This window comes from Cupriavidus sp. R6-3, assembly GCF_059772245.1.
Map to the genome: position 1 here is coordinate 57,672 of NZ_JCBAJO010000004.1, position 42,088 is coordinate 99,759.

34 protein-coding genes (1 of these 34 running past the window's edge) are annotated in these 42,088 nt (G+C 67.6%); 16 read left to right on the forward strand and 18 right to left on the reverse strand.

The genetic code is table 11. The annotated features are described in order from the left end of the window. Positions 1-413: the final stretch of a TauD/TfdA family dioxygenase gene (locus tag AC6EI8_RS01860; RefSeq protein WP_498381126.1), read on the forward strand. The gene continues 580 nt to the left of window position 1, outside the view; 413 of the gene's 993 nt are visible here — the last part of the coding sequence; the start codon falls outside the window, past its left edge; it ends in the stop codon at positions 411-413. 150 nt (positions 414-563) lie between these two features. On the opposite strand, the gene AC6EI8_RS01865 is transcribed toward AC6EI8_RS01860, so the two are convergent. The 5 genes from AC6EI8_RS01865 to AC6EI8_RS01885 all read right to left on the reverse strand — a co-directional run bounded on the left by AC6EI8_RS01865 (position 564) and on the right by AC6EI8_RS01885 (position 7,650). After that, on the reverse strand, positions 564-2,645 hold the full coding sequence (locus tag AC6EI8_RS01865) for a 3-hydroxyacyl-CoA dehydrogenase NAD-binding domain-containing protein (protein WP_498381127.1): 2,082 nt from the start codon (positions 2,643-2,645) through the stop codon (positions 564-566). A 123-nt stretch (positions 2,646-2,768) separates the two neighbouring features. Beyond that, positions 2,769-4,526, reverse strand: a complete 1,758-nt coding sequence (locus AC6EI8_RS01870) for a long-chain-fatty-acid--CoA ligase (RefSeq protein WP_265634679.1) — start codon at positions 4,524-4,526, stop codon at positions 2,769-2,771. 129 nt (positions 4,527-4,655) lie between these two features. Beyond that, a complete protein-coding gene (locus AC6EI8_RS01875) occupies positions 4,656-5,990 on the reverse strand; it encodes an MFS transporter (protein ID WP_265634682.1) in 1,335 nt (444 codons plus the stop codon). After that, complete coding sequence (locus AC6EI8_RS01880) at positions 5,987-6,712, reverse strand: alpha/beta fold hydrolase (protein ID WP_498381128.1); 726 nt, start codon at positions 6,710-6,712, stop codon at positions 5,987-5,989. Before AC6EI8_RS01880 ends, AC6EI8_RS01875 begins: the two co-directional genes overlap by 4 nt. A gap of 2 nt (positions 6,713-6,714) precedes the next feature. Next, positions 6,715-7,650 (reverse strand): alpha/beta fold hydrolase, encoded by a 936-nt coding sequence (locus AC6EI8_RS01885; RefSeq protein ID WP_149319589.1) that lies wholly within the window; start codon positions 7,648-7,650, stop codon positions 6,715-6,717. A 322-nt stretch (positions 7,651-7,972) separates the two neighbouring features. Between AC6EI8_RS01885 and AC6EI8_RS01890 the strand changes: the two genes are divergently transcribed. The 7 genes from AC6EI8_RS01890 (at position 7,973) to AC6EI8_RS01920 (ending at position 16,712) form a co-directional block, all read left to right on the forward strand. Then, positions 7,973-9,157, forward strand: a complete 1,185-nt coding sequence (locus AC6EI8_RS01890) for an acyl-CoA dehydrogenase family protein (RefSeq protein ID WP_498381130.1) — start codon at positions 7,973-7,975, stop codon at positions 9,155-9,157. A 79-nt stretch (positions 9,158-9,236) separates the two neighbouring features. Beyond that, positions 9,237-10,454 carry an acyl-CoA dehydrogenase family protein gene (locus AC6EI8_RS01895; protein ID WP_498381131.1) on the forward strand — a complete coding sequence of 406 codons (1,218 nt, stop codon included), beginning with the start codon at positions 9,237-9,239 and terminating at the stop codon, positions 10,452-10,454. Between the two features lie 311 nt (positions 10,455-10,765). Beyond that, positions 10,766-11,722, forward strand: coding sequence for an ABC transporter permease (locus AC6EI8_RS01900; RefSeq protein WP_149319586.1), 957 nt, complete (start codon positions 10,766-10,768; stop codon positions 11,720-11,722). Positions 11,723-11,874: 152 nt separating this feature from the next. Next, a complete protein-coding gene (locus AC6EI8_RS01905) occupies positions 11,875-12,708 on the forward strand; it encodes an ABC transporter permease (RefSeq protein ID WP_187829282.1) in 834 nt (277 codons plus the stop codon). 122 nt (positions 12,709-12,830) lie between these two features. After that, positions 12,831-14,558, forward strand: coding sequence for an ABC transporter substrate-binding protein (locus AC6EI8_RS01910; protein ID WP_498381132.1), 1,728 nt, complete (start codon positions 12,831-12,833; stop codon positions 14,556-14,558). Between the two features lie 82 nt (positions 14,559-14,640). Continuing rightward, the gene (locus AC6EI8_RS01915; protein ID WP_498381133.1) at positions 14,641-15,630 is read left to right on the forward strand and encodes an ABC transporter ATP-binding protein; all 990 of its coding nucleotides are present in this window, start codon (positions 14,641-14,643) and stop codon (positions 15,628-15,630) included. After that, a complete protein-coding gene (locus AC6EI8_RS01920; protein ID WP_498381134.1) occupies positions 15,627-16,712 on the forward strand; it encodes an ABC transporter ATP-binding protein in 1,086 nt (361 codons plus the stop codon). The genes AC6EI8_RS01915 and AC6EI8_RS01920 overlap by 4 nt, the downstream gene beginning before the upstream one ends. Before the next feature lie 100 nt (positions 16,713-16,812). On the opposite strand, the gene AC6EI8_RS01925 is transcribed toward AC6EI8_RS01920, so the two are convergent. From AC6EI8_RS01925 to cyoA, 10 genes are all read right to left on the reverse strand, one after another. After that, entirely contained in the window at positions 16,813-18,051 is a 1,239-nt protein-coding gene (locus tag AC6EI8_RS01925) for a TetR/AcrR family transcriptional regulator (RefSeq protein ID WP_150082255.1), read from the reverse strand. A 68-nt stretch (positions 18,052-18,119) separates the two neighbouring features. Further along, positions 18,120-19,682, reverse strand: a complete 1,563-nt coding sequence (locus tag AC6EI8_RS01930; RefSeq protein WP_498381135.1) for a class I adenylate-forming enzyme family protein — start codon at positions 19,680-19,682, stop codon at positions 18,120-18,122. 256 nt (positions 19,683-19,938) lie between these two features. Next, the gene (locus AC6EI8_RS01935) at positions 19,939-20,445 is read right to left on the reverse strand and encodes a VOC family protein (protein WP_498381136.1); all 507 of its coding nucleotides are present in this window, start codon (positions 20,443-20,445) and stop codon (positions 19,939-19,941) included. A gap of 254 nt (positions 20,446-20,699) precedes the next feature. Then, positions 20,700-21,215 carry a response regulator transcription factor gene (locus AC6EI8_RS01940; protein WP_043440636.1) on the reverse strand — a complete coding sequence of 172 codons (516 nt, stop codon included), beginning with the start codon at positions 21,213-21,215 and terminating at the stop codon, positions 20,700-20,702. Positions 21,216-21,291: 76 nt separating this feature from the next. Then, a complete protein-coding gene (locus AC6EI8_RS01945) occupies positions 21,292-22,668 on the reverse strand; it encodes an ATP-binding protein (protein WP_226109254.1) in 1,377 nt (458 codons plus the stop codon). A 161-nt stretch (positions 22,669-22,829) separates the two neighbouring features. Then, positions 22,830-23,627, reverse strand: a complete 798-nt coding sequence (locus tag AC6EI8_RS01950; protein WP_498381137.1) for an SURF1 family protein — start codon at positions 23,625-23,627, stop codon at positions 22,830-22,832. Beyond that, positions 23,624-24,064 (reverse strand): cytochrome o ubiquinol oxidase subunit IV, encoded by a 441-nt coding sequence (cyoD, locus tag AC6EI8_RS01955; protein WP_149319580.1) that lies wholly within the window; start codon positions 24,062-24,064, stop codon positions 23,624-23,626. Before cyoD ends, AC6EI8_RS01950 begins: the two co-directional genes overlap by 4 nt. Next, positions 24,061-24,717, reverse strand: coding sequence for a cytochrome o ubiquinol oxidase subunit III (gene cyoC / locus AC6EI8_RS01960; protein WP_006577860.1), 657 nt, complete (start codon positions 24,715-24,717; stop codon positions 24,061-24,063). The genes cyoD and cyoC overlap by 4 nt, the downstream gene beginning before the upstream one ends. Beyond that, a complete protein-coding gene (cyoB, locus tag AC6EI8_RS01965; protein ID WP_265634704.1) occupies positions 24,710-26,713 on the reverse strand; it encodes a cytochrome o ubiquinol oxidase subunit I in 2,004 nt (667 codons plus the stop codon). Before cyoB ends, cyoC begins: the two co-directional genes overlap by 8 nt. Next, positions 26,706-27,863: a ubiquinol oxidase subunit II gene (cyoA, locus tag AC6EI8_RS01970; RefSeq protein WP_226109256.1), complete on the reverse strand. Its 1,158-nt coding sequence runs from the start codon at positions 27,861-27,863 to the stop codon at positions 26,706-26,708. The genes cyoB and cyoA overlap by 8 nt, the downstream gene beginning before the upstream one ends. Before the next feature lie 201 nt (positions 27,864-28,064). On the opposite strand from cyoA, the gene AC6EI8_RS01975 reads away from it, so the two are divergent. Further along, positions 28,065-29,390, forward strand: coding sequence for an MFS transporter (locus AC6EI8_RS01975; protein ID WP_149319578.1), 1,326 nt, complete (start codon positions 28,065-28,067; stop codon positions 29,388-29,390). 310 nt (positions 29,391-29,700) lie between these two features. Further along, a complete protein-coding gene (locus AC6EI8_RS01980; RefSeq protein ID WP_498381138.1) occupies positions 29,701-32,262 on the forward strand; it encodes a hybrid sensor histidine kinase/response regulator in 2,562 nt (853 codons plus the stop codon). A gap of 32 nt (positions 32,263-32,294) precedes the next feature. Here the strand turns inward: AC6EI8_RS01980 and AC6EI8_RS01985 are convergent, their stop codons facing one another. After that, a complete protein-coding gene (locus tag AC6EI8_RS01985) occupies positions 32,295-32,543 on the reverse strand; it encodes a hypothetical protein (RefSeq protein WP_149319576.1) in 249 nt (82 codons plus the stop codon). Positions 32,544-32,965: 422 nt separating this feature from the next. Between AC6EI8_RS01985 and AC6EI8_RS01990 the strand changes: the two genes are divergently transcribed. Both AC6EI8_RS01990 and aqpZ read left to right on the forward strand, forming a co-directional pair. After that, positions 32,966-33,664 (forward strand): hypothetical protein, encoded by a 699-nt coding sequence (locus AC6EI8_RS01990; RefSeq protein ID WP_149319575.1) that lies wholly within the window; start codon positions 32,966-32,968, stop codon positions 33,662-33,664. A gap of 260 nt (positions 33,665-33,924) precedes the next feature. Continuing rightward, positions 33,925-34,623: an aquaporin Z gene (aqpZ, locus tag AC6EI8_RS01995; RefSeq protein ID WP_053823523.1), complete on the forward strand. Its 699-nt coding sequence runs from the start codon at positions 33,925-33,927 to the stop codon at positions 34,621-34,623. A gap of 217 nt (positions 34,624-34,840) precedes the next feature. Here the strand turns inward: aqpZ and AC6EI8_RS02000 are convergent, their stop codons facing one another. Then, complete coding sequence (locus AC6EI8_RS02000; protein ID WP_265634713.1) at positions 34,841-35,566, reverse strand: glutathione S-transferase family protein; 726 nt, start codon at positions 35,564-35,566, stop codon at positions 34,841-34,843. Positions 35,567-35,702: 136 nt separating this feature from the next. Between AC6EI8_RS02000 and AC6EI8_RS02005 the strand changes: the two genes are divergently transcribed. Continuing rightward, a complete protein-coding gene (locus tag AC6EI8_RS02005; RefSeq protein WP_498381139.1) occupies positions 35,703-36,590 on the forward strand; it encodes a LysR substrate-binding domain-containing protein in 888 nt (295 codons plus the stop codon). 47 nt (positions 36,591-36,637) lie between these two features. Here the strand turns inward: AC6EI8_RS02005 and AC6EI8_RS02010 are convergent, their stop codons facing one another. Further along, a complete protein-coding gene (locus AC6EI8_RS02010; protein WP_265634716.1) occupies positions 36,638-37,588 on the reverse strand; it encodes a LysR family transcriptional regulator in 951 nt (316 codons plus the stop codon). Between the two features lie 121 nt (positions 37,589-37,709). Here AC6EI8_RS02010 and AC6EI8_RS02015 point away from each other — a divergent pair, with 121 nt between their 5' ends. The 3 genes from AC6EI8_RS02015 (at position 37,710) to AC6EI8_RS02025 (ending at position 41,722) form a co-directional block, all read left to right on the forward strand. Then, a complete protein-coding gene (locus tag AC6EI8_RS02015; protein ID WP_265634718.1) occupies positions 37,710-38,834 on the forward strand; it encodes a muconate/chloromuconate family cycloisomerase in 1,125 nt (374 codons plus the stop codon). 153 nt (positions 38,835-38,987) lie between these two features. Then, positions 38,988-39,959 carry a tripartite tricarboxylate transporter substrate binding protein gene (locus tag AC6EI8_RS02020; RefSeq protein WP_226109269.1) on the forward strand — a complete coding sequence of 324 codons (972 nt, stop codon included), beginning with the start codon at positions 38,988-38,990 and terminating at the stop codon, positions 39,957-39,959. Positions 39,960-40,162: 203 nt separating this feature from the next. Next, positions 40,163-41,722: a methyl-accepting chemotaxis protein gene (locus AC6EI8_RS02025; RefSeq protein ID WP_149319562.1), complete on the forward strand. Its 1,560-nt coding sequence runs from the start codon at positions 40,163-40,165 to the stop codon at positions 41,720-41,722. Positions 41,723-42,088 lie beyond the last annotated feature (366 nt).

Sequence of the window (42,088 nt, forward strand, 5' to 3'; positions counted from 1 at the left end):
ACTGCGCGCGGCATGGCATCGTCTGCGAATGGAAGGACGACGGCGAACTGCGCACGCGCCAGCGGGTGCAGGGCATCGCCCATCATCCGCATACCGGCGATCCGGTGTGGTTCAACCAGGCGCACCTGTTCCATCTGTCGGCGCTGGCGCCCGAGATGCGCGAGGTGCTGCTCGATACGGTCGGCGAAGAGGACCTGCCGCGCAATGTCTATTACGGCGACGGCGCGCCGATTCCGGACGCCGAACTGGACGCCGTCCGCGCGGTGCTCGACGCGCACAAGATCGTGTTCCCGTGGCGTCAGGGCGATGTGCTGATGCTGGACAATATGCTGACCGCGCATGCGCGCGAGCCGTTCAGCGGACCGCGCAAGGTCGTGGTGGCGATGGCCGAGCCGCACGGCGCGCCGGCCTAGGCCGACCGAGATCGCACGGCGGATTTGGTCCTTCCGCCGATGCGAAATGCAGGGTCATACGGGCCGCCGCTTCCCCGTTTCGCGGGGACGACGGCATTGCGGCCCCGTATGGCGGCCCCGTATGGCGGCCACAATGCCCAACTGGTGGGCCTACTTCAGGTCGCCAAACTTGCGACCCTGCGCCACCAGGTCTTCGAGCAGCCTGGCCGGCTTGAAGTCGGCACCGAAGCTTTCCTCGTAGCGCCGCAGCGTCTCCAGCACCTTGTCGAGCCCGATGGTGTCCGCATAGAACATCGGGCCGCCGCGGTAGACCGGCCAGCCATAGCCGTTGACCCAGATCACATCGATATCCGACGCGCGGATCGCCTTGCCTTCCTCCAGGATCTTGGCGCCCTCGTTGATCATCGGATAGATGCAGCGCTCCAGGATCTCCTGCTCGGAGACGACGCGGCTGGTGCGGCCCTGCTTCGCCGCGAAATCGCGGATCACCTGCTCGACCACCGGCGACGGCCTGGCGTTGCGCTTCTCGTCGTAGTCGTAGTACCCCGCTCCGGTCTTCTGGCCGCGCCGGTCCATTTCGCAGAGGATTTCGCGCAGCGTCGAGCTGCTCGACTTCTCCCGGACCCAGCCGAGGTCGAGGCCGGCGAGGTCGCTCATCGCGAACGGTCCCATCGGGAAGCCGAAGTCGTACAGCACGCGGTCGACATCCCATGGCAGCGCGCCTTCCAGCACCAGCTTCTGTGCCTCGCGCTGGCGCTGCGCCAGCATCCGGTTGCCGACGAAGCCCGGGCAGACGCCCACCAGCGCGGCGATCTTGCCGATCTTGCGGGCCAGTTCCATGGACGTGCGGATCACCGGCTTGGCGGTCTTCGCGCCGCGCACGACCTCCAGCAGCTTCATCACATTGGCCGGCGAGAAGAAATGCAGGCCGATCACCGCCTCAGGCCGCGACGTGGCGGCGGCGATCTCGTCGACGTCCAGCGCCGAAGTATTGGTCGCCAGGATCGCGCCCGGCTTGGCGATGCGGTCAAGCCGGCCGAACACGTCCTTCTTGACGTCCATGTTCTCGAACACGGCCTCGATCACCAGATCGGCGTCGGCCAGCCGCTCCATCTGCAGCGTCGGCGTCAGCAGCGCCATGCGGCGCTCGATGTCGGCGGCCGTGATGCGGCCCTTCTTCGCCGTGTTCTCGTAGTTGGCGCGGATGGTCCGCACCCCACGGTCCAGCGCCTGCTGCGAGGTCTCGACGATGGTGACCGGATAGCCGGCATTGAGAAAGTTCATCGCAATGCCGCCGCCCATGGTGCCGGCCCCGATGATGCCGACCTGCTTGACCGGCAGCAGCGGCGTATCGGCGCCGATATCGGGCAACTGCCAGACCTGACGCGAGGCGAAGAAGTAGTAGCGCTGCGCCGCCGACTGGTTGCCGTTCAGCAGCTCGACGAACATCGCACGCTCGCGCTTGAGCCCTTCGTCGAACGGCAGTTCGACCGCCGCCTCGATGCAGCGGATGTTGTATTCCGGCGCATCGAAGCCGCGAAAGCGCCGGGCGTTGGCCCGGCGGAACTCGGCGAAGATCTCCGGCTTCCCGCGCGCGGCGGCGATCTTGTCGTCGAGATCGCGGACCTTGCGCAGCGGCCGCGCCTCGGCCACGACCCGGCGGGCGAAGGCGATGGCATCGGCGCGCAGGCTGGCGTCGTCGGTCAGCAGATCGACCAGACCCATCTCGGCCGCGGCCGGCGCCGGCACGTGGGTGCCCGAGGTGACCATTTCCAGCGCCTTCTCGACGCCGACGATGCGCGACAGCCGCTGGGTGCCCCCCGCGCCGGGCAGCAGGCCCAGATTGACCTCGGGCAGGCCGCACTTGGCGGAACGCGCCGCCACGCGATAGTGGCAGACCAGCGCGACTTCGAGTCCGCCGCCGAGTGCGGTGCCGTGGATGGCGGCAATTACCGGCTTGGGCGCGTCCTCGATGGCGGCCTGCACCTCGGGCAACGACGGGCCGGTCGGGGGCTTGCCGAACTCGGTGATATCGGCGCCCGCGATAAAGGTCTTGCCGGCGCAGATCAGCACGATGGCCTTGACCGCGTCGTCGGCGACGGCTTGCCGGACGCCCGCCAGGATGCCCGCGCGAACATTGGCCGACAGCGCGTTGACCGGCGGCGAGTCGATCGTCAGCACGGCGACGCCGGCGTCCATGGTGAGGTCGGTGACCGGGTTGATGGTCGTCATCGAGATGTCTCCATTGGAATTGGGAATTGAAATCAGAACTGGATCCGCACTCAGGATCGGGCTCGGGGTCCGAATCGGGATCGGGATCGGGCAAGGATCAACACCACGCAGCCCGCTCCCACCTCAGCTCGCACGATCGCTGACATCCCGCGCGATCGCCAGAAAGCGATCCAGCTCGTCGCGGATGCGCTTCTTGTTGTACTTGCCGACGCTGGTCTTCGGGATGTCGCGCGTGATCGCCACCAGCTTGGGCAGCATCCATTTGGTGATGCGGCCGGTGTCGACGCCATGGGTCTTCAGGAAATCGATGACCGCGTATTCATCGGCCTCGAAGCCGGTGCGCACGCTGACCAGCGCCATCGGCCGTTCGCCCCAGACCGGATCGGGCACGCCGACCACGGTCGCCTCCTGCACGAAGTCGGCCATCGCGATCAGGTTTTCCAGCAGCACGGTCGGCACCATCTCGGCGCCGCTGCGGATCACGTCCTTGATGCGGTCCGCGATCGTGATGTAGCCGTGCGCATCGACCTTGGCAAGGTCGCCGGTATGCAGCCAGCCGCCGCGCCACAGCTCGGCGCTCTTCTCGGGATCGCGGAAATAGCGTTCGGTGGTCCACGGCGCGCGCACGACGATCTCGCCGACCGTCTGGTCGTCCTTCGGCACCGGCTTGCCGTCATCGTCCACCACCTCGACGTCGACGCCGAGGATCGGCAGGCCCGCCTTGACCAGCAGCGCATCGGTCTGCTCGCGGTCCAGGTCGACCAGGTCCTTCTTGATGAAGGAGGTGACGATGGTCGGGGCGGTCTCCGTCATGCCGTACCCGGAGCTCATCCGGAACGACGGAATCAGCGCTTCGAGCTTCTTCTTCAGGCCCAGCGGCAGCGCACCGCCGCCGACGTTGACGCGCACCAGGCTGCTCAGGTCGTATTTGTGCAGATCCGGGTATTCGAGCAGCATCGCCGCGATGGTGGCGACGATGCCGACCGAGGTCACCTTCTCGCGCTCGACCAGCTCGCAGAACCCCTGCACGGTGAAGGTGCCGTGCAGCACGATCTTCTGCGCGCTGTAGACCGCGATGAAGGGCGCGCCCCAGGCGTGGATATGGAACATCGGCGTGTTCAGCAGCGGCACCGCCGATTCGCCGAGCCGCACGCCAAGGCCGTCCTCGATGTCGATCGACGGCGTGTTGGCGATCGCCATCTGCGCCATCACGTGCACCGTCATCAGATACAGCTGGCGATGCGTGAAGGTCGCGCCCTTGGGCTGTCCGGTGGTGCCGGTGGTGTAGCACAGCGTCGCGTTGACGTCCTCGTGCAGGGCCGGCCAGTCGAACTGCTCTGGCTGCCGCGCCAGCAGATCCTCGTAGTGGATCAGGTTGGCGATGCGCGTCTCCGGCAGCCCGGGCTTGTCCGACAGATAGACGAAGCGCTGCACCACATCCTTGATATGGTCGTAGATGCCCTCGACCAGCGGCAGCAGCGCGTCGTCGAAGAACAGCACGCGGTCCTGCGCATGGCGGATGGTGTAGACGATGTGCTCGGGGGACAGCCGGACGTTGACCGGATGCAGCGTCGCGCCGACGCCGGGCACGCCGAAGTACAGTTCCAGGTGGCGGTGCGTGTTCAGCGCCATGGTGGCGATGCGGTCGCCCGGTTCGCGCGGAGTACCCGCCACGACGTCGAGTTCGGACGACAGCGCGTTGGCCAGTTGGCAGACGCGCCGATACCACTGGTCCCAGGTAAAGCGGAAGTACTCGCCGCTGAGGTGATTGCGGTAGACGACGCCGATCTGATCGGGATACATCCGCACCGGCCGCCGCATGATGGTGGTCAGCAGCAGCGGATAGTGGGTGCTGAACTCGGGATAGGTTCTGGCTTCCATCTCGTCTCCTGGTGTTTGTCTTTTGCCCTCTGCCCCGGCCCTTTCCCGCAGGCGGGAGAAGGAAGCAGACCGTGGGCAAAGCGTCGTCGTCGGGGCATCGGCGTACCCAAGCGTCAGAGCGTCAGCACGTCACGACGTCATGGGATCGCCCTGGTTCGGCGGCAACGGGCCGGGCCGTCGTCGCGGGTCCTTCATCGCCAGCGCCATCGCGAACGCCAGGCACTTGACCGCGATGGCCAGCGCGAACACCAGCCAGAAGCGCACGCCCTGCGCCAGCATGCCGCCCAGCACCGGGCCGATCGCCATCATCGCGTAGGTGCCGGTGCCCGCGACGGCCAGCAGCATCGGCCGGTCCTTGCGTGCGCCGAATTCCATCACCAGGTTGTCGGCCGAGATGAAGAACCCGCCGAAGCCCGCGCCCAGCCCACAGAAGGCGAGCACGAACCAGCCCAGCGAGCCGCAGCACAGCAGCAGCGCGGTGGCGGCGATCCATAGCGCGATACTGGCGAGAAATACCAGACGATAGCCGCAGCGGTCGGCCAGCCGGCCCCACAGCAGATTGCTCGCGGTCTGCGCCAGCAGATAGGCCAGGCTCAGATAGCCCAGCGTGGCGCCGGACAGGTCGATATGCTGGCCGGCATAGATCGCATAGAACGGCATCGCCATCATGCCCAGCGCCACCAGCGCACGGGCGACGAAGAAGCGCACGAAGTCGGGCTGCGCCCGCAGCAAGGCCGGCACCTCGCGGATGCGGCGCCGAAAGCCGACCGGCAGGCGCACGTCCTGCAAGGCGGGCTCGCGCATGCCGGCCAGGGCGGAGATGCCGAGGCTGGTCAGCACGAAGGCGGCCAGGAAGGTCGCCGCATAGCCGTTGCCGAGCACGTCGTTGCCGACCAGATAGCGCCCGCCGAGCCAGGCCACCGCCGCCGCGGTCAGGCCGCCGAAGAAGTTGCGCAGCGCGCTGAGTCCGCCACGGCGATGCAGCGGAATGATCTTCGAGGTCAGGTATTGGAAGGCGACGTTCTGCACGCCGTTCAGCAGCCCGAACAGCAGCAGGAAGACGGCCGCCGCCGTCAGCGCCGCCGCACCAGACAGCCACAGCGCCGACAGCGCCAGCCCCAGCACCTGCAGCCGTACCAGCCAGCCGACGCGGTACAGCATCGGCATCACCTGTTGCCGATGCTCGATCAGCGTCGCGCCCCACAGCGACGACGCGGCCATGCCGGCGTACTGCGCCGACAGCACCAGGCCGACGGTCAGCTTCGAGCCGGACAGCAGGTAGAGATAGGCCGGCACGAAGGTCGGCGCGGTGACCAGCCGGAAGCCGGTCATGCCCAGCATGCCGTGCGCCAGGAAGGCCAGCGCATTGCGGCGGAAATGCCGCGACACATGGTCCAGATAGCCGCGCTCGGCATCGTCGTCCGCGTCGGCGGACTCGCGCGCGGACGACAGGGCCGGGCTCATGCCGACTCCCGCTCCGGGCGGATGCCGGCGCCCGCAGCGGCCGCGTATTGCTGCAACGCCTGGTCCAGCGCGACCGGCTCCAGCGACAGCAGCTCCATCACCGCGGCGAGCCACGGCGGGCGCTCGCAGCAGCAGACGGAGATGGGCGTATCGAGGTCGGAATGCTGCGAGGCCAGCATCGCGAAGCTCGACGCATAGCTGGGCGGGCGGACGTCATTGGCCAGCTCCGCAATCGCAAACGGATCGGGCGGCGCCAACTGGTTCAGATCCGGCACCGGAATATAGGGGCTGCGCGCCGCGCCGCCGCCGCCGGACAGCCCGGGTCCGTCGCGCACGATGGCGCCGCGCACCTCGCCCGGACGCGCCCCGGCCAGCAGCAGCGCGACATAGCCGCCGATGCCGCGTCCGGCGACCGTGCAGGGGCCCAGATGCGCCAGCGCGATGTCGGCATCGGCCATCAGGAATTCACAGCTGTAGCCGCCGCCGCGCGGCAGGTCCGATTCACCATGGCCGGTGAAGTCGAGCGCATGGATCGGACCGGGCCAGCTCGCGTATTCGGCCGGCAGGGTAGTCGGCGAACGTTCGCCCAGCCCATGCAGCAACAGCAGCGGATGACCGCCGCCATCCTTGAGCCGATGCAGCGCGAGCCGCAGACGATGGTGGCGCAGGTAGTGGGGCGGGGACTGGCGCAGGGACTGGCGCAGGGACGGAATCGAGGACATGGTCATGCGCCGAAGAACTGAAGGATGCGGCGCGCCGTCTCCTGCGGCCGTTCGATATGGATGAAATGGCCGACGTCCTGCATGCGATGGACCTCGGTGGTGGCCGGGAAGAACGGCATCAGGTCGTCCGCGGTCGCGTCCCAGCCCATCGGTTCCTTCTCGGAGCCGAAGATGGCCAGCATCGGGATCGGAAAACCCGGCAGCCTGTCGGTCATCCAGCGCACCCGCATCGGTCCGAAGCCGCCCACGCCGATCGCGGGGTCCAGCTTCCAGCGCCAGCCCTGCTCGTCGCGGCGCGCGCCGTGCGAGGCGATGTAGCAAAGCCATTCATGGCTCAGGCGCGGGTTCATCCGGGCGCGGCGCTGTGCCAGTTCCTCCAGCGTGCCGGGCCGGCGCTCGAGCTCGCCGCTGCGGCGGCGCGCATCGAGCCAGCGGGCGATGACGGGCCCGGTCAGCGAGGACTTGCGTTCCCGTACGGCGCTGTCGGCATGCGGGCTGCGGAACGGCAGGCCGTCGATCGAAGCAAAACGGATGAACCGGTGCGGCAGCGCCTGGATCGCCTGCACCAGCAGCGAGCCGCCCTTGCTGTGGCCGACCGCCAGGCACGGCTCACGCGTGATCGAATCCGCCACCGCCAGCATGTCGCGCACATCGGCGACCCAGTTGTAGAGATCGGCGTGATCGGAATCGCCGTGGCCGCGATGGTCGTACGAGACCACGCGGTAGCCCGCATCGGCCAGCAGCGGCGCGAAGCCATCGAAGGTGCGGGCGAAATCGAGCGCGCCATGGACGAGCAGCAGCGGCGTGGCATCCGGCTCGCCCCATTCGTAGACGGCCAGCCGCAGGCCGCTGGCGTCGACCCAGCGGCGGCGGTCGGGCGCGCGCGCGCCGGGGAAGGTCCACACCGCTTCGTCGATCGAAGCCTCGCTGGTCTCCATGTCTCCACCTCGGCCGCTCCGGCGCATCGCGCCGTCGACCTGTTTCGTAACTCTGGTATGTTTCCGGCGATGCTAACACAGCGCTCGCGCTCCGCCATGTTGCCTTTCAAACTGCACCGCATGGGGCATATTCGATATGCGCGCTCTGCATGGCCGATACCGTTTTCGTAAATAGCGTATTGACGGTGGCGAGCGCCCGCTTGTATAACGGCCCTGCGGCCCCGGATCGGCGCAGTCCGTATTCGGCGGCGCACGGTTCGAGCAAGGGGTTCAAGCAACGACCACGGCCCGCAGAGGCCGGCCACCGCGACAGGAGACCACCGTGGAAGACCTGGAGACGTTCCGGCAGCAGACACACGCCTGGCTGCAGGACAATTGCCCGCCCGAGATGCGGCAGCCGGTGCAGGACGACGAGGACATCTGCTGGGGCGGACGCAAGTTCCGCTTCCGCTCCGAGGCCCAGCGCCAATGGCTCGAACGGATGGCCGAGCGCGGCTGGACCGTGCCCGAATGGCCGCGCGAATACGGTGGCGGCGGCCTGAGCCGCGAACAGGCCAAGATCCTGCGCGAGGAAATGCAGCGGCTGGGCTGCCGGGTGCCGCTGCAGAGCTTCGGCATCTCGATGCTCGGGCCGGCGCTGCTCAAGTACGGCAGCGAGGCGCAGAAGCGCGAGCACCTGCCGAAGATCGCGCGCGGCGAGATCCGCTGGTGCCAGGGCTATTCCGAGCCGAACGCCGGCTCCGACCTGGCGGCGCTGCAGACCCGCGCCGAGGACCGTGGCGACCACTTCGTCGTCAACGGCCAGAAGATCTGGACCTCGTATGCCGACAGGGCCGACTGGATCTTCTGCCTGGTGCGCACCGATTTCTCCGCGCAGAAGCACACCGGCATCAGCTTCCTGCTGTTCGACATGGAGACGCCGGGCGTGACGACCCGCCCGATCGTGCTGATCTCCGGCAAGTCGCCGTTCTGCGAGACCTTCTTCGACGACGTCGTGGTGCCGCGCGACCAGCTGGTCGGCGAACTCAACGGCGGCTGGGAGATCGCCAAGTATCTGCTGACCCATGAGCGCGACATGATCAGCGCGATCGGCAGCCGGGGCTTCCGGCAGCCGCTGGGGCGCCACGCCACCAAGGCGATCGGCACCGATGCGGCCGGCCGGCTCGACGAGCCGATGCTGCGCGCGCAACTGGCCCGCTTCGAGATCGACGAGGCCGCGTTCGGTTTCGCCGGCGAACGGGTGCGCGACCTGGCGAAGCAAGGTGAAGGCATCGCGGCCTTCTCGTCGGTGCTCAAGTACTACGGCGCCGAGCTGAACAAGCGACGCTACGAGCTCTTGATGTCGATCGGCGGCAGCGATGCGCTCGAATGGGAAAGCGAGCGCAGCCATCAGGGCGCCACCGCGCGCGCCTGGCTGCGCACCAAGGCCAATTCGATCGAGGGCGGCACCAGCGAGGTCCAGCTGAACATCGTCGCCAAGCGCATCCTGGGCCTGCCCGGCGCCTGACGCCACTGCCCCTTCCTTCCCTTCACCGGGCCGGGGCCGCGCGATCGCACGGCGCCCGGCACCCTTCGCGGACATCGACATGGCCATCGTACTGAACGACACCCAGGACATGCTGCGCGACAGCGCGCTGACCTTCCTGCGCGAGAACGCACCGATCTCCGCGCTGCGCGCGATGCGCGACAGCGGCGATCCGACCGGCTTCTCGCGCGAGCTGTGGCAACGCTTTGCCGACCTCGGCCTGGCCGGCGTGCTGGTGCCCGAGGCCTACGGCGGCAGCGGGCTCGGCGTGGTGGAAGCCGGCGTCATCATGGAGGCAATCGGCCGCACGCTGGCGCCCTCGCCCTTCCTCTCCACCGCGGTAATCGGCGCCTCCCTGCTGACGCACTACGGCAGCGATGCACAACGCGACGGGCTGCTGCCCGCCATCGCATCCGGCCGGCACCTGACCGCGCTGGCGCTCGACGAAGCCGGCAAGCATCGCCCGTTCCGCCTGGCCACGCGTGCGACGCCGCATGCCGGCGGCTATCGCATCGACGGCACCAAGCAGCTGGTCGTCGACGGCCACGTCGCGGATACGCTGATCGTCGCGGCGCGCACCGGCGATGCCCGGGCGGGACAAGCCACCAATGCCACCAATGCCACCAATGCCACCAATGCCGCCAACGCCGTCAATGCCGCCGGAGCCGACGACACGCAAGGCATCACGCTGCTGCTGGTGCCCCGCGCCACCCCGGGCGTGCGGATCGAACGCGCGGTATTGGCCGACGCCACGCAGGCCGCGCGCATCGTCTTCGAAGGCGTGCAGGTGCCCGCGGACGCCGTACTCGGCGAAGTCGACGGCGGCGGCGCCCTGCTCGAGCGCGCGCTCGACATCGGCCGCGCGGTGCTGTCCTCCGAGCTGCTCGGCATCGCGGACGAGGCCTTCGCCCGCACGCTGGCGTATCTGAAGGAGCGCCGCCAATTCGGCAAGATCATCGGCGAATTCCAGGCGCTGCAGCACCGCGCCGCGCATCTGTTCACCGAACTGGAACTCACTCGCGCGATCGTGCTGCGCTGCCAGCAACGGCTCGACGAATCGGCGCCGGACGGCCCCGAGCCACTGGTGTCGGCCGCCAAGGCCCGCGCCGGCGAGACCGCGACGCTCGCGGTGCAGGAAGGCGTGCAGATGCACGGCGGCATCGGCATGACCGACGAGTTCGAGATCGGCTTCTTCATGAAGCGCGCACGCACCGCGCAGGAGTGGCTGGGCGACGCGAACTTCCACGCCGATCGCTGGGCCCGGCTGCGCGGCTACTAGCCGCCGCGGCGACAAAGCAGAGGCCGCGCCGCCGCCCGCCCCCGGGAAATTCACTAGAGCGCCGGGGGCGCTTCCGGGTTGTCATCGCTTCGAACGATGAGTATGCTGGGATCGCGATTGGCGCAAAGCCGGTCGCTGTATCGTCCCGCACAAAAACTGCATTCCGCGTGCCGAAATACCGCCACAGGCAATGACCTGTGGACGGAAACAGGAGACAGCATGGCCGGAGCATCAGCAGAAATCGTGTTGCCGGTATCCCCGCCGGCATCGGCGCGCGCGGCCCGCCGCGCCCCTCGTCACGCGAGGCGTCCATGAGCGCCTACCTGATGCGCCGGCTGCTGGCGCTGCTGCCCACGCTGCTGTTCGCCAGCATCATCGTGTTCTCGATCGTGCGGCTGGTGCCGGGCGACGTGGTCGACCTGATGCTGAGCCAGAACGACATCAGCGCCGATGTGCGCAGCCGCGAGGAACTGATGCAGCTGCTCGGCCTCGACCGGCCGATGTGGGAGCAATACCTGCACTGGATCGGCAATATCGTGCTGCACGGCGATCTCGGCGTGTCGCTGTGGCAGGGCGAGCCGGTGCTGAAGATGGTGATGGCGCGCATTCCGGTGACGCTGTCGCTTGGCGCCATCGCGCTGGTGGTCGCGTTGTCGGTGGCGCTGCCGATCGGCGTGCTGTCGGCGATCCGGCAGGACAGCGCGGCCGACTACGTGGCGCGCTCGTTCTCGATCCTGATGCTGGCGGTGCCGAGCTTCTGGCTGGGCACGATGGTGATGGTGTTTCCGTCGGTCTGGTGGGGCTGGTCGCCCGAGGTTCGCTACGTGCCGTTCCGCGAAAACCCGCTGCAGCACATCGAGCAGATGCTGGTGCCGGCGATCGTGCTGGGCATGGCGCTGTCGGCGATCACGATGCGGATGACGCGCACGATGATGCTGGAGGTGCTGCGCCAGGACTATATCCGCACCGCCTGGGCCAAGGGGCTGAACGAACGGATGGTGATCCTGCGGCATGCGCTGCGCAACGCGCTGATTCCCGTGGTGACGCTGGTAGGCCTGCAGGCGCCGCTGCTGATCGGCGGCGCCGTCATCATCGAGCAGATCTTCGCGCTGCCCGGCATGGGCCTGCTGCTGCTCGATGCGGTGCATCAACGCGACTATCCGGTGATCACCGGCGTTTTCCTGGTGGTCGGCGTGGCGGTGATGCTGATCAATCTGCTGGTCGACCTCAGCTACGGCTTGTTCGATCCGAAAGTGAGGCATCGCTGATGGCACGTTCCGCGACTCCCCTGACTCCTGTCGCGCCGGCGGCGGCCGACGCCGCCGCGGCGACCGTGGCGGCTTCCGGAGCAACGGCGACAGCAACCGCAGCAACGGCAATATCGGCGTCCGCCACGGCCCGCCACTGGCCCGGCTTCGGCCTGTTGCGCCGCCTGTTCCGCGACAAGCCGCTCGGCGCGGCAGGCGCGGTGATCTGCGCGATCTTCCTGTTCTGCGGTGTCTTCGCCGATGTGCTGGCGCCCTACGGCGTCAACGAGATCAACATGCTGCATCGCCTGCAGGCGCCGTCGTGGGCCCATCCCTTCGGCACCGACAACCTCGGCCGCGACATGCTGTCGCGCTGCCTGTACGGCGCGCAGCTGTCGGTGGTGATCGGCCTGTCGGCCGCGACGCTGGCCACCGCGGTATCGGTACTGCTCGGCATCCTTACCGGCTATCTCGGCGGCAAGTTCGACCTGGTGGCGCAGCGCTTCGTCGATGCGTGGATGAGCTTTCCGGACCTGGTGATCCTGATCGTGGTGGTGTCGGTGCTTGGCCCGGGCAGCTGGCAGATCGTGGTGACGCTGGGCCTGCTGCTCGGCATCGGCGGCTCGCGCATCGTGCGCAGCGCGGTCGTCTCGGTGCGCGAGAACATGTATGTGCACGCCGCGCAGTCGATGGGCGCGTCGACGCCGCGCATCCTGTGGCGCCACATCCTCCCCAACGTGCTGCCGCCGGTGATCGTGCTGTTCACCACCCGCGTCGGTACCGCGATCCTCGCCGAGTCGGGACTGTCCTTCCTCGGCCTGGGCGTGCCGCCGCCGGCGCCGACCTGGGGCGGCATGCTGTCGGGCGACGGCCGCACCTTCATGTTCCAGGGCCCGTGGCTGGCGCTGGCGCCCGGCGCCTGCCTGACCGTGGTCGTCTACGCGATCAACGTCTACGGCGACGCGCTGCGCGACCTGCTCGATCCGCGCATGCGGGGCACGCGATAGCGACGGTGCCCGGCAACGCGGCAACCGGTACTACAGCACCCGGTGCCACGGCAGCCGTGAACACGGCGCCCGGCAGCACGGCACGGACTCACCCCCTACAAGAACAGAGACAGGAGACAGCGATGATCGACAACGACAAGGCGGTCCACCGCACGGCGAAACGGGCAGCGGCCATCGCCGCGGCTGTCGCGCTGGCCGGGATGGCCGTGACCGCGGGCAGCGCCATCGCGCAGGCCGAGGCGCCGAAATACGGCGGCACCGTGGAGATCGGCTCGGTCTACCCAACCATCTCCGCCCTGTCGTGGGATCTCGCCGACTGGAACTGGAAGCAGAACTACGACACCGGCCAGGTCTACGAGCATCTGTTCGCCGCCGACCTGAGCAAGGCCAAGCGCAACGGCGGCAAGTACGCCTTCCAGGCCGATGCCTGGCTGCCGGAGGACGCGATCCGCGGCGAGCTGGCCGAATCGTGGAAATGGACCGATCCGCTGACGCTCGAGGTGAAGCTGCGCAAGGGCGTCAAGTTCCCCGCCAAGCCCGGCGTGATGGAAGAGCGCGAACTGGTCGCCGAGGATGTGGTGTTCAGCTACAGCCGGCAGGAGGCCAGCGCGAAGAAGATCCCGACGTACTTCGATCACCTGAGCAAGGTCGAGGCGCGCGACAAGCACACGGTGGTGTTCCGCTTCAAGGAATTCAACGCCGAATGGGACTACCGCTTCGGCTGGGGCTACTACTCCGGGATCATGCCCAAGGAGGTGGCCACGGCCGGCGCCGCCAACTGGAAGAACGTCAACGGCACGGGCCCGTTCACGCTGACGCAGTTCGTGCAGGGCAACGCCAGCACCTACACGAAGAATCCGCAGTACTGGGACAGCGAGCGCATCGGCAACAAGGACTACAAGCTGCCCTTCGTCGACAAGGTGGTGCTGCGCACGATCAAGGACGAGGCCACGCGCAACACCATGCTGCGCACCGGCAAGCTCGACATCATGGAGGGCCTGCGCTGGACCGCGGTGGACGAACTCAAGCGCAGCGCGCCGCAGCTGCAGTGGTCGCGCTGGCTGTCGTACACGGGCCAGTATCTGGCGCTGCGGGTCGACACCAAGCCGTTCAACGATATCCGCGTTCGGCGGGCGCTGAACATGGCGATCAACAAGCAGGAGATCGTCAAGCAGTACTACGGCGGCAACGCCGAGCTGTTCGCCTATCCGCAGCATCCGGACTATGTCGGTTACTACGAGCCGCTCAGCGCGATGCCGGACAACGTCAAGGAGCTGTTCACCTACAACTCGGACAAGGCACGCAAGCTGCTGGCCGAGGCCGGCTATCCGAAGGGCTTCACCTTCAAGGTGCAGGTGTGCGCCTGCAGCCCGGACCATATGGAGCTGCTGCCGCTGATCGCCGCCTACCTCGAACAGGTGGGCGTGCGCATCCAGATCCAGCCGATGGAGTACGGCGCCTTCCTGTCGGCGATGACGACCAAGACCAACGCGCCCGGCTACATGATGAACAACGGCCACACCAATCCGACCACGACGATCCGCAAGAGCTTCGTCAGCGGCCAGGTGTGGAACGCCTCGCAGTGGAACGATCCGAAGTTCGACAAGCGCGTCGAGGAAGCCTTCGAGCTGCGCGACGTCGGCAAGCGGCAGGAGGCGCTGCGCGCGCTGACGCGCGAGATCGTCGCGCAGGCGCCGTATATCTGGCTGCCGACGCAGTACGTCTATACGGCCTGGTGGCCGTGGGTCAAGAACTACGGCGGCGAACTGCGTGCCGGCGCGGTGCGGCCCGGACCGATCTACGCGCGGCTGTGGATCGATCAGGAGATGAAGAAGAAGATGGGCTTCTGAGCCCAAACCCGCCCAAGCCCGCACACGCCGCCGGCAGCTTTGCCCGATGCCGGCGCCAACCTCGCACCACCAGGAGCAAGCGATGACGCAGCCGATCCTGCAGGTCCGCGACCTGACCACGCGCTTTCGCACCGATCGCGGCGTGGTCACCGCGGTCGATCAGGTCTCCTTCGACGTGGCGCCCGGAGAGACGCTCGCCATCGTCGGCGAATCGGGCTCCGGCAAGAGCGTGACGGCGCTGTCGATCCTGGGCCTGATCCCGCGTCCGCCCGGCTCGATCGACGCCGGCGAGATCCTGTTCGACGGGCAGGACCTGCTCAAGCTCGACGCCGACGCGATGCGCGCGATCCGCGGCAATCGCATCGCGATGATCTTCCAGGAGCCGATGTCGTCGATGAATCCGGCGCTGACGATCGGCAAGCAGATCGCCGAGCCGATCCAGCTGCATCAGAAGCTGCCGTGGAAGACCGCGCTCGGCATGGCCGCCGAGCTGCTCGGCCAGGTGCAGATCCCCGAGCCGGCCAGCCGCCTCAATGCCTATCCGCACCAGTTCTCCGGCGGCATGCGGCAGCGCGCGATGATCGCGATGGCGCTGGCCTGCAAGCCGCAGCTGATCATCGCCGACGAGCCGACCACCGCGCTCGACGTCACGGTGCAGGCGCAGATCCTCGATCTGCTGAAGGACCTGGCGCAGCGGCTCGGCACCGCGCTGATCCTGATCACGCACGACCTCGGCGTGGTGGCGCGCTACGCCGATCGCGTCGCGGTGATGTACGGCGGTCGCCTGGTCGAGATGGCTTCGGCCGACGACCTGTACCGCGAGCCGCGCCATCCGTACACGCGCGGGCTGATGGCCTGCGTGCCGCGGCTCGATGGCGATACCAGCCAGGCGCTGGTGCCGATCGAGGGCCAGCCGCCCGACCTGACCGCGCTCGGTCCCGGCTGCGCGTTCCAGCCGCGCTGCGCGCTGGCCCAGGCGCAATGCCGCGTCACGCGCCCGATGCTGCGGACCACCGGTGGCCGCGGCCTGTCCGTTCACCTGAATGCGTGCCACCTGCAGGAGACGCCATGACCGCCACCGCCGCGCTCGACACGCCCGCCATGAAGGACGCCGCCTTGAACGCCGGCGGCATGCCGCTCGCCGCCCCGGCTCCGGCGCCCCGCCCGCGCACCATCGGCCGCGAGATCCTGCGCGTGCAGGACTTGAAGGTGCATTTCCCGGTCACGCGCGGCGTGGTGTTCAAGCGCCAGGTCGGCTCGGTCAAGGCCGTCGACGGTGTCTCGTTCACGCTGCGCCAGGGCGAAACGCTGGGCCTGGTCGGCGAGAGCGGCTGCGGCAAGTCGACCACCGGCCTGGCGATCCTGAAGATGCTGGCCGCCAGCGGCGGGCACATCGACTACGACGGCACCGATCTGGCCCGGATGACGCGCGCGCAGGAGAAGCATTTCCGCCGCAGCGTGCAGATGGTCTACCAGGACCCGTTCGGCTCGCTGAACCCGCGCATGAAGGTGCGCGACATCGTGGCCGAGCCGCTCGAGATCCATGGCATGGCCGGCGATCGCGCGGCCGTGCGGGCGCGCGTCGGCGAGCTGCTGGAGATGGTCGGGCTGCTACCGTATATGGCGGACCGCTATCCGCACGAGTTCTCCGGCGGGCAACGCCAGCGCATCGGCATCGCCCGTGCGCTGGCGCTCAAGCCCGGCGTGATCGTCTGCGACGAGCCGGTGTCGGCGCTGGACGTCTCGATCCAGGCGCAGGTGGTCAATGTCTTCATGGACCTGCAGCGGCGGCTCGGGCTGTCGTACCTGTTCATTGCGCACGACCTGGCGGTGGTGCGCCATATCAGCGACCGCATCGCGGTGATGTACCTGGGCCGCATCGTCGAGATCGCCGATCGCGACGCGCTCTATGCGCAGCCGCGCCACCCCTACACGCAGGCGCTGCTGTCGGCGGTGCCGGTGGCCAATGTCCAGGCGGAACGGCAACGCAAACGCATCGTACTGCGTGGCGAGGTGCCCAGCCCGATGCATCCGCCGTCGGGCTGCCGCTTTCATACGCGTTGCCCGGTGGCGATGGAGCGCTGCAAATCGCAGGAACCGGCGCTGCGCGACAGCGGCGACGGGCAGATGGTGGCGTGCCATCTGTATGACTGATCTTGACGGCTGATCTTTACGGCTCGTCTTGACGGCTGGTCGGCTCGGTCGACCGAGCCGGCGGCGCCGATCTCCGCAGCACCGCCACGCCGCTACGCCGCTACGCCGGCGACAGGATCCCCATCAGCAGCGGCCGCACGAACAGGTCGGCCGCGTTGTCGGCCGAGGCATCGCGCACCCAGCGGCGCAGCTCGACCGCGGCGTTGATCATGCCGTTGATCTGCAGGGCGGCGATCGACTGGTCCAGCGGCCGGATCGAACCATCCTGCATGCCCTGCACCAGGAATCGCACGAAGCGTGCCGACAGCCGGTTCATCGTCAGCATCTTCTCCTTGCGCATTTCCTCGGGCAAGGCGCCATAGATCGTCAGCCGCAGCAGCGGCCCCTGGCTGGAGAACTGGTAGTGGACCAGCGCGCGCGTGACCGCGCACAGCTTGTCCCAGCCGGTGCCCGACCCGTTCTCGACCAGCGTCTGCGTGCTGCGTATCACGTCGAACATCCGATCGAAGCAGGCGCCGATCAGGTCATCCTTGTTCTCGTTGTGGTGGTAGAACGACCCCTTGGTCAGATTGAGCCGCGCCGAAATGCGGTCAGCCGACGCGCCCCGATAGCCCTGCTCGTTCAGCAGTTCGGTGGCGGCGCGCAGGAAGGCCTGCTGCGTGGTTTCCGGCTGGTCCAGGCAAGGCAGCAGCGCGGCGGTATCGAGCGTCGGCTGCCAGCGCGCCGCGCGCGAGCCGATGCCGTGCAGCAGCAGATCGATCACCGACTCGGCGACCTTCGGATAGTCCTCGGGCTCGTATCGCTCGATCCAGACCATCGCGCCCGTCGCCAGCGACAGCAGCAGGTGGGCGCGCGCGCTGAGCACGCTGCGCTCGGCCGCGTCCACCGGCGTGCGCTCGCGCAGCAGTTGGCGGATGCGGCGGAACATGTCGTTGTACGCGCTGAACGCGACCTCCGCATGGCTGTCCGGCAGCGTGCGGATCTCGCGGAAGCTCATCAGCTCCGGACGTTCTCCGGTGGCCGTCAACGCGAGCCGCGCGAAGAACAAGCGGATGAAGCCCGCCACCCGCTCGCCCGGCGTGGGCAGCTCGCTCGCCTGCGCCGCGATGCCGACCATCTCGTCGATGGTCCGCAACAGGCAGGCGACCACCAGATCTTCCTTCTTGCGGTAGTAGTAGGTGATGCTGTTCGTGCTCAGGCCCACGTCCTGCGCGACATCCGACAGCGTGGTGCCGCGCACGCCCTTGCGATTGAAGCGCATCGCGGCCGCATCGAGAATGGTCTCGCGCTTCTCGACATAGCGGCGCGTCGGGCGGGCTTCGACAGGGTCCTTGAGCATGGAGGGGAGCGTTGGGCGGTCGATCGGTCGGCGGATTATAGCGGGCGGGTGGCGGCCACCCTGACGCCTCATGCCATCGCCTTGCCCCCACGAAACCCATCCCGCAGTTCGCGCTTGAGCACCTTGCCGATCGCGCTGCGCGGCAGCTGCGCGCACAGCTCCAGCGCGGCGAGCCGCTGGGTCTTGCCGACCTGCGCATTGACCCATTCGCGAAGCGCCTCGGCATCGACTGCCGCGCCCTCGCGCAACACCACGAAGGCCACCAGCGTCTCGCCCCAGCTTTGCGAAGGCACGCCGACCACCGCGCATTCGACCACGTCCGCATGCTGCTGCAGCACCGCTTCGAGGTCGCTCGGATAGATGTTGAAGCCGCCGCTGATGATCATGTCCTTCTTGCGGTCCATCAGCGTCAGGAAGCCGTCCTCGTCGAAGCGGCCGACGTCGCCCGTGCGGATGAAGCGCTTGCCGGTGGCGTCATACCACTCCGCGGCGGCGGTCTTGTCGGGCTGCTTGTGATAGCCCGCCATGATGGTGTTCGAATGCCCCACCACCTCGCCGATCTGGCCGACCGGCACCTCGTTGCCGTCGTCGTCGATCAGCCGGATGTCGTGCCCTTCCATCGGCTTGCCGACGGTATGGAGCTTGTCCGGAAACTCGTGGGCGGCCAGCACGCAGCTGCCGCCGCCTTCGGTCATGCCGTAGTACTCGACCAGTCCACCCGGCCAGCGGCGCAGAATGTCGGCCTTCAGCGCCGCGCCGAGCGGGGCGCTGGTCGAGAACTTCATCCGGAACGACGACAGGTCGTAGCGATCGAAATCCTCCCTGGCCAGCAGCCGCTGGTATTGCACCGGGACCAGCATCGCGTGCGTGACGCGGTGCCGCTCGGCCAGTTCGAGATAGCGTTGCGCATCGAACTTCGGCATCAGCACCACGGTGCCGCCGAGCGCCAGCGTCGGAATGAAGCTGACCAGCGTGGTGTTCGAATACAGCGGCGTGGCGATCAGCGTCACCGCGTCGGGCCCGTAGCCGCCGCTCTCGTGCGTGCGGCGGATCTGATTCCAGCGCAGCGCGTGGTCGTGCACGATGCCCTTGGGCGCGCCCGTGGTGCCGGACGAATAGATGATGTTGAAGACCTGCCCCTCGCGCAGCGGCGTCTCGCGCGGCCGGCTGCCGGCCGGCGCCAGCCAGTCGGCGAAGGCCTTGCCGGTCTGCGCGCCGCCCAGTCCGATGCGCGGCACCGTGGCTTCGATGCCGGCGCCCTGCAGGGCGTCGAGCACCGGCGCGTCGACGAACAGCAGCCTCGCATCCGAATCGGCGATCATGCCGGCCAGTGCCTGCGGGGTCGACGACGGTGCCAGCGGTGCGATCGCCACGCCGGCGCGCAGCCCGCCCAGGAACACCGCCGCGTACTCGATCGACGCGGCGGCGCAGATCGCCAGCGCATCGCCCGGCTGCAGGCCATCGCGCTGCAGGGCCGCCGCGACGCGGTCGACCAGTTCGTCGAACTCGCGATACGACAGGCTGGCGCGATCGTCGATGACGGCGGGATGCGCGGGACGGGCGTTGGCGTGGGCACGGACGCAGTCGGCGAGATTGCCGAGCGGCTGGTCCAGCAGGGACGCGATCTGCATGGCGGGAAGTCTCCGTGATGGGGCCGGCCCGATGCATGCGCCATGGCGAGGCGCATCCACGCAAGGCACGCGAATCTGGCCGACCTCTTTTTCTAATTCGGTCAGCGCTCATTGTAAGCGCTACATCTATCCCGTGCAGTTATCGGTTCCACGAGTATGCGCGCCCATACCGTAAGAACGAATTGGCGTATGAAGAGCCGATCGGCGTGGTCAGCTCCATCAGCTCGGTCAGCTCCGTCAGCTCGGTCAGGCTCGGTCAGGTTGCCTGGTTCGACGATGCCGACTCGCCCCGCCGTGCCGCCTCGATCGTGGCGATGTCGATCTTCTTCATCGTCATCATCGCGTCGAAGGCGCGCTTGGCCGCCGCGCGATCGGAACTCGTCACCGCATCGAGCAGCGCCCGCGGGGTGATCTGCCATGACAGGCCCCACCGGTCCTTGCACCAGCCGCATTCGCTTTCCTGGCCGCCATTGGAGACGATCGCGTTCCACAGGCGGTCGGTCTCGGCCTGGTCCTCGGTCCTGACCAGGAAGGAGAAGGATTCGTTGTGCTTGAAATGCGGGCCGCCGTTCAGCCCGAGGCAAGGGATGCCGATCACGGTGAACTCGACCATCAGGGGATCGCCCTCCTTGCCGTCGGGATAGTCGCCGGGCGCTCGGTGGACGGCGCCGACGGCGCTGTCGGGAAAGGTCTGGGCATAGAAGTTGGCGGCGTCGAGCGCGTCGCCGTCGTACCACAGACAGATGGTGTTCTTGCTGGTCATTTCGCGTCTCCTGGAGAAATGGGCGCCGGCATCGGGCCCGACATCGGCACGAATTAGCCTATACCCATTTCCGCCGATCGGAGACGCCGGACGGAAGATGTCCGCGCGGAGGTGTCCGCCCGGAGGTGTCCGCCCGGAGGTATCCACCCGGAGATGTTCGCCCGGAGATGTCCGCCGGGAGACGTCCGCCGGGAGACGTCCGCCGGGAGGCGTACGGCGGCAGACGTACGGCGGGGGATGCCCGCCGCCCGGCGCTACTTGATCCGCTGCTTCTCCAGCTTGCGCGCCAGCGTGCGGCGGTGCATGCCGAGCCGGCGCGCCGCCTCGGAGATATTGAAGCCGGTGGCGGCCAGCGTCTCGTGGATGTGCTCCCACTCGAGCGTCTTGATCGAGGTGGGACGGCCGGTGACCTCGACGTCCACATCGCCGGTGGCGCGCTCGAAGGCGGCCTCGATGTCGTCGGTGGTCGACGGCTTGGCCAGATAGTGGCAGGCGCCGAGCTTGACCGCCTCGACCGCGGTGGCAATGCTGGCGTAGCCGGTCAGCACCACGATCAGCATGTCCGCATCGTGCGCATGCAGCGCCTGCACGCAGGCCAGGCCCGAGGCCTCGCCCTTGAGCTTCAGGTCCACCACCGCATAGCCCGGCGAATGCTCCTTCAGCAGTTCGTTCATCCCTTCGAGGCTGGTCGCATGCAGGACCTGATAGCCGCGCCGCTCGAACGAGCGGCGCAACGTGCGGGCGAAGGCCGCATCGTCCTCGACGATCATCAGCACGCGACCGGCCTCGGCCTGCGGCTGGGTGGTCTGGGTCGATTGATCGGCCGCAGCAGTGCCGCGCTCGGGATCATTGGGCTGCATCTTCGGCCTCCTCTTCCAGCGTGATTGCCGCCAGCGGCAGCTTCATCGTCACCATCGCGCCGCCTTGCGGACGGTTGTGCGCGGCCACGCTGCCGCCGAGCGTGCGGGCGACATTGACGACCAGGAACAGCCCCAGTCCGCCGCCCGGCCGGCCCTTGCTCGACTGATAGGGCTTGCCCAGCCGCTCGAGCATCTGCGGCGCGAAACCGGGGCCTTCGTCGAGCACCGACAGCACCAGCGTATCATCCTCGCGCCGCACGTCGAGGCCGACCCAGCGCGGCGAGGCCTCCAGCGCGTTGTCGAGCACGTTGCAGACCATCTGCTTGATGGCCGAGTCCGACAGGATCGGCAGGTCCTGGCCAAAGCGGTATTCGTAGGAGAACTCGCCGACCGGCCGCGTCGCGCGCCATTCGGCGACCAGATCGTCGACGAAGCGGCGCACCGTGGTTTCGGTCAGTGCCTCGCCGCGCGCCTCGCCCGCCGACAACAGGATGCCGCTGACGATGGACTTGCAGCGCTGCACCTGGGTCTGCATCTCGCCGAGTTCCTGCAGCAGTTCCGGGTCCTTCGAGAACGGTTCCATGCGGCGCCAGTCGGACAGGATCACCGCCAGCGTGGCCAGCGGCGTGCCCAGTTCATGCGCGGCGCCGGAGGCCAGCAGGCCCATGCGGACGATATGTTCTTCCTCGGCGGCGCGCTGGCGCAGGTCGGCCAGATGCTCGTCGCGGGCGCGCAGATTGCGCATGATCCGCGTGATGAAGACCACCAGCAGGGCCGCGTTCAGCACGAAGCAGATCAGCATGCCCTGGATATAGAGGCTGGCGAGCCCCTGCTCGTGGTCCGGCGGCAGCGCCAGCGGCTTGCCGACCAGCGCCAGGCCCGCGAAGCACGAGGCGGTGACCACCACGATCACCCAGATCGACCACGCCTGCAGCAGCACCGCGCCGAGGATCACCTGCAGCAGGTAGAGGAAGACGAAGGGATTGGACGCGCCGCCGCTCAGGTACAGCAGCGCGGTCAGCATGCCGATATCGACCAGCAGCGAGACGAACAGCTGCGTCTGCGAGACCTCGGCGACGAAGCGCAGCCGCAGCAGGCTCAGCGCGTTGAAGGCGATCAGGCCGAGCAGCACCGCCAGCATCTGGTTGACCGGCAGCGGCACGTCGAGGCCGAAATGCACCACGCTGATGGTGGCGACCTGGCCGAGCACCGCGATCCAGCGCAGCTCGATCAGCTGCTCCATGTTCTTGCGGGCGGTCGCGTCGAGCGCGCGCTCGCCCCGCCGCTCGGGGGCCGGGGCGCCCTTGGCGGCGGACAGCGCGGCGCTCGCGGGCTTCGGAGGGGAATCGGTGGAAAGAGGCATCAATCAGGGTCGAAGCAGGATGGCGCCGGAGCTTGAAGCGAGCCGCCGCGGCGCGGGCCGTGGCACGCCGTACATGCCAGACATGCCAGACATGCCAGACATGCCAGACATGCCGGACGTGCGGGGCAAGCCCGGCGGACCGGCATGCCCCGCATTGTCCCTCATCGGCCGCGGCGCAGCAGAAGTTCCTCGCGGCCGACGTACCAGGCGGCGCCCAGCACCATCAGCGCCAGCCCGTACCAGGTCAGCGCGTAGACCAGATGGCTGTTGTGGAAGGTCACCACGGTCAGCCCGCCGACCGGCCAGCGGCGCGGCGCGCCCGACGCGCCGAACGCCTCCTGCGGGCCGGCGTCGGCATCGATGAAGTAAGGCGCGACCCGTTCGAGCCCGCGCGCGGCGGCAATGGCCTGCACATCGCGCGAATACCACCGATCGGCGGCGGGGTCGTTGCGGCGCAGGAAGCCGCCGCCGGTCTGGCTGATGCGCAGCAGGCCGGTGACCGTGGTCTCGCCGGACGGCTCGTCCTTGGCGCGGCTCTCGCGCGAGCGGAATTCGGGCGGCACGAAGCCGCGGTTGATCAGCACGACGGTGCCGTCGCCCATGCGCATCGGCGTCATCACCCAGAAGCCGCCGCCGAACGCGGTGGTGGCCTGCACCAGCGTCTCGCGATCGTGCAGAAAGGTGCCCGTCACGCGCACATGCCGGTATTCGTCGGCCGCGGCGCTGACCAGCGGCCAGCGCTCGGGCGCCGGCGCGTCCACCGGCGGCGCATGCACGCGCGACTCGACGCGTTCGATCAGGTCGAGCTTCCAGGCGCGGCGCTCGACCTGCCAGGTGCCCAATGCAAACAGCCCGGCGAAAGCCAGTACCGCCAGCAGCGCCAGCACCGCGAGGGCGGCCGGGCTGCGGGGAACGGGCTTGCGATCCGGGCTGTGGTTTGCGGGACGAGGCGTGGTCAAGGCATCGATTTCATGTCGTGCGTCATCACCGGCATCATATTCGTGTTCATGTGATACATGACCCAAAGCGAGCCGGCCAGCGTGATGACGACCAGCACGATCGTGAAGATCAGCGCCAGCATGTTCCAGCCACCTTCCGACTTGGTGTTCATGTGCAGGAAGTAGATCATGTGGACCACGATCTGCACGGCGGCGAAGCCGAGAATCACCAGCGCGGTGGTGTTCTGGTTGTCGATGACCTTGCCCATCACCAGCCAGAACGGGATCGCCGTCAGGATCACCGACAGCACGAAGCCGATCACATAGCTCTTCAGGGTGCCATGCGCGGCGCCGTCGTCGTGATCGTGGTGATCGTCGTGGCCATGGCCGTGATCGCCGTGATGGCCGTGGCCGCCCTGGTCGGCCAGGTTCGAGAACGAATAGTCGTGGGCGCTCATACCATCACTCCCATCAGATAGACGAAGGTAAACACGCCGATCCAGACCACATCCAGAAAGTGCCAGAACAGCGACAGGCACATCAGGCGGCGCTTGTTGGCCGCGATCAGGCCGTGCTTGTTCAGCTGGAACATCAGCGTGATCAGCCAGATGATGCCGAAGGTCACGTGCAGGCCGTGGGTGCCGACCAGCGTGAAGAACGACGACAGGAACGCGCTGCGCTGCGGCACCGCGCCTTCGTGGATCAGGTGCGAGAACTCGTACAGTTCCAGGCCGACGAAGGCCGCGCCCAGCAGGCCGGTGATGGCCAGCCACACCATCGTGCCCTTGAGCTTGTTGCGCTGCATCTCCAGCATCGCGAAGCCGTAGGTGATCGACGACAGCAGCAGCATCGACGTGTTCAGCGCCACCAGCGGCAGGTCGAACAGGTCGGCGCCCGACGGGCCGGCCGCATAGCTGCGGCCCAGCACGCCGTGCACGGCGAACAGGCAGGCGAAGATGAGGCAGTCGCTCATCAGGTACAGCCAGAAGCCCAGCATCGTCCCGTTCTGCGGGTGATGCTCGGTCGGCAGGTAGAAGCGCAGCTCGTTGGAGCCGCCGCGGACCGGCGCGCCGCTGGCGCCGGCCGGTTGGGTTGCGATGGTGTCAAGCATGTTGTGCAAGCAGGCGGGTGCGTTCTTCCTCGGTGCGGACGACGTGCTCCGCCGGGATGTAGTAGTCACGCTGGTAGTTGAAGGTGTGGCCGATCGCGACCGCCAGCAGGGCGACGAACGCGACGGCGGCCGGCAGCCACATATGCCAGATCAGCGCAAAGCCCAGCACCGTCGACAGGCCGGCGAGGATGATGCCCGCACCGGTGTTCTTCGGCATGTGGATCGGCAGGAAGCCCTTCTGCGGACGCTCGTAGCCGCGGTCCTTCATCTGCCACCAGGCGTCGTTGTCGTGCACGACGGGCGTGAACGCGAAGTTGTACGCGGGCGGCGGCGACGAGGTCGACCATTCAAGCGTGCGGCCATCCCACGGATCGCCGGTCACGTCGCGCAGCTGGGCACGGCGCCTGAAGCTGACCACCAGCTGGATCACGAAGGCGGCGATGCCGATCGCGATCAGGAACGCACCGACGGCGGCGACCTGGAACCAGATCTGCAGCGACGGATCGGTGAAGTGGCTGACGCGGCGGGTCACGCCCATCAGGCCCAGCACGTACAGCGGCATGAACGCGGCATAGAAGCCGACCAGCCAGAACCAGAACGAGACCTTGCCCCAGAAATCGTCGAGCTTGAAGCCGAACGCCTTCGGGAACCAGTAGTTGATGCCGGCGAACAGGCCGAACAGCACGCCACCGATGATCACGTTGTGGAAGTGGGCGATCAGGAACAGGCTGTTATGCAGCACGAAGTCGGCGGGCGGCACGGCGAGCAGCACGCCGGTCATGCCACCGATCACGAAGGTGACCATGAAGCCCACGGTCCACAGCATCGGCACTTCGAAGCGGATGCGGCCGCGGTACATCGTGAACAGCCAGTTGAAGATCTTCGCCCCAGTCGGGATCGAGATGATCATCGTCGTGATGCCGAAGAACGAGTTGACGCTGGCACCCGAACCCATCGTGAAGAAGTGGTGCAGCCAGACCAGGTACGACAGCACCGTGATCACGACCGTCGCGTAGACCATCGACGCATAGCCGAACAGGCGCTTGCGGCAGAAGGTCGACACCACTTCCGAGAAGATGCCGAACGCCGGCAGGATCAGGATGTACACCTCGGGGTGGCCCCAGATCCAGATCAGGTTCACGTACATCATCGGGTTGCCGCCGAAGTCGTTCGTGAAGAAGTTGGTGCCGACGTAGCGATCCAGCGACAGCAGCGCGAGCACGGCCGTCAGCACCGGGAAGGCGGCGACGATCAGCACGTTGGTGCACAGCGAGGTCCAGGTGAAGACCGGCATCTTCATCATGGTCATGCCCGGGGCGCGCATCTTGACGATGGTCACCAGCAGGTTGACGCCTGACAGCAAGGTACCGATGCCCGCTATCTGCAAGGCCCAGATGTAGTAATCCACCCCCACGTCAGGACTCTGCAGGATGCCCGACAGCGGCGGATAGGCCAGCCAGCCCGTCTTGGCGAATTCGCCGACGAACAGCGACACCATCACCAGCACGGCGCCGGCGGTGGTCATCCAGAAGCTGAAGTTGTTCAGGAACGGGAAGGCCACGTCGCGCGCGCCGATCTGCAGCGGCACCACGTAGTTCATCAGGCCCGTGACCAGCGGCATCGCCACGAAGAAGATCATGATCACGCCGTGGGCGGTGAAGATCTGGTCGTAGTGATGCGGCGGCAGGTAGCCCATGTTGTCGCCGAAGGCGATCGCCTGCTGCAGACGCATCATGATCGCGTCGGCAAAGCCGCGCAGCAGCATCACCAGGCCGAGCACCATGTACATGATGCCGATCTTCTTGTGATCGATGCTGGTGAACCACTCGTGCCACAGGTAGCCCCAGGCGCGGAAATAGGTCAGCGCGCCGACGAGCGTCAGCCCGCCGAGCACGACCGCCGCGAAGGTGGCGATCAGGATGGGCTCGTGCAGCGGAATCGCCTCCCAGGAGAGACGGCCGAAAATGAGCTTGGTGAGGTCGAAACTGTCAAGCATGCTGGTCAACGCCGGCTACAGCGCGTTGTGTGAGGGGTAGCTGGGGAAGCGTCACGGCGGCGGATTCGCCGGCCGGCGCAAAGGTGGACGCCGCCGGGCCGAAGGCACCGGAGCCGTCCGGATCGGCGACCGTGCACATGCCGCCGACATAGCTGCGCACCGGCGCATCCTGCAGGCCAAGGCGTGCGCGCGTGGCGGGGTCGAGCGTGGCGACGTTGAAGGCGCCGGGCTTGCCCTGGCCGCCCTGCTCGTCGATCGCCATCATTTCGTTCATGCACATCCGGTTCGCTTCGACGCAGCGGTTCAGGATCTTGTCGTACAGGCCCTTGTCGACGCTGGCGTAGTAGCGCACCGGCTCGCGTTCGCTCGGCTGTTCCAGCTTCAGGTAGTCCTCGCGGGTCAGGGTCTGGCCGCTGGCCTTGGCCTTGGCGATCCATTGCTCGAAGCCCTGCTCGTCCAGGCCGTGGAACTTGAAGCGCATGCCGGAGAAGCCCGCGCCGCTGTAGTTGGCCGACAGGCCCTCGTATTCGCCAGGCTTGTTGATGACCGCATGCAGCTTGGTCTCCATGCCCGGCATCGCGTAGATCTGCCCTGCCAGCGCCGGCACGAAGAACGAGTTCATGACGGTCGAGGCGGTGATCTTGAACTGGATCGGGCGGTCGACCGGCGCCGCCATTTCATTGACGGTGGCGATGCCGTGCTCCGGATAGAAGAACAGCCACTTCCAGTCCAGCGCCACGACTTCCACCGTCAATGGCTTGACGTTGGTCGGCAGCGAACGCTTGGCGTCGATCCGCTCCAGCGGCCGGTACGGGTCCAGCGCATGGGTGCTGACCCAGGTGATCGCGCCCAGCGCGATGATGATCAGCAGCGGCGCCGACCAGATCACCAGTTCCAGCACCGTGGAATGGTCCCAGTCGGGCGAGTAGGGGGCGTCCTTGTTCGACGCCCGATACCGCCAGGCGAAGAACAGCGTCAGCGCGATCACCGGGACGATGATCAGCAGCATCAGCGCCGTGGAGATGTATATTAGGTTACGTTGCTGTACCGCAATGTCACCCGAAGGAGACAACAACACAGCATTACAACCTGTCAATAGGGTAATGGCGGGCAGCAAAATCAACCCGCGAATGGTATTAATGAGGGGCATTGCCGGCAGAGGAAATAGCGTAGCCGTCTTGGGGGAGACTGGTACTACGAATGCTTCGGGTGCGACGGACGCAGCTGTTACAACCGGAGCGAAATGTACTCTATTCGGCAAGCGCGGAGAATTGGACATTTTGTCCCAATGGTCGCGGCGCCTGGCGGGCGCGTCCGTCCGGCGTAGCGCTATCTGATTTAGCGAGGAAGCATGTCGAGTATCACGCACGATTCGCAAGCGCCTTTCCCTTCACTTCCCGCCAGCGACGACCGATCGCATTCGCCGGTCGCGCCGGGCGAGATCGCCACCGGCGTCGTCATTGGCCGGGCCTCCGAGTACTTCGACTTCTTCGTCTACGGCATCGCCTCGGTGCTGGTCTTCCCGTCGGTGTTCTTCCCGTTCGTCGGGCGGCTGGAAGGGACGCTCTACGCCTTCACCATCTTTGCGATCGCCTTTTTCGGGCGCCCGCTGGGCACCGCGCTGTTCATGGCGATCCAGCGGCGCTGGGGCCGCGGCGTCAAGCTGACCGCCGCGCTGTTCCTGCTGGGCTGTTCGACCGTCGGCATCGCCTTCCTGCCCGGCTATGCCTCGCTGGGCGAGAACGCGATCGTGATGCTGGCGGTGTTCCGCTTCCTGCAGGGCGTGGCCTTCGGCGGCTCGTGGGACGGCCTGCCGTCGCTGCTGGCGCTGAACGCGCCGCCCGACCGGCGCGGCTGGTACGCGATGCTGGGCCAGCTGGGCGCGCCGATCGGCTTCCTGGTCGCCAGCGGGCTGTTCCTGTACCTGCACGCCAACCTGGCGGCGGACGACTTCCTCGAGTGGGGCTGGCGCTATCCGTTCTACGTGGCCTTCGCCATCAACGTGGTCGCGCTGTTCGCCCGGCTGCGCCTGGTGGTGACCGAGGAATACACCCGGCTGCTGGAGGAAGGCGAGCTCGAGCCGATCAGCACCCGTGAGATGGTGCGCGGCCAGGGCTACAACATCTTCATCGGCGCCTTCGCCGCGCTGGCCAGCTACGCGCTGTTCCATTTGGTGACGGTGTTCCCGCTGTCCTGGCTGGCGCTGCAGGCGACGCAAAGCGTCAACAGCGTGCTGAAGGTGCAGATCGCCGGCGCGCTGGTCGGCATCGTCGGCACCATCCTGTCGGGCTGGATCGCCGACCGCATCGGCCGGCGCACCACGCTGGGCCTGCTGGCGACGCTGATCGGCGTGTTCAGCCTGTTCACGCCGATGCTGCTCGGCGGCGGCGAGGCGGCGCAGGACCTGTTCATCCTGATCGGCTTCCTGCTGCTCGGCCTGTCGTATGGCCAGGCGTCCGGCACCGTGACCTCGAACTTCGAACGGCGCTTCCGCTATACCGGCGCGGCGCTGACCTCGGACTTCGCCTGGCTGTTCGGCGCCGCGTTTGCTCCGCTGGTCGCGCTCGGCCTGTCGGTCAAGTTCGGCCTGGTCGCGGTCAGCATCTACCTGCTGTCCGGCGTCGCGTGCACGATGCTGGCGCTGCGCATCAACCGCGCGCTCGAAACGCGCGACTGAGCCTCGGCCACCGAGACCGGCGCGGCGGCTCCGGCCGCCGCGCCCATCCTTCTCAGCCGGTCGTGGCCGGAGCGCAGTGACGGGGCGGCGCGGTCGGCTTGATTGCCTGCGCGACCGTCCGCTCCACCCTCCACTCGACTGCGCGCTCGACCGCCGCTAGACAGCGCGCTCGCGACGATGCGCCTCCGCGGCTCTGGCCTCTCTCTATATATAGGGGTGGGTCCGCGGAGCCGCCCTCCCCGGGGCGCCGGCATTGGCAAACGCCTTCTGCGCCAGCACAATCTCCCTGTCGCCACTCTCGCTTCACACCATGCCATTCCTGGCAGAACATCACGACTGTTCCGGCTGGCACGGCGAAATGGCCGAACGCATCCGCGCGTTCGACTGGTCCACCACCGAACTGGGCCCGATCGACCGCTGGCCGCCCAGCCTGGCCGCCGCGGTCCGGCTGCTGCTGGCCTCGCCGGTGCCGATGGTGATGTTGTGGGGCCGTCCGGGCTACATGATCTACAACGATGCCTACGCCGTCTTCGCGGGCGGCCGGCATCCGTATCTGCTGGGCTGCCCGGTCGAACTGGGGTGGCCCGAGGTGGCCGACTTCAACCGCCACGTGATGCAGACCTGCCTGGCCGGCGGCACGCTGTCCTTCCGCGACAAGGAACTGGTGCTGCTGCGCAACGGACGTCCCGAAGAGGTCTGGATGGACCTCTACTACAGCCCGGTGGCCAACGACGACGGCGCCCCCTCCGGCGTGCTGGCGGTGGTGGTCGAGACCACCGAGCGCGTGCTGACCGAGCGCTGGCGGCAGGAAGCCGAGACCGCGCTGCAGCAGGCCAACGAACGGCTGCAGCTGGCGCTCAATACCGGCGCGGTGCTGGGCACCTGGGTCTGGGACATCGCCTCCGATACCCTGACCGGGGACGAGCGCTTCGCCCGCACCTTCTCGGTCGGACTGGCCCAGGCTGTGCAAGGCGTGCCGCGCACGATCATCAACGCGGTGATCCATCCGGACGACATCGAGGAACTGGCCCGCCTGACCGACGAGGCCATCCGCACCGGCGCGCCGTTCCGCGCCGAATACCGGATCCGGCGCGCCCACGACAGCTATCTGTGGGTCCAGGCCAACGGCCAGTGCGAGTTCGACTCGCATGGCGAGCCCTACCGCTTTCCCGGCGTGCTGATCGACATCGACGAGCGAAAGCTCGCCGAGCAGGCGCTGCGGCAGCTGACCGAGACGCTGGAAAAGCGCGTCGCCGACGCGATCGCGGCGCGCGCGCTGGCCGAGGGCCAGCTGCGGCAGGCGCAGAAGATGGAGGCGATCGGCAACCTGACCGGCGGCATCGCGCATGACTTCAACAACGTGCTGCAGGTCATCAGCGGCAACCTGCAGATGCTCGCCACCGAAGCCGGCGACAACCCGATCGCGCAGGGCCGCATCGCGACGGCCGCCAACGCGGTGCGCCGCGGCGCCAAGCTGGCCTCGCACCTGCTGGCCTTCGCGCGCCGCCAGCCGCTGTCGCCGGCGGTGGTCAATCCCGGCCGGCTGATCGGCGGCATGGCCGAGATCCTGCATCGGGCGCTGGGCGAGGCGATCAAGGTCGAGACGCAGACGCCCGACGACCTGTGGAACATCAAGGCGGACCGCAACCAGCTCGAGAACGCGCTGCTGAACCTGGCCATCAACGGCCGCGACGCGATGCGCGGCGGCGGCACGCTGACCATCTCGGCCGCCAATATCGTGCTCGACGGCATGCCATCGTCCGACGCCGACACCTGGACCACCAACGCGCCCGAACGGCCGGACGGCGACTACGTGGTCTTTCGCGTGGCCGACACCGGTACCGGCATGACCGCCGACGTGCTGGAGCACGCCTTCGAGCCCTTCTTCACCACCAAGGCCGACGGCCACGGCACCGGCCTGGGCCTGAGCATGGTGTTCGGCTTCGTCAAGCAGAGCGGCGGCCATATCGCGATCCAGAGCACCGTCGGCCGCGGCACCACGGTGCAGATGTTCTTCCCTCGCTGCGTCGAGGCAGAAACGCCCGAGACCGCGGAGCAGGAGCCGGCACCGGTCGGCGGCGGCGAAACGATCCTGGTGGTCGAGGACGATCCCGACGTGCGCATCACCGCGGTCGAGATGCTGGCCCAGCTCGGCTATCGCGTGCGCATCGCGCCGAACGGCGACGCCGCCTGGTCGCTGATCGACAGCGGCATCGCCATCGACCTGCTGTTCACCGACGTGATCATGCCCGGCACCATCAAGGGCGGCGAACTGGCGCGCCGGGCGGCGCAGCGCCGGCCGCCGATTCCGGTGCTGTTCGCCTCCGGCTATACCCGCGACGAGATCTTTCACCTGGGCAGGCTCGACCACGGGGTGACGCTGCTGAACAAACCCTACCGGCGCGACGATCTGGCCCGCGCGGTCCGGGCCGTGCTGGACGCCCATCGGCGCAAGAGCGAGCCGGCGCCTGCGCAGTTGCCGCAGCCCCGGCGCGATGGCGTGGCCGCCACCGTATTGCTGGTGGAGGACGACGTCCCGTCGCGCGAGGCGCTGCAGGAAGTACTGCTCGGCTTCGGCCTGGATTGCGCCGCGGCCGCCTCGGCGGAGGAAGCGCTGCAGCTGGCCGACGCCCGGCGCTTCGACGTGCTGCTGACCGATATCACGCTGCCGGGCATGGCCGGCGACGCCCTGGCGGTAGCGCTGCGCGCCCAGCAGCCGCATATCGATGTGGTGCTGATGACCGGCTATGGCGCCGGCGCGGACCTGCAGGAGCCGATCGCCGGTGCGCGCGTGCTGGGCAAGCCGATCGACCTGTCGACCTTGCGGCGCGAGCTCGGCCCGTGGATGGGGGACATCGAGGCGGTGCAGTAGTCAGGCGCAAGCCTCGGCATCCTCCCGTTGCCCTAGCGCGGCGGCGGCCGCCGCTTGTACCAGGCATAGCCGGGCTCGACATCGGCCGCCCCTGGATGCCCGACGCTATACGGATTCTCCGACACCATCGTCACAAAGCCGACCGGCTCACCGGCGCGCTGCCGCGCCCGCAGCGCCTCGCAACGCGCCAGCACGGCGGCAAGCTGATCCGGGCCGTAGTCCTCGGCATGCGCGGCAGGCACGCCGTCGGCGTCGTAGGTGGTCCAATAGACTTTGTACATGCGGTTCTCGCAGCGGAAACTTCGCGACGTCCGAATCGCTCGCAAGCGGACAACCCCGACCGAAATCCTCGGCGTCGGTCGATGCGTTGTCATGCTGCGATGCGGGGCGGGCCGGCAACAGCGAGAACCCAATCGAGCCGGCCCACAAACCGCGTTCGATTTCGTCGCCACACTATTGGAATGCAACAAGCCCCACTGCTTTGCAAGCAAGAAGCGGATGTAACGTCGGCGTCCCGAAGCTAAGATCAGTCTTTGTGCCTAACGGCACGCACAAATGCGAAAAGGGCGCTTATTAGGCGCCCTTTTCCAATCCCAGCCCCGGAGTCTGAGCACTGACTGTTTGGCACCCCGCTTGCGCGGGTCGTGGCCAGGAGAAGACCTTGCCGGGGATTACTCGGCGAGTATAGCAGGACGGAATCCCCATGCAAGGCTTCTACCCGGCGCTTCAGCGCACCTTCTCGGTGGCTCGATTGCACGCCTACCACGATGGCGAACCGGCCCCTTCGAAACTCGACATCGCCACGCGCTATGCACACAACATGGATGTCGCGATGCGCTTGTCTCCGGCTTTGCACGTGCTGGAGGTGGCGCTTCGCAACAATATCCACAGCGCCTTTTCGGCGAAATACGGCACCGCGACGTGGTACGACACGGCGGAGTGGCTCGGGTACAAGCAGATCGGCCAGATTGCGGTCGCGCGCACAACCCTTCACAAGGCACAAAAGACCGAAACACCAGATCGATTAGTTGCCGAACTGACAATGGGGTTCTGGGCGGGCTTGTTTGCGGGGTACTACGAGGCCTACTGGCGCGCCCAACCAGATCTGCTGAGAGCCATCTTCCCGCATGCGCCGCGGCACCTGCGACAACGCAACGCAATCAGTGCTCTCTTGCAACCGCTACGAACACTGCGCAATCGGGTGTCCCATTGGGAACGCGTGGCCCACCTCCCCGACTTGGCACAACGCAAGCAGGATATCGACCGCGTTGTCCGCTCGCTTTGTCCGGCCGCAGCCTGCTTGCTGACGCATTGCGACCCTTTCGACGGGGCGCTGTCGGCGGCCGCATTCGCGGCATGCCGGACGAAGGTGCAGCCCTGCTTCGAGCCTGAGGAAGCATGACGCATTCCACTCGAAAGCCGCCTCCCACCAGCGCCGTTGCTGACAGCCCGCATTCGAGACATCGGCTGGCACGAGAGCATTCACGTTGGGTTCAAGCCTGTCTCACTCATCCGGCCAATTGTGAACGACTGCAAAGAGTGCGCCCTGAGTCATGACATCGCCGTAACCGGCACCTAGAATCCTCCCGCACGCTGCGACCTTTCGGACGTCGCCCTCGCGTGTCCGTGCGGCGCGCCTCAAAACAATCGGGAGAAGGATCCATGCACTTCAAGCGCCCCCTTGCCGAAGCCTTCGGCACGTTCTGGCTCGTCTTCGGCGGCTGCGGCTCGGCCGTGCTCGCGGCCGCATTTCCGCACCTGGGCATCGGCTTTGCCGGTGTCTCGCTGGCCTTCGGCCTGACCGTGCTGACCATGGCCTATGCGGTGGGTCCGGTGTCGGGATGCCATCTGAACCCGGCCGTGACGGTTGGCCTCGCCACCGCGGGGCGCTTCCCGTGGAAGGAAGCGCCGGTCTATATCGTGGCGCAGGTGATCGGCGGCGCGCTCGCCGCGCTGGCGCTGCTGCAGCTGATGGACGCCAAGCCCGGCTTCGACGTGACCGTCAGCGGCCTGGCCGCCAACGGCTTCGACGCCGGCTCGCCGTCCGGCTTTGGCATGATGCCGGTGTTCGCCACCGAGGTGCTGGCCACCTTCTTCTTCGTGCTGATCATCCTGGGCGCGACCGCGCAACGCGCGCACGGCGCGCTGGCGCCGCTCGCGATCGGCCTGTGCCTGACGCTGATCCACCTGGTCACGATCCCGGTGTCGAACACCTCGGTCAACCCGGCCCGCTCGACCGGCCCGGCGCTGATGGTGGGCGGCATGGCGCTGCATCAGCTGTGGCTGTTCTGGGTTGCGCCGATCGTCGGTGCAATCGCCGCCGGCGTGGTCGGCCGCGTGCTGTACAGCGACGACGAGTAAGCGAACACCAAGGTACTGCGGGGATGGCCGGCGACATCCCCGCCGGCCGCGCCACAAGCCTCGGCTCAGCGAGGCTGAGCCTCAGCCTCGAGCCTCGAGCCTCAAGCCTCAGCCTCGAGCCTCAAGCCTCAGCCTCAGCCTCAGCCTCAGCCTCAGCCTCAGTCTCAGTTCTCAGCCTCAAGCCTCAGCCTCAAGCCTCAAGCCTCAGCCTCAAGCTTCAAGCCGCCAGCCGCTGCTGGCGCGCGGCCAGGGTCTCTGCCCAGGCCTGCTCCAGTTCCACATGGCCGGCGAAGCCGCCGGCCGACTTCACCTCGGCCTGCGCCTCGATCCCATGCGCGAAGCGCACGGCCGGATCCTCCTGCAGCTGCCGATAGAGCCGATCCAGGTTCGGGTAGTCCGCGCGGTTTACGACGCCGTGGTAGTCGGTCCAGCGCGCAATCCCGGCGAAGTACGCGTCGGCCACCGTGCGCCGGTCGCCCAGCAGCCAGCGGCGATCGCCCAGCATCGCGTTCAGCTGCGCATGCGCCTTCTCCACCTTCACCCGCCCGAACTCGCGCAGCACCGCCTTGGTGGTGTCGTCGCTGGCGTGCTCGTATAGATGCCACAGCGGCACGAAGGCGTTGAAGAAGGTCGTGTTCAGGTAGGCCAGCATCTGGTTGAGCCGGTCGAATTCCGGTGTGCCCTGGGCAAAGCCGAGCGCGCTGTCGATGCCGCGCGCGCCGATCCAGTTCATGATCGCCATGCTTTCTGTCACGATTGCGCCGGCATCGGTGGCCAACGCCGGCGTCTCGCCCACCGGGTTGATGCGGCGGAAGGCCTCGCTGGTCACCACCTCCGGCATCTCGATGCGGGACAGCCGATACGGCTGGCCCAGCCATTCGAGCGCGACGATCGAACCGAACGAGCATCCCGACGGAACGCCATAGAAGAGGATGGGGGTCATGTTGTTTCTCCGAGTGAAGGACCCGGGCATCGGGTCGATGGAGAGACTATAGATTTGTGGACATTGAAGCGGTAGTCGGCAAAAATTCAACGCAACGTCCATATACATGGACTTTGATGCGTTGCTGCGGACACCCATGCTCAACCTGAATGACCTCTCGCTATTCGTCGCCGCCGTCGAGCACGGCGGCTTTGCCGCGGCCTCCCGCCAGCTCGGCATCCCGAAGTCGACGCTGAGCAAGCGCGTCGCCGAACTCGAACAGCGGCTGGGGGCGCGGCTGATCCACCGCAGCTCGCGCAGCTTCGCGCTGACGGACGTCGGCCGAGCCTTCCACGAGCACGCCCGCGCCGCGCTGATCGAGGCCGAGGCCGCGCACGACGTGGTGCGCCAGCGCGCCGCCGAGCCGAGCGGCACGGTGCGCCTGACGACCTCGGTACCGGTCGCGCAGCAAACCTTGGCGCCACGCCTGCCCGAACTGGCCCTCGCCTACCCGAAGCTGCATCTTCAGCTGGACGTGTCGGACCGCTTCGTCGATGTCGCCCAGGAGGGCTACGACCTCGCGATCCGCAGCCACTTCGCGCCGCTGCCCGATTCCGAACTTGTGCAGCGGCTGCTGTCGACCGAGCCGATCATCCTGGTCGCCTCGCCGCGCTATCTCGCCGCCGCCGACCCGCTGCAGACGCCCGCGGCGCTGGCCGGCCATGACGGGCTGCTGACCCGCCCGCTGGCGACGAGCTGGCGACTGAGCCGTGACGGCGAGACGGTCATCGCTACCCCGCGTCCACGCATGACCGCCAACGAATCGACCGCGCTGCTCAGCGCGGCTGCGGCCGGCCTCGGCATTGCCTGCCTGCCCTTGTCGGTCTGCCGCGCGGCCCTGCAGCGCGGCGACATCGTGCGCGTGCTGCCGGACTGGACCGCCGGCCACGTGATGACGTCGGTCGTGATGCCGCATCGGCGCGGGCAGCTTCCGGCGGTACGGGCGGTGGTGGAATTTCTGGCGCGGTGTTTTGCCGAAGAATGAACGATCGGCGACGGCCCCGTTTCAGCCCGAGGTTTCAACCCGAGGTTTCAACCCGAGGCTTCCGCCTGCCTCCGCACCCACGCCACCGCCCTCGCCAGGAACGGCGACGCATCGCCCGCGCGATAGCTCATGATCACCGGCGACACGAAGCCCGGCGCGTCGATCGGGCAATAGCGGACATCGTCCCGATGCAACCGCTGCACCGAGGCCGGCACCAGCGTGATGCCGAGCCCCGCGGCGACCAGGCCCAGCGCGGTCTGCAGCTCGTTCGCCTCCTGCACCACGCGCGGCTGCAGCCCCTGGGCGCGGAACAGCGACAGCACGTGGTCCGCATAGCTGGGCCGCGGACGCGCGGGATAGAGAATCAGCCCGCGCCGCGCCAGTTCGGCCGGCGCCATCGGGCCATCGCCATCGCCACCCCCACGGCCATCGCCACCGACGCGGCCACGGCCATCGCCGCCTTCACCTTCACGCGGGGCGGCCCGCGCCGGCAGCGCCGCGACCAGCGGCTCTGCCATCACGACCTGCTGCACGATGGCAGGATCGCTCAGCGCCAGCCGGCCAAAGCCCAGATCGATGCGGCCGGACTTGAGCGCCTCGAGCTGCTGAACCGAGATCATTTCCGTCAGGCCGACCTCGACCTCGCTCTGGTCGGCGCGCAACTCGCGGATCAGGTCCGGCAGCACGCCATAGAGCACCGACGGCACGAAGCCTATGCCGAACCAGCGCTTCTCGTTGCGGCCGATGCGCCGGGTGCCTTCGATCATCTCGTCGAGCCGCTGCGTCAGCTGCAGCGATTGTTCGAGCAGAAAGCGCCCCGCCTCGGTGAGCCGCAGCCCGCGCCCTACACGCTCGAACAGCGGCACGCCCAGTTCGTCTTCGAACTGGCGGATCTGGCGCGACAGCGGCGGCTGGGCGATATGCAGCAGCGCGGCGGCGCGGGTCACGTTCAGCTCGCGCGCGACTGTCTGGAAATAGCGCAGATGGCGCAGTTCCATGGTGGCCTCCTTGGACTTCAATCCATACCTGACAGGTATGGAATCAGACATCTTCGGTCTTGGACAGGCCTCCGGTCAAGCCGCATACTCGACCGCAAACCCTCAATCCAATCCTCCAGGTATGGCAACCACCATCACATCCGTCGACGCGATCCTGGTCGACCTGCCCACCATCCGCGCGCATCAGCTGGCCATGGCGACCATGCAGCAGCAGACGCTGGTCATCGTGCGGCTGCGCGCCAGCGACGGCATCGAAGGCATCGGCGAGGCCACCACGATCGGCGGCCTGTCCTACGGCGAGGAAAGCCCGGAAGGCATCAAGCTGGCCATCGATACCTATCTGGCCCCGGCCTTGATCGGCCAGGACGCCACCAATGTCCATGGCGCGATGGCCCGGCTGAACAAGGTCGCGCGCGGCAACCGCTTCGCCAAGTCGGCGTTGGAAACCGCGCTGCTCGACGCACAGGGCAAGCGGCTCGGCGTGCCGCTCGCCACGCTGCTCGGCGGCGCGGTGCGCGACGCGCTGCCGGTGCTGTGGACGCTGGCCAGCGGCGATACCGCGCGCGATATCGAAGAGGCCGAGCGCCTGCTGGCCGAGCGCCGCCACGACACCTTCAAGCTCAAGATCGGACGCCGTCCGGTGCGCGACGACGTCGCCCATGTCGCCGCGATCAAGCGCGCGCTGGGCGACCGCGCCCGCGTGACCGTCGACGTCAATCAGGCCTGGAACGAGGCGGACGCGGCCAACGGCATCGCGATGCTGGAGGCCGCCGGCATCGACCTGATCGAGCAGCCGATCGCCCGAGAGAATCGTGTCGGGCTGGCGCGGCTGGCGGCGCGCTTCGTGGTGCCGATCATGGCCGACGAAGCGGTGACCGGGCCGGAGGACGCGATGGAACTGGCGCGCCTGGGCGCCGCGGATGTATTCGCGCTGAAGATCGCCAAGTCCGGCGGCATCTTCGGCATGCTGCGCACCGCCGCGGTCGGCGATGCAGCCGGCATCGCGCTCTATGGCGGCACCATGCTCGAAGGCAGCGTCGGCACCATCGCCGCGGCGCACGGCTTCTGCACGCTGCCGCAACTGGCCTGGGGCACCGAGCTGTTCGGGCCGCTGCTGCTCAAGGACGACGTGGTGCTCGAACGTCCCGCATATCGGGACTTCGCGCTGCGCCTGCCGGACGGTCCCGGGCTCGGTCTGGCGCTGGACGAGGACAAGCTCGCACATTACCGGCGCGATTGCGCATAGCACCGACAACAACGACATGATGGCCACATAACGGCCGCACCACGCCCGTGTAAGCGCCGCACCACAGCCGCATCACCGCTGGATAACGCCACCGAGCCGCGCCCAACGCGGGCCGGGCACCCTAGTTTCGAACTTCACGAAGGAACGGAGACAATGAAGTCGCTCACTCTCGCCACCGTGGTCCTCGGCCTCGCCGCGGCCCTCACCACGCCGGCCGCGCAGGCCGCCTACCCCGAACGTCCGATCCGCTGGATCGTCCCCTTCCCCGCCGCCGGCGCGATGGACAATATCGCCCGCACGCTGGGCGAGGAGATGTCGCAAACGCTGGGCCAATCGATCGTCGTGGAGAACCGCCCGGGGGCCGGCGGCAATATCGGCGCCGAACTGGTCTCGCGCTCGCCCGCCGACGGCTACACGATGCTGATCGTCGCCAACGGCATGGCGGTCAATCCGGCGCTGTACCGCAAGCTGAGCTACGACCCGATCAAGGATTTCGCGCCGGTATCGCTGCTGGCCGTGGTGCCCAACGTCCTGGTCGCCAACAAGGCGAAGACCAGCGCGAAGACCGTGCCGGAGGTGATCGCCAGCGCGAAGAGCCAGCCGGGCAAGTACACCTATGCGTCCGCGGGCAACGGCACCTCGATCCACCTGGCCGGCGAGCTGTTCACGTCGATGGCCGGCGTCGAGCTGCTGCACGTGCCCTACAAGGGCAGCGGTCCGGCGGTCACCGACCTGCTCGGCGGCCAGGTCGACTACATGTTCGACAGCATCACGTCCGCCAAGCCGCATATCGATGCCGGCAAGCTGACCGCCATCGCGGTGACCACCAGCAAGCGCTCGGCCACGCTGCCCAACGTGCCGACGGTGGCAGAGGCCGGCCTGCCGGGCTACGAGCTGTCGCCGTGGTTCGCCGCGTTCGTGCCGGCCGGCACGCCCCCAGCCGTGGTGGAGACGCTGAACCGCGCGATGGTCGACGCGCTGCGCAAGCCCGCGGTGCAGAAGCGCCTGGCCGCGATCGGCGCCGAGCCGATCGGCAGCACGCCCGCCGAGCTGAAGCAGCATCTGGCGAAGGAAACCGAAAAATGGGGCAAGCTGATCCGCGCGCGGGGCATCCGCGCGGACTGACCGCCCTGCCCGGTTTCTCCGTTGCCGAGACGCCCTCTCCTCAAGTTTTTCTACCAACTGCCGTTGTTTGACATCGACCCCCGAAGCAATCGTCAGCGAACGGGCGGCAACACAAGAGCGAAGAGCGAATGCGCACCACGCACGCGGGACTTCCGCGGGCGTGGCGTTGTTCGCCGCGATTCAATGTCCATCAGGTAGAAGAAATGAAAAACTTGGGAATAGGTGCGCGCCTTGGCATCGGCTTTGGCGTGGTATTGCTGCTGTCCACGCTGATGACCGGACTTGGCATCCTTCGGTTGCAGCAGGTCGCGGAGCGCACGCATGACATGATGCAGCAGCCGCTGGCCAAGGAACGGCTGGTCAGCGACTGGTACCGCTACATGCATACCAGCGTGCGCCGCACCACCGCGGTGGCCAAGAGCTCCGACCCGACGCTCGGCGCGTTCTTCGCGAACGAGACCAAGGGCTCGGTCAAGGCGATCGCCGATCTGCGCGACAAGATCGAGCCGCTGCTGAGCACCGACGCCGAGAAGCAGGCGTTCCAGACCATCCTGCGCGTGCGCGAGCCCTACAACGCCTCGCGCGACAAGATCACCAAGCTCAAGCAGGAAGGGCTGACCGACGAAGCGAACACCGTGCTGGAGAAGGAATTCGTGCCGGCCGGCGACGCCTATCTTGCCGAGATCCAGAAGCTGCTCGACATTCAGCGCGCCAGCATCGACGCCACCGCGCGCGATATCAACGCCGTCTACCAGACCGCGCGCAACCGCCTGATCGGCCTGGGCGTGCTGGTGCTCGCCATCGGCATCGCCTTCGCGGTCTGGCTGACGCGCGGCATCACGCGTCCGCTGCATCGCGCGGTCCATATCGCGCGCACGGTCGCCGCCGGCGACCTCAGCGCGCGCATCGACGTCGACAGCAAGGACGAGACCGGCCAGCTGCTGCAGGCGCTCGCCGAGATGAACGGCAACCTGCTGCGCATCGTCAACGAGGTGCGCCTGGGCACCGAGGCCATCGCCACCGGCACCGGCCAGATCGCCGCGGGCAATACCGACCTGTCGCAGCGCACCGAGGAACAGGCCGCGTCGCTGCAGCAGACCGCCTCGAGCATGGAAGAGCTGACCAGCATCGTGCGCCAGAACGCGGACAACGCCAAGCAGGCCAGCCGCCTTGCGGTCGATGCCTCCGACATCGCCGTCAAGGGCGGCACCGTGGTCGGCCAGGTGGTCGACACCATGGACGAGATCCACGGTGCGTCGAAGAAGGTCACCGACATCATCGCGGTGATCGAGAGCATCGCCTTCCAGACCAATATCCTGGCGCTGAACGCCGCGGTGGAAGCCGCGCGCGCCGGCGAACAGGGCCGCGGCTTCGCGGTGGTCGCCGGCGAGGTGCGCAGCCTCGCGCAGCGCAGCGCCACCGCCGCCAAGGAGATCAAGTCGCTGATCGACGATTCGGCCGAGCGCGTCGAGAAGGGCTCGCAGCTGGTGTCGGAAGCCGGTCAGACCATGGAAGAGATCGTCGGCGCGGTCAAGCGCGTGACCGACATCATGGGCGAGATCAGCGCCGCATCCGCCGAGCAGAGCGCCGGCATCGAGCAGGTGAACCAGGCCGTCACGCAGATGGACACCGTGACGCAGCAGAACGCCGCGCTGGTCGAACAGGCCGCCGCCGCGGCCGGCTCTCTGGAAGAGCAGGCGCAACGCCTGAAGCAGGCCGTGTCGACGTTCCGACTCGGTACGGCGCAGATGACACTGGCCTGATCGGTGCAGTGACAAACACGGAACGGGCCGCGATGCGGCCCGTTTTGCTTTGGCGCGCGGCTTTGCCCCCAAAAAGCGGCAATCCTTGTCAAAAGTACCCGCCTTGCCGAGACCGCCTCACGGCAGCACCGGCCGCCGCGCCGTGGCGCGGATCCTGCGTGGTGGCGTGGCGCAGCCCGGCGTCCGGGCTGCCCCCCTGCACAGCCCAGCACATCCCAGTACTTGGCAGCACATCGCAACCGGAGGATCTGCAATGAGCATCTTTGGCGAAATCCTGAACAGGCTGCGCGGCAAGGCGCGGCCGGAGCCTTCCACGCAGGCGTCCCCGCAGGCATCCACACAGGCCCAGCAGCCGCAGACCGGCAC

Coding starts and splice junctions, on each gene's coding strand:
- AC6EI8_RS01945 (WP_226109254.1), bottom strand. CDS start 22,668: ATGCCTCTTTCCACCGATTCCCCTCCGAAGCCCGCGAGCGCCGCGCTG.
- AC6EI8_RS02015 (WP_265634718.1), top strand. CDS start 37,710: ATGGCAACCACCATCACATCCGTCGACGCGATCCTGGTCGACCTGCCC.
- AC6EI8_RS01930 (WP_498381135.1), bottom strand. CDS start 19,682: ATGCAGATCGCGTCCCTGCTGGACCAGCCGCTCGGCAATCTCGCCGAC.
- AC6EI8_RS01990 (WP_149319575.1), top strand. CDS start 32,966: ATGCAAGGCTTCTACCCGGCGCTTCAGCGCACCTTCTCGGTGGCTCGA.
- AC6EI8_RS02000 (WP_265634713.1), bottom strand. CDS start 35,566: ATGACCCCCATCCTCTTCTATGGCGTTCCGTCGGGATGCTCGTTCGGT.
- AC6EI8_RS01920 (WP_498381134.1), top strand. CDS start 15,627: ATGACCGCCACCGCCGCGCTCGACACGCCCGCCATGAAGGACGCCGCC.
- AC6EI8_RS01980 (WP_498381138.1), top strand. CDS start 29,701: ATGCCATTCCTGGCAGAACATCACGACTGTTCCGGCTGGCACGGCGAA.
- cyoB (WP_265634704.1), bottom strand. CDS start 26,713: ATGCTTGACAGTTTCGACCTCACCAAGCTCATTTTCGGCCGTCTCTCC.
- AC6EI8_RS01985 (WP_149319576.1), bottom strand. CDS start 32,543: ATGTACAAAGTCTATTGGACCACCTACGACGCCGACGGCGTGCCTGCC.
- AC6EI8_RS02025 (WP_149319562.1), top strand. CDS start 40,163: ATGAAAAACTTGGGAATAGGTGCGCGCCTTGGCATCGGCTTTGGCGTG.
- AC6EI8_RS01875 (WP_265634682.1), bottom strand. CDS start 5,990: ATGAGCCCGGCCCTGTCGTCCGCGCGCGAGTCCGCCGACGCGGACGAC.
- AC6EI8_RS01935 (WP_498381136.1), bottom strand. CDS start 20,445: ATGACCAGCAAGAACACCATCTGTCTGTGGTACGACGGCGACGCGCTC.
- aqpZ (WP_053823523.1), top strand. CDS start 33,925: ATGCACTTCAAGCGCCCCCTTGCCGAAGCCTTCGGCACGTTCTGGCTC.
- AC6EI8_RS01915 (WP_498381133.1), top strand. CDS start 14,641: ATGACGCAGCCGATCCTGCAGGTCCGCGACCTGACCACGCGCTTTCGC.
- cyoC (WP_006577860.1), bottom strand. CDS start 24,717: ATGCTTGACACCATCGCAACCCAACCGGCCGGCGCCAGCGGCGCGCCG.
- AC6EI8_RS01910 (WP_498381132.1), top strand. CDS start 12,831: ATGATCGACAACGACAAGGCGGTCCACCGCACGGCGAAACGGGCAGCG.
- AC6EI8_RS02020 (WP_226109269.1), top strand. CDS start 38,988: ATGAAGTCGCTCACTCTCGCCACCGTGGTCCTCGGCCTCGCCGCGGCC.
- cyoD (WP_149319580.1), bottom strand. CDS start 24,064: ATGAGCGCCCACGACTATTCGTTCTCGAACCTGGCCGACCAGGGCGGC.
- AC6EI8_RS01870 (WP_265634679.1), bottom strand. CDS start 4,526: ATGGAAGCCAGAACCTATCCCGAGTTCAGCACCCACTATCCGCTGCTG.
- AC6EI8_RS01885 (WP_149319589.1), bottom strand. CDS start 7,650: ATGGAGACCAGCGAGGCTTCGATCGACGAAGCGGTGTGGACCTTCCCC.
- AC6EI8_RS01940 (WP_043440636.1), bottom strand. CDS start 21,215: ATGATCGTCGAGGACGATGCGGCCTTCGCCCGCACGTTGCGCCGCTCG.
- cyoA (WP_226109256.1), bottom strand. CDS start 27,863: ATGCCCCTCATTAATACCATTCGCGGGTTGATTTTGCTGCCCGCCATT.
- AC6EI8_RS01925 (WP_150082255.1), bottom strand. CDS start 18,051: ATGCTCAAGGACCCTGTCGAAGCCCGCCCGACGCGCCGCTATGTCGAG.
- AC6EI8_RS02010 (WP_265634716.1), bottom strand. CDS start 37,588: ATGGAACTGCGCCATCTGCGCTATTTCCAGACAGTCGCGCGCGAGCTG.
- AC6EI8_RS01895 (WP_498381131.1), top strand. CDS start 9,237: ATGGCCATCGTACTGAACGACACCCAGGACATGCTGCGCGACAGCGCG.
- AC6EI8_RS01975 (WP_149319578.1), top strand. CDS start 28,065: ATGTCGAGTATCACGCACGATTCGCAAGCGCCTTTCCCTTCACTTCCC.
- AC6EI8_RS02005 (WP_498381139.1), top strand. CDS start 35,703: ATGCTCAACCTGAATGACCTCTCGCTATTCGTCGCCGCCGTCGAGCAC.
- AC6EI8_RS01865 (WP_498381127.1), bottom strand. CDS start 2,645: ATGACGACCATCAACCCGGTCACCGACCTCACCATGGACGCCGGCGTC.
- AC6EI8_RS01900 (WP_149319586.1), top strand. CDS start 10,766: ATGAGCGCCTACCTGATGCGCCGGCTGCTGGCGCTGCTGCCCACGCTG.
- AC6EI8_RS01880 (WP_498381128.1), bottom strand. CDS start 6,712: ATGTCCTCGATTCCGTCCCTGCGCCAGTCCCTGCGCCAGTCCCCGCCC.